General features: G+C 58.3%; 59 protein-coding genes and 4 tRNA genes (1 of these 63 only partly in view). 56 read left to right on the forward strand and 7 right to left on the reverse strand.

Annotated elements, in window-relative coordinates; all coding sequences use genetic code 11:
• Positions 1-79 precede the first annotated feature (79 nt).
• The 50 genes from birA (at position 80) to bfr (ending at position 36,652) form a co-directional block, all read left to right on the forward strand.
• Positions 80-1,036: a bifunctional biotin--[acetyl-CoA-carboxylase] ligase/biotin operon repressor BirA gene (birA, locus tag ACLEJQ_RS20220; RefSeq protein ID WP_440797821.1), complete on the forward strand. Its 957-nt coding sequence runs from the start codon at positions 80-82 to the stop codon at positions 1,034-1,036.
• Positions 1,026-1,775: a pantothenate kinase gene (locus ACLEJQ_RS20225; RefSeq protein ID WP_440797823.1), complete on the forward strand. Its 750-nt coding sequence runs from the start codon at positions 1,026-1,028 to the stop codon at positions 1,773-1,775. The genes birA and ACLEJQ_RS20225 overlap by 11 nt, the downstream gene beginning before the upstream one ends.
• A 7-nt stretch (positions 1,776-1,782) precedes the next feature.
• Positions 1,783-2,238 carry a hypothetical protein gene (locus tag ACLEJQ_RS20230; protein WP_440797825.1) on the forward strand — a complete coding sequence of 152 codons (456 nt, stop codon included), beginning with the start codon at positions 1,783-1,785 and terminating at the stop codon, positions 2,236-2,238.
• A 143-nt stretch (positions 2,239-2,381) separates the two neighbouring features.
• Positions 2,382-2,466 (forward strand) — tRNA-Tyr (locus ACLEJQ_RS20235).
• A gap of 24 nt (positions 2,467-2,490) precedes the next feature.
• A tRNA-Gly gene (locus tag ACLEJQ_RS20240) sits at positions 2,491-2,564 on the forward strand.
• A 26-nt stretch (positions 2,565-2,590) separates the two neighbouring features.
• Positions 2,591-2,666, forward strand: a tRNA-Thr gene (locus ACLEJQ_RS20245).
• Between the two features lie 84 nt (positions 2,667-2,750).
• Positions 2,751-3,944, forward strand: coding sequence for an elongation factor Tu (gene tuf / locus ACLEJQ_RS20250; RefSeq protein WP_440797827.1), 1,194 nt, complete (start codon positions 2,751-2,753; stop codon positions 3,942-3,944).
• A 53-nt stretch (positions 3,945-3,997) separates the two neighbouring features.
• Positions 3,998-4,073: transfer RNA gene (locus ACLEJQ_RS20255), tRNA-Trp, on the forward strand.
• Between the two features lie 45 nt (positions 4,074-4,118).
• Complete coding sequence (secE, locus tag ACLEJQ_RS20260; protein ID WP_339481463.1) at positions 4,119-4,487, forward strand: preprotein translocase subunit SecE; 369 nt, start codon at positions 4,119-4,121, stop codon at positions 4,485-4,487.
• A 9-nt stretch (positions 4,488-4,496) separates the two neighbouring features.
• On the forward strand, positions 4,497-5,030 hold the full coding sequence (gene nusG, locus ACLEJQ_RS20265; RefSeq protein WP_010443972.1) for a transcription termination/antitermination protein NusG: 534 nt from the start codon (positions 4,497-4,499) through the stop codon (positions 5,028-5,030).
• 117 nt (positions 5,031-5,147) lie between these two features.
• Positions 5,148-5,579: a 50S ribosomal protein L11 gene (gene rplK / locus ACLEJQ_RS20270; RefSeq protein ID WP_003176435.1), complete on the forward strand. Its 432-nt coding sequence runs from the start codon at positions 5,148-5,150 to the stop codon at positions 5,577-5,579.
• Positions 5,579-6,274: a 50S ribosomal protein L1 gene (gene rplA, locus ACLEJQ_RS20275; RefSeq protein ID WP_440797829.1), complete on the forward strand. Its 696-nt coding sequence runs from the start codon at positions 5,579-5,581 to the stop codon at positions 6,272-6,274. Before rplK ends, rplA begins: the two co-directional genes overlap by 1 nt.
• Positions 6,275-6,471: 197 nt before the next feature.
• Positions 6,472-6,972, forward strand: coding sequence for a 50S ribosomal protein L10 (rplJ, locus tag ACLEJQ_RS20280; protein ID WP_440797831.1), 501 nt, complete (start codon positions 6,472-6,474; stop codon positions 6,970-6,972).
• A gap of 78 nt (positions 6,973-7,050) precedes the next feature.
• On the forward strand, positions 7,051-7,416 hold the full coding sequence (rplL, locus tag ACLEJQ_RS20285; RefSeq protein WP_440797833.1) for a 50S ribosomal protein L7/L12: 366 nt from the start codon (positions 7,051-7,053) through the stop codon (positions 7,414-7,416).
• Positions 7,417-7,636: 220 nt separating this feature from the next.
• Positions 7,637-11,710, forward strand: a complete 4,074-nt coding sequence (rpoB, locus tag ACLEJQ_RS20290) for a DNA-directed RNA polymerase subunit beta (RefSeq protein WP_440797835.1) — start codon at positions 7,637-7,639, stop codon at positions 11,708-11,710.
• Between the two features lie 64 nt (positions 11,711-11,774).
• Positions 11,775-15,974: a DNA-directed RNA polymerase subunit beta' gene (gene rpoC / locus ACLEJQ_RS20295; protein WP_440797837.1), complete on the forward strand. Its 4,200-nt coding sequence runs from the start codon at positions 11,775-11,777 to the stop codon at positions 15,972-15,974.
• A gap of 215 nt (positions 15,975-16,189) precedes the next feature.
• Positions 16,190-16,561, forward strand: a complete 372-nt coding sequence (gene rpsL / locus ACLEJQ_RS20300; RefSeq protein ID WP_003186084.1) for a 30S ribosomal protein S12 — start codon at positions 16,190-16,192, stop codon at positions 16,559-16,561.
• Positions 16,562-16,665: 104 nt separating this feature from the next.
• Complete coding sequence (gene rpsG / locus ACLEJQ_RS20305; RefSeq protein WP_024776462.1) at positions 16,666-17,136, forward strand: 30S ribosomal protein S7; 471 nt, start codon at positions 16,666-16,668, stop codon at positions 17,134-17,136.
• Positions 17,137-17,166: 30 nt separating this feature from the next.
• Positions 17,167-19,272, forward strand: coding sequence for an elongation factor G (gene fusA / locus ACLEJQ_RS20310; protein ID WP_440797839.1), 2,106 nt, complete (start codon positions 17,167-17,169; stop codon positions 19,270-19,272).
• Positions 19,273-19,302: 30 nt separating this feature from the next.
• Positions 19,303-20,496 (forward strand): elongation factor Tu, encoded by a 1,194-nt coding sequence (tuf, locus tag ACLEJQ_RS20315; RefSeq protein ID WP_440797841.1) that lies wholly within the window; start codon positions 19,303-19,305, stop codon positions 20,494-20,496.
• Between the two features lie 155 nt (positions 20,497-20,651).
• On the forward strand, positions 20,652-20,963 hold the full coding sequence (gene rpsJ, locus ACLEJQ_RS20320) for a 30S ribosomal protein S10 (RefSeq protein ID WP_003186070.1): 312 nt from the start codon (positions 20,652-20,654) through the stop codon (positions 20,961-20,963).
• Between the two features lie 80 nt (positions 20,964-21,043).
• Entirely contained in the window at positions 21,044-21,679 is a 636-nt protein-coding gene (rplC, locus tag ACLEJQ_RS20325; protein WP_440797843.1) for a 50S ribosomal protein L3, read from the forward strand.
• A gap of 12 nt (positions 21,680-21,691) precedes the next feature.
• Entirely contained in the window at positions 21,692-22,294 is a 603-nt protein-coding gene (gene rplD, locus ACLEJQ_RS20330; RefSeq protein WP_003186057.1) for a 50S ribosomal protein L4, read from the forward strand.
• On the forward strand, positions 22,291-22,590 hold the full coding sequence (gene rplW, locus ACLEJQ_RS20335) for a 50S ribosomal protein L23 (protein ID WP_002555488.1): 300 nt from the start codon (positions 22,291-22,293) through the stop codon (positions 22,588-22,590). Before rplD ends, rplW begins: the two co-directional genes overlap by 4 nt.
• Positions 22,591-22,604: 14 nt before the next feature.
• Entirely contained in the window at positions 22,605-23,429 is an 825-nt protein-coding gene (gene rplB / locus ACLEJQ_RS20340) for a 50S ribosomal protein L2 (protein WP_007924198.1), read from the forward strand.
• 16 nt (positions 23,430-23,445) lie between these two features.
• Positions 23,446-23,721 (forward strand): 30S ribosomal protein S19, encoded by a 276-nt coding sequence (rpsS, locus tag ACLEJQ_RS20345; protein ID WP_002555486.1) that lies wholly within the window; start codon positions 23,446-23,448, stop codon positions 23,719-23,721.
• Between the two features lie 11 nt (positions 23,722-23,732).
• Entirely contained in the window at positions 23,733-24,065 is a 333-nt protein-coding gene (rplV, locus tag ACLEJQ_RS20350; protein WP_003103908.1) for a 50S ribosomal protein L22, read from the forward strand.
• A gap of 13 nt (positions 24,066-24,078) precedes the next feature.
• On the forward strand, positions 24,079-24,765 hold the full coding sequence (gene rpsC / locus ACLEJQ_RS20355; RefSeq protein ID WP_003176422.1) for a 30S ribosomal protein S3: 687 nt from the start codon (positions 24,079-24,081) through the stop codon (positions 24,763-24,765).
• Positions 24,766-24,777: 12 nt separating this feature from the next.
• Entirely contained in the window at positions 24,778-25,191 is a 414-nt protein-coding gene (rplP, locus tag ACLEJQ_RS20360) for a 50S ribosomal protein L16 (RefSeq protein ID WP_003186052.1), read from the forward strand.
• Entirely contained in the window at positions 25,191-25,382 is a 192-nt protein-coding gene (gene rpmC, locus ACLEJQ_RS20365) for a 50S ribosomal protein L29 (protein ID WP_002555481.1), read from the forward strand. The genes rplP and rpmC overlap by 1 nt, the downstream gene beginning before the upstream one ends.
• Positions 25,383-25,384: 2 nt before the next feature.
• Positions 25,385-25,651: a 30S ribosomal protein S17 gene (gene rpsQ / locus ACLEJQ_RS20370; protein ID WP_003194644.1), complete on the forward strand. Its 267-nt coding sequence runs from the start codon at positions 25,385-25,387 to the stop codon at positions 25,649-25,651.
• A gap of 23 nt (positions 25,652-25,674) precedes the next feature.
• Positions 25,675-26,043: a 50S ribosomal protein L14 gene (gene rplN, locus ACLEJQ_RS20375; RefSeq protein WP_002555479.1), complete on the forward strand. Its 369-nt coding sequence runs from the start codon at positions 25,675-25,677 to the stop codon at positions 26,041-26,043.
• A gap of 11 nt (positions 26,044-26,054) precedes the next feature.
• A complete protein-coding gene (rplX, locus tag ACLEJQ_RS20380) occupies positions 26,055-26,369 on the forward strand; it encodes a 50S ribosomal protein L24 (protein ID WP_003186046.1) in 315 nt (104 codons plus the stop codon).
• Positions 26,370-26,389: 20 nt separating this feature from the next.
• The gene (gene rplE, locus ACLEJQ_RS20385; protein ID WP_003186044.1) at positions 26,390-26,929 is read left to right on the forward strand and encodes a 50S ribosomal protein L5; all 540 of its coding nucleotides are present in this window, start codon (positions 26,390-26,392) and stop codon (positions 26,927-26,929) included.
• A 13-nt stretch (positions 26,930-26,942) separates the two neighbouring features.
• Positions 26,943-27,248, forward strand: coding sequence for a 30S ribosomal protein S14 (gene rpsN / locus ACLEJQ_RS20390; protein WP_003186042.1), 306 nt, complete (start codon positions 26,943-26,945; stop codon positions 27,246-27,248).
• Positions 27,249-27,458: 210 nt separating this feature from the next.
• Positions 27,459-27,851, forward strand: a complete 393-nt coding sequence (gene rpsH, locus ACLEJQ_RS20395; protein ID WP_017848802.1) for a 30S ribosomal protein S8 — start codon at positions 27,459-27,461, stop codon at positions 27,849-27,851.
• A gap of 12 nt (positions 27,852-27,863) precedes the next feature.
• Positions 27,864-28,397: a 50S ribosomal protein L6 gene (gene rplF / locus ACLEJQ_RS20400; RefSeq protein WP_003186039.1), complete on the forward strand. Its 534-nt coding sequence runs from the start codon at positions 27,864-27,866 to the stop codon at positions 28,395-28,397.
• 10 nt (positions 28,398-28,407) lie between these two features.
• A complete protein-coding gene (rplR, locus tag ACLEJQ_RS20405; protein WP_003186037.1) occupies positions 28,408-28,758 on the forward strand; it encodes a 50S ribosomal protein L18 in 351 nt (116 codons plus the stop codon).
• 3 nt (positions 28,759-28,761) lie between these two features.
• Positions 28,762-29,262 (forward strand): 30S ribosomal protein S5, encoded by a 501-nt coding sequence (gene rpsE / locus ACLEJQ_RS20410; RefSeq protein WP_003186035.1) that lies wholly within the window; start codon positions 28,762-28,764, stop codon positions 29,260-29,262.
• Positions 29,263-29,264: 2 nt separating this feature from the next.
• Positions 29,265-29,441, forward strand: coding sequence for a 50S ribosomal protein L30 (gene rpmD / locus ACLEJQ_RS20415; RefSeq protein WP_003186033.1), 177 nt, complete (start codon positions 29,265-29,267; stop codon positions 29,439-29,441).
• A gap of 3 nt (positions 29,442-29,444) precedes the next feature.
• Positions 29,445-29,882: a 50S ribosomal protein L15 gene (gene rplO, locus ACLEJQ_RS20420; protein ID WP_003186032.1), complete on the forward strand. Its 438-nt coding sequence runs from the start codon at positions 29,445-29,447 to the stop codon at positions 29,880-29,882.
• Positions 29,883-31,211, forward strand: a complete 1,329-nt coding sequence (gene secY / locus ACLEJQ_RS20425; protein ID WP_003186029.1) for a preprotein translocase subunit SecY — start codon at positions 29,883-29,885, stop codon at positions 31,209-31,211.
• Positions 31,212-31,241: 30 nt separating this feature from the next.
• The gene (rpmJ, locus tag ACLEJQ_RS20430) at positions 31,242-31,358 is read left to right on the forward strand and encodes a 50S ribosomal protein L36 (RefSeq protein ID WP_002555468.1); all 117 of its coding nucleotides are present in this window, start codon (positions 31,242-31,244) and stop codon (positions 31,356-31,358) included.
• A gap of 130 nt (positions 31,359-31,488) precedes the next feature.
• A complete protein-coding gene (gene rpsM / locus ACLEJQ_RS20435; RefSeq protein WP_003194635.1) occupies positions 31,489-31,845 on the forward strand; it encodes a 30S ribosomal protein S13 in 357 nt (118 codons plus the stop codon).
• 30 nt (positions 31,846-31,875) lie between these two features.
• On the forward strand, positions 31,876-32,265 hold the full coding sequence (gene rpsK, locus ACLEJQ_RS20440; RefSeq protein WP_002555466.1) for a 30S ribosomal protein S11: 390 nt from the start codon (positions 31,876-31,878) through the stop codon (positions 32,263-32,265).
• Between the two features lie 18 nt (positions 32,266-32,283).
• The gene (gene rpsD, locus ACLEJQ_RS20445) at positions 32,284-32,904 is read left to right on the forward strand and encodes a 30S ribosomal protein S4 (protein WP_003176404.1); all 621 of its coding nucleotides are present in this window, start codon (positions 32,284-32,286) and stop codon (positions 32,902-32,904) included.
• Positions 32,905-32,926: 22 nt separating this feature from the next.
• Positions 32,927-33,928 (forward strand): DNA-directed RNA polymerase subunit alpha, encoded by a 1,002-nt coding sequence (locus ACLEJQ_RS20450; RefSeq protein ID WP_003186012.1) that lies wholly within the window; start codon positions 32,927-32,929, stop codon positions 33,926-33,928.
• A gap of 42 nt (positions 33,929-33,970) precedes the next feature.
• Complete coding sequence (rplQ, locus tag ACLEJQ_RS20455; RefSeq protein ID WP_095109685.1) at positions 33,971-34,357, forward strand: 50S ribosomal protein L17; 387 nt, start codon at positions 33,971-33,973, stop codon at positions 34,355-34,357.
• Positions 34,358-34,580: 223 nt separating this feature from the next.
• Positions 34,581-36,029, forward strand: coding sequence for a catalase (locus ACLEJQ_RS20460; protein ID WP_440797847.1), 1,449 nt, complete (start codon positions 34,581-34,583; stop codon positions 36,027-36,029).
• 158 nt (positions 36,030-36,187) lie between these two features.
• Positions 36,188-36,652, forward strand: a complete 465-nt coding sequence (bfr, locus tag ACLEJQ_RS20465; RefSeq protein WP_420767529.1) for a bacterioferritin — start codon at positions 36,188-36,190, stop codon at positions 36,650-36,652.
• A 158-nt stretch (positions 36,653-36,810) separates the two neighbouring features.
• On the opposite strand, the gene uvrA is transcribed toward bfr, so the two are convergent.
• Positions 36,811-39,645 (reverse strand): excinuclease ABC subunit UvrA, encoded by a 2,835-nt coding sequence (gene uvrA, locus ACLEJQ_RS20470; RefSeq protein ID WP_440797849.1) that lies wholly within the window; start codon positions 39,643-39,645, stop codon positions 36,811-36,813.
• 179 nt (positions 39,646-39,824) lie between these two features.
• Here uvrA and ACLEJQ_RS20475 point away from each other — a divergent pair, with 179 nt between their 5' ends.
• Positions 39,825-41,222: an MFS transporter gene (locus tag ACLEJQ_RS20475; RefSeq protein WP_440797851.1), complete on the forward strand. Its 1,398-nt coding sequence runs from the start codon at positions 39,825-39,827 to the stop codon at positions 41,220-41,222.
• A gap of 9 nt (positions 41,223-41,231) precedes the next feature.
• Positions 41,232-41,747, forward strand: coding sequence for a single-stranded DNA-binding protein (locus ACLEJQ_RS20480; protein ID WP_053151937.1), 516 nt, complete (start codon positions 41,232-41,234; stop codon positions 41,745-41,747).
• Positions 41,748-41,820: 73 nt separating this feature from the next.
• Here the strand turns inward: ACLEJQ_RS20480 and ACLEJQ_RS20485 are convergent, their stop codons facing one another.
• Positions 41,821-42,375, reverse strand: coding sequence for a cysteine hydrolase family protein (locus ACLEJQ_RS20485; RefSeq protein ID WP_440797853.1), 555 nt, complete (start codon positions 42,373-42,375; stop codon positions 41,821-41,823).
• A 99-nt stretch (positions 42,376-42,474) separates the two neighbouring features.
• On the opposite strand from ACLEJQ_RS20485, the gene ACLEJQ_RS20490 reads away from it, so the two are divergent.
• The 3 genes from ACLEJQ_RS20490 to ACLEJQ_RS20500 all read left to right on the forward strand — a co-directional run bounded on the left by ACLEJQ_RS20490 (position 42,475) and on the right by ACLEJQ_RS20500 (position 45,639).
• Positions 42,475-43,473, forward strand: a complete 999-nt coding sequence (locus tag ACLEJQ_RS20490; protein WP_440797854.1) for a GlxA family transcriptional regulator — start codon at positions 42,475-42,477, stop codon at positions 43,471-43,473.
• 308 nt (positions 43,474-43,781) lie between these two features.
• Positions 43,782-44,891, forward strand: coding sequence for a DUF3182 family protein (locus ACLEJQ_RS20495; protein WP_440797856.1), 1,110 nt, complete (start codon positions 43,782-43,784; stop codon positions 44,889-44,891).
• Positions 44,881-45,639, forward strand: a complete 759-nt coding sequence (locus ACLEJQ_RS20500) for an alpha/beta hydrolase family protein (RefSeq protein WP_440797858.1) — start codon at positions 44,881-44,883, stop codon at positions 45,637-45,639. The genes ACLEJQ_RS20495 and ACLEJQ_RS20500 overlap by 11 nt, the downstream gene beginning before the upstream one ends.
• A gap of 125 nt (positions 45,640-45,764) precedes the next feature.
• Here the strand turns inward: ACLEJQ_RS20500 and ACLEJQ_RS20505 are convergent, their stop codons facing one another.
• Genes ACLEJQ_RS20505 through ACLEJQ_RS20520 form a run of 4 tightly spaced genes read right to left on the reverse strand, consistent with a single transcriptional unit; the run spans position 45,765 to position 49,798 of the window.
• Entirely contained in the window at positions 45,765-46,781 is a 1,017-nt protein-coding gene (locus ACLEJQ_RS20505) for a lysylphosphatidylglycerol synthase domain-containing protein (RefSeq protein ID WP_440797860.1), read from the reverse strand.
• Positions 46,768-48,066 carry a cardiolipin synthase ClsB gene (gene clsB / locus ACLEJQ_RS20510; protein WP_440797862.1) on the reverse strand — a complete coding sequence of 433 codons (1,299 nt, stop codon included), beginning with the start codon at positions 48,064-48,066 and terminating at the stop codon, positions 46,768-46,770. Before clsB ends, ACLEJQ_RS20505 begins: the two co-directional genes overlap by 14 nt.
• On the reverse strand, positions 48,063-48,875 hold the full coding sequence (locus ACLEJQ_RS20515) for an endonuclease/exonuclease/phosphatase family protein (protein ID WP_440797864.1): 813 nt from the start codon (positions 48,873-48,875) through the stop codon (positions 48,063-48,065). Before ACLEJQ_RS20515 ends, clsB begins: the two co-directional genes overlap by 4 nt.
• Complete coding sequence (locus ACLEJQ_RS20520; RefSeq protein ID WP_440797866.1) at positions 48,872-49,798, reverse strand: DUF72 domain-containing protein; 927 nt, start codon at positions 49,796-49,798, stop codon at positions 48,872-48,874. Before ACLEJQ_RS20520 ends, ACLEJQ_RS20515 begins: the two co-directional genes overlap by 4 nt.
• 286 nt (positions 49,799-50,084) lie before the next feature.
• Between ACLEJQ_RS20520 and ACLEJQ_RS20525 the strand changes: the two genes are divergently transcribed.
• Positions 50,085-52,172 (forward strand): mechanosensitive ion channel family protein, encoded by a 2,088-nt coding sequence (locus ACLEJQ_RS20525; RefSeq protein ID WP_440797868.1) that lies wholly within the window; start codon positions 50,085-50,087, stop codon positions 52,170-52,172.
• A gap of 135 nt (positions 52,173-52,307) precedes the next feature.
• Here ACLEJQ_RS20525 and ACLEJQ_RS20530 read toward each other — a convergent pair whose 3' ends face one another.
• Positions 52,308-55,374, reverse strand: the 3' portion of a protein-coding gene (locus tag ACLEJQ_RS20530) for an Lhr family helicase (protein WP_440797870.1). It continues 1,247 nt past the right edge of the window; only the last 3,067 of its 4,314 coding nucleotides appear in the window; its start codon lies beyond the right edge, outside the window; the stop codon is at positions 52,308-52,310.

Here is a 55,374-nt window from a genome sequence, read left to right on the forward strand (position 1 = left end):
GGAAAAGTGATCCTGTGTTTCTATGCAACTGCCTTTCTCGTGGCTATCATGCGGGCCTTATTATCAGGGCGCAGTCCGCATGCTCACGTTGCTAAAACTTCTCAAGGATGGACGCTTTCATTCCGGTCAGGCGCTTGGTGGCGCCCTGGGCGTCAGTCGTAGTGCTGTGTGGAAGCAGTTGCAACTCCTTGAAGCCGAGTTCGGGTTGTCCGTTCACAAAGTGCGTGGCAGGGGGTACCAGCTGGCTAAGCCGCTATTGCTTCTTGATGCAGCGCAAATTCGTGCAAAAGGGCTGTGTGAGTGGCCTGTCCATACATTCGACGTGATTGACTCCACCAATGCCGAGGCGCTGCGCTCAATCGAGCGCGGGGTAGAGGCGCCATTCCTTATCCTGGCTGAACGACAGGTGGCTGGGCGCGGGCGACGAGGGCGTAAGTGGGTCAGTCCGTTTGCCGACAATCTTTATTACAGTCTCGTATTGCGCATTGATGGCGGTATGCGACAACTCGAAGGGCTTAGCCTCGTAGTTGGCCTTGCAGTCATGCATACATTGCGTGATATGGGGGTTGTCGAGGCGGGACTGAAATGGCCAAACGACGTGCTGGTGGGAGAGAAGAAGATTGCGGGAATCTTGCTGGAGTTGGTGGGAGATCCTGCAGACGTTTGTCACGTTGTCCTGGGTATCGGTATTAATGTGAACATGCAATCGACTGATGAGGTTGAGCAGCAGTGGACCTCCATGTGCCTAGAGATCGGCATGGATTTGGATAGAAATGAGTTGGTGGCGCGAATGAGTGCGAAGCTTCAGCAATATATGAAGCTCCACCAAGCGTCGGGATTCGCCGCGATCCAGTCCGAATGGGAGCATTACCATCTGTGGCAGGGGCGAACTGTATCGCTGATTGCTGGGACTACTCGGATTGACGGCGTTGTGGCGGGTATTGATCTCCAGGGTGCGCTGCGTTTGAAGGTGGATGGTGTGGAAAAAATCTTTAGCGGTGGTGAGCTCAGTTTGAGGTTACGTGATGATTCTTGAGCTCGATTGCGGCAATAGTTTTATAAAGTGGCGGGTCCTTCACTCTGATGGCGTGACTCCTGTTGACGGTGGCGTGGTCAGTTCCGATGGAGATCTCTTGGCGTGCTTGAGTAATGCCGAGAAATTCCATTTGGAAAAATGCCGGCTTGTGAGCGTAAGGACTCCGGAGGAAACCGATTCGCTGGTGACGGCATTGGTTGATGCGTTTCGAGTATCCGTGGCTCGTGCAGTGCCGACGGAGGAAATGGCTGGCGTGCGAAACGGATATAGGGATTTTGAGCGGTTGGGTCTCGACCGTTGGTTGGCATTGCTTGGTGGGTTCCATCTTGCCTCGGGCGCGTGTCTGGTGCTTGACTTTGGAACTGCGGTTACAGCCGACTTCGTCGCCGCCAACGGTGAGCATCTGGGCGGGTTTATATGTCCTGGGATGCCGCTGATGCGAAACCAGTTGCGGACTCATACCCGGCGAATTCGCTATGACGATACTGCAGCGGAGCGGGCTCATGAGAGCCTTGCCCCAGGCCGGGCGACTGTTGAGGCGGTTGAGCGGGGTTGCACGCTGATGCTCAGGGGGTTCGTCCTGACTCAGCTTGAATTGGCTCGGCAGTACTGGGGAGGGGATTTTGAGGTGTTCCTCACGGGAGGGGATGCGAATCTAGTTGCCGGGATTGTTCCTGATGCCAGGATGGTGCCTGACTTGGTTTTTGTCGGTCTGGCGATGGCTTGTCCGTTATCTTGAGGTTTTTATGCGGTGGCTTTTCCTGCTGTTGTTGGTTCTGAATATCTTTTATTACATATGGCATCAGCAAGAAGCGCCGCTTCGAGCCAAAGACGTAACCCCGCTGAGCTTGTACCGCGGATCGCAGCAAGATATTCATCTCTTGAGCGAGGCGGCGGACGCGCTCGCCAGGCGTGATTCAGGCAAAGCCGCCGAGGGGCTGAAGAGCTGCATCTATCTTGGCGGTTTCGTTCGATCAGAATTGGCCAGGCAGCTCGAGCAGCGGCTGGTTGCCTCGGGTATTGCGGGTCGTACCGTTACATTGTCTGGGCCAGCACTCCCTGAGGGGGCAGGATTCTGGGTCCAGGTACCGCCGGAAGGTGGAGGAAAGGTGAGTGAGGCGCTGCTTCAAAACCTTTCTAAAGAATTCAATGAGTTAAAACATAAAATAATGCCATGCGAAGGGGTTGCACCCGCAGGATAGTTTGCATAGAATGGCGCCCGCTTCGCAGCGAAGACCTTTTATAGTCAATGCCGCGAAGCATGGTCAATGCAGCTAACCTCAGGTTTTTTAATGAGAAATTGCTTGACAGAAGGCTGGCATGATGTAGAATGCCGGCTCGCTTAGGAGGGGTTCCCGAGCGGCCAAAGGGATCAGACTGTAAATCTGACGTCTACGACTTCGAAGGTTCGAATCCTTCCCCCTCCACCATTTTTAGCGTGAGCTGCAAGCTCCGCGGGTATAGTTTAGTGGTAGAACCTCAGCCTTCCAAGCTGATGATGCGGGTTCGATTCCCGCTACCCGCTCCAAGTTTGCAGGTTGTGCAAAGTGTTTTGCTCTTGTAGCTCAGTTGGTAGAGCACACCCTTGGTAAGGGTGAGGTCAGCGGTTCAAATCCGCTCAAGAGCTCCATATAACAAGGCAGATATGAAAATATCTGCCTTTGTTTTAATGGCTTGTGTGACTTGCTAAATTCTTCTCCTAGGGGTGATTTCGATGGCTAAGGAAAAGTTCGAACGTAATAAGCCGCACGTCAACGTTGGTACCATTGGTCACGTTGACCACGGTAAAACCACTTTGACCGCTGCTCTGACTCGCGTCTGCTCCGAAGTTTTCGGTTCGGCCCGTGTTGACTTCGACAAGATCGACAGCGCCCCGGAAGAAAAGGCTCGTGGTATTACCATCAACACTGCGCACGTAGAGTACGACTCCAATGTTCGTCACTACGCGCACGTTGACTGCCCAGGTCACGCCGACTACGTAAAAAACATGATCACCGGTGCTGCCCAGATGGACGGCGCGATCCTGGTTTGCTCGGCCGCTGATGGTCCGATGCCACAAACCCGTGAGCACATCCTGCTGTCCCGTCAGGTAGGCGTTCCGTACATCGTTGTCTTCCTGAACAAGGCTGACATGGTTGACGACGCTGAGCTGCTGGAGCTGGTTGAGATGGAAGTTCGCGACCTGCTGAGCACCTACGACTTCCCAAGCGACGACACTCCGATCATCATCGGTTCGGCGCTGATGGCTCTGAACGGTCAAGACGACAACGAAATGGGCACCACTGCCGTTCGTAAGCTGGTCGAGACCCTGGACAGCTACATTCCAGAACCAGAGCGTGCTATCGACAAGCCGTTCCTGATGCCAATCGAAGACGTATTCTCGATCTCCGGTCGCGGTACTGTTGTGACTGGTCGTGTTGAGCGTGGCATCGTCCGTATCCAGGAAGAAGTTGAGATCGTCGGTCTGCGCGAAACTCAGAAAACTACCTGCACCGGCGTTGAAATGTTCCGCAAGCTGCTCGACGAAGGTCGTGCTGGCGAGAACTGCGGCGTCCTGCTGCGCGGCACCAAGCGTGACGACGTTGAGCGTGGCCAGGTTCTGGTCAAGCCAGGCACCGTCAAGCCGCACACCAAGTTCACCGCAGAAGTTTACGTTCTGAGCAAGGAAGAAGGCGGTCGTCATACTCCGTTCTTCAAGGGCTACCGTCCACAGTTCTACTTCCGTACAACTGACGTGACTGGTAACTGCGAGCTGCCAGACGGCGTTGAAATGGTAATGCCAGGTGACAACATCCAGATGACTGTCACTCTGATCAAGACCATCGCGATGGAAGACGGTCTGCGTTTCGCTATCCGTGAAGGCGGTCGTACCGTCGGCGCTGGCGTCGTAGCCAAAGTCATCGAGTAAACAGTTGTAATGTCTTTTTCGGGCCGGCATAATGGTCGGCCTGATTTTGTTTTAGGTCAGTAGCTCAATTGGCAGAGCGACGGTCTCCAAAACCGTAGGTTGGGGGTTCGATTCCCTCCTGACCTGCCAGATTCACTCAGTGTGTCTGGCTTTCTTTTCACAGGATCTTCACAGATGACTCCTAAAGCTGAAGCTCAAGGCTCTCGCTTCGATCTGCTCAAGTGGCTAGTGGTAGTCGCTTTGGTGGTTGTTGGCGTTGTTGGCAATCAGTATTACTCTGCTTCGCCGATCCTGTACCGCGTACTTGCATTGCTCGCCATTGCTGCCGCTGCTGCCTTTGTAGGCTTGCAGACGGCCAAGGGTAAGTCTTTCTTTGTACTCGCTAAGGAAGCCCGCACTGAGATTCGTAAAGTCGTATGGCCGACTCGCCAAGAAACCACGCAGACCACGTTGATCGTTGTGGCTGTTGTTCTGGTAATGGCGTTGCTGCTGTGGGGGCTTGATTCCCTGCTCGGCTGGCTTGTTTCCTTGATTGTTGGCTAAGGGTGTCCCGTGGCTAAGCGTTGGTACGTTGTGCATGCTTACTCGGGTTACGAGAAGCATGTCATGCGCTCGCTGATTGAGCGCGTAAAGCTGGCAGGCATGGAAGATGGCTTTGGCGAGATTCTGGTCCCCACTGAAGAAGTGGTTGAGATGCGCAACGGCCAGAAGCGCAAAAGCGAGCGCAAGTTCTTTCCAGGCTATGTGCTGGTACAGATGGACATGAACGAAGGGACTTGGCACTTGGTCAAGGATACCCCTCGGGTGATGGGCTTTATTGGCGGTACCGCCGACAAGCCTGCGCCAATTACGGATAAAGAGGCGGAAGCGATTCTGCGTCGTGTTGCTGATGGTAGCGACAAGCCGAAGCCGAAGACGCTGTTTGAGCCGGGTGAGGTTGTACGTGTTACCGACGGTCCATTCGCTGATTTCAACGGCACGGTTGAAGAAGTTAACTACGAAAAGAGCCGGATCCAAGTGGCAGTGCTCATTTTCGGTCGCTCTACTCCGGTAGAGCTGGAGTTCAGTCAGGTCGAAAAGGTCTGATTGAGCAGGCATCCCAACCCCGCAGCCCTAGGCTGTGGGGTTTTGTCGTCACTGGGATAAACGCGCAAGTAACCGGGGAGCCTTTCGAGGCGTTCGAACCCGTAATTGGAGTGCCTCATGGCCAAGAAGATTACCGCTTACATCAAGCTGCAAGTGAAGGCCGCTCAGGCTAACCCAAGTCCACCCGTTGGTCCTGCTTTGGGTCAGCACGGTGTGAACATCATGGAATTCTGCAAAGCTTTCAACGCCCGTACCCAGGGTCTTGAGCCAGGCCTGCCGACTCCAGTGATCATCACTGTCTACAGCGACCGTAGCTTCACTTTCGAAACAAAAAGCACCCCTGCTTCGGTTCTGCTGAAGAAGGCTGCAGGTTTGACCAGCGGTTCCGCTCGTCCAAACACCGTTAAGGTTGGCACCGTTACCCGTGCGCAGCTGGAAGAAATCGCGAAAACCAAAAACGCGGATCTGACTGCAGCTGATATGGATGCAGCCGTGCGTACTATCGCCGGTTCTGCTCGTAGCATGGGCCTTAACGTGGAGGGTGTGTAATGGCTAAGCTGACCAAGCGTCAAAAGGCTATCGCCGGCAAAATCGAAGCAGGCAAGGCCTACAACTTTGTAGACGCCGCCGCTCTGCTGGCTGAGCTGTCGACTGTCAAGTTCAGCGAGTCGTTCGACATTGCTGTGAACCTGGGCGTTGACCCTCGTAAATCCGACCAGGTCGTTCGTAGCGCTACCGTGCTGCCTCACGGCACTGGCAAGACCGTTCGTGTAGCTGTCTTCACCCAAGGCCCGGCAGCTGAAGCTGCTCTGGCTGCTGGTGCCGATCGCGTTGGTATGGACGACCTGGCTGCTGAAATGAAAGGCGGCGACCTGAACTACGACGTGGTTATCGCATCCCCGGATGCCATGCGCGTTGTAGGTCAGCTGGGTCAGATCCTCGGTCCACGTGGCCTGATGCCTAACCCTAAAGTCGGCACCGTAACCCCGGACGTAGCCAGCGCGGTCAAAAATGCCAAGGCTGGTCAGGTTCGTTACCGCACCGACAAGAACGGCATCATCCATACTTCCGTCGGCAAGATTGGCTTCGACGCCGTCAAGCTGAAGGAAAACGTTGAAGCCCTGATCGCTGACCTGAAGCGTATCAAGCCAGCTTCTTCGAAAGGTATCTACGTCAAGCGTGTCACCCTGAGCACCACTATGGGTCCAGGTCTGGTCATCGATCAGAGCTCGCTCGACGCGTAAAGCTCGGATTGGCGCAGTCACTGCGCCAATCAATAAATTGGGGTCCCTGCCTGGCGGGGGCTGTCCAAGACCGTAGGCGACGAAAGTCTTAAACCACAAGCCTACGCAGATGGTGCTCCCGGTTCCTTACCGAATCAGACACCAAAACGACATTCGGTTTCGACCGGATGAAACGGTAACAAGCAGGAGTTAAACCCGTGGCAATTAAACTCGAAGACAAGAAGGCCATCGTCGCTGAAGTCAACGAGGCTGCCAAAGTCGCTCTGTCCGCTGTCGTGGCTGATGCCCGTGGCGTAACAGTAGGCGCAATGACCGGACTCCGTAAAGAGGCTCGTGAAGCTGGCGTTTACGTACGTGTCGTACGTAACACCCTGCTCAAGCGCGCTGTTGCCGACACTGAATACAGTGTCCTCAACGACGTGTTCACTGGCCCGACTCTTATCGCATTCTCCAAAGAGCACCCAGGCGCTGCCGCCCGTTTGTTCAAAGAGTTCGCCAAGAGTCAGGACAAGTTCGAGATCAAGGCAGCTGCGTTCGAGGGCAAGTTCCTCGCAGCTAACCAAATCGACGTACTGGCAACACTGCCGACCCGCGACGAAGCCATTTCGCAGCTGATGAGCGTGATTCAAGGCGCTACCAGCAAGCTGGCTCGTACCCTGGCTGCAGTTCGCGAGCAAAAAGAAGCTGCCGCAGCCTAAGGCTGAGCAAACTCTCTCGCGTATTTTTGTTTATTTCGATGGCCGCGTAGGCCGTCCCCCAATTCAGGAAATACAGCAATGTCTATCTCTCAAGACGATATCCTCAACGCCGTAGCTGAAATGTCGGTTCTGCAGGTTGTTGAGCTGATCAAAGCTTTCGAAGAAAAATTCGGCGTTTCCGCTGCTGCTGCTTCGGCTGGTCCAGCTGTTGCTGCTGCCGTTGTTGAAGAGCAAACCGAGTTCAACGTCATGCTGACCGAAGCTGGCGACAAGAAAGTAAACGTGATCAAGGCAGTACGTGAACTGACCGGTCTGGGCCTGAAAGAAGCCAAGGCTGTAGTTGACGGCGCTCCTGCCATGGTTCTGGAAGCTGTTGCCAAAGACGCAGCTGAAAAAGCCAAGGCCGCTCTGGAAGAAGCAGGCGCTAAAGTCGAGCTGAAGTAAGCATCGACTTTGCGTCTCCAGCCCGAGCGTTAAGCGACAGGCTGATGGCTGGTGGCTCTTGCCACCGGCCTTTTTCCGTTATTGGCGGCCGACTGGGTTGGCGCTGATAGCGAGCTTTAACCACCCGATGCGGTGGCGCAAACCAAGGGGTTTGCACGATTTTCTGGTCGCTCCCGTCGGGGGAGGCCAAACAAGCAGGTGACCAAGCTGGGGAACGCTGATGGCTTACTCATATACTGAGAAAAAACGTATCCGCAAGGACTTTAGCAAGTTGCCGGACGTCATGGATGTGCCGTACCTCCTGGCCATCCAGCTGGATTCGTATCGTGAATTCTTGCAAGCGGGAGCGACTAAAGATCAGTTCCGCGACGTGGGCCTGCATGCGGCCTTCAAATCCGTTTTCCCGATCATCAGCTACTCCGGCAATGCTGCGCTGGAGTACGTCGGTTATCGCTTGGGCGAACCGGCATTTGATGTCAAAGAATGCGTATTGCGCGGTGTAACTTACGCCGTACCTTTGCGGGTAAAAGTGCGCCTGATCATTTTCGACAAAGAATCGTCGAACAAAGCGATCAAGGACATCAAAGAGCAAGAAGTCTACATGGGCGAAATTCCCCTGATGACTGAAAACGGTACCTTCGTTATCAACGGTACCGAGCGTGTAATCGTTTCCCAGCTGCACCGTTCTCCGGGCGTGTTCTTCGACCACGACCGTGGCAAGACGCACAGCTCCGGCAAACTGCTCTACTCCGCGCGCATCATTCCTTACCGCGGTTCGTGGTTGGACTTCGAGTTCGATCCGAAGGACTGCGTATTCGTGCGTATCGACCGTCGTCGCAAGTTGCCTGCATCGGTACTGTTGCGTGCGCTCGGCTATACCACCGAGGAAGTGCTGGACGCGTTCTACACCACCAACGTCTTCCATGTGCAGGGTGAAAACCTGAGCCTGGAGCTGGTTCCTCAGCGTCTGCGTGGTGAAATTGCTGTCCTCGACATCCAGGATGACAAGGGCAAGGTTATTGTCGAGCAGGGTCGTCGTATTACCGCTCGCCATATCAACCAGCTCGAAAAAGCCGGCATCAAAGAGCTGCAGGTGCCAATGGACTACGTCTTGGGCCGCACCACGGCCAAGGCAATCGTGCATCCTGCCACTGGCGAGATCATTGCAGAGTGCAATACCGAACTGAGCACCGAGCTGCTGGCGAAAATCGTCAAGGCCCAGGTCGTTCGTATCGAAACTCTGTACACCAACGACATCGACTGCGGTCCTTTCATCTCCGACACGCTGAAGATCGACTCCACCGGCAACCAACTGGAAGCCCTGGTCGAAATCTATCGCATGATGCGTCCTGGCGAGCCACCAACCAAGGATGCTGCAGAGACCCTGTTCAACAACCTGTTCTTCAGCCCTGAGCGCTATGACTTGTCTGCGGTCGGCCGGATGAAGTTCAACCGTCGTATCGGTCGTACCGAGATCGAAGGTTCGGGCGTGCTGAACAAGGATGACATCGTTGCGGTGCTCAAGACACTGGTCGACATCCGTAACGGCAAGGGCATCGTCGATGACATCGACCACCTGGGTAACCGTCGTGTTCGCTGCGTAGGCGAGATGGCCGAGAACCAGTTCCGTGTTGGCCTGGTGCGTGTAGAGCGCGCGGTCAAGGAACGTCTGTCGATGGCTGAAAGCGAAGGCCTGATGCCGCAAGACCTGATCAACGCCAAGCCAGTGGCTGCGGCAGTGAAGGAGTTCTTCGGTTCCAGCCAGCTGTCCCAGTTCATGGACCAGAACAACCCGCTGTCCGAGATCACTCACAAGCGTCGTGTCTCTGCACTCGGCCCAGGCGGTCTGACCCGTGAGCGTGCGGGCTTTGAAGTTCGTGACGTACACCCGACTCACTATGGCCGTGTATGCCCGATCGAGACCCCTGAAGGTCCGAACATCGGTTTGATCAACTCCCTGGCGGCTTATGCGCGCACCAACCAGTATGGCTTCCTGGAAAGCCCGTACCGTGTGGTGAAAGAGGGTGTGGTCACTGACGATATCGTGTTCCTGTCCGCTATCGAAGAGGCCGATCACGTGATCGCCCAGGCTTCGGCGACCATGAACGAGCAGAAAGTGCTGGTCGACGAGCTGGTGGCTGTACGTCACCTGAACGAGTTCACCGTCAAGGCGCCGGAAGACGTCACCTTGATGGACGTATCGCCGAAGCAGGTTGTGTCGGTAGCCGCGTCGCTGATCCCGTTCCTTGAGCACGACGACGCCAACCGTGCGTTGATGGGTTCGAACATGCAGCGTCAGGCAGTACCGACCCTGCGTGCCGACAAGCCGCTGGTAGGTACCGGCATGGAGCGTAACGTTGCCCGTGACTCCGGCGTCTGCGTTGTGGCTCGTCGTGGTGGCGTGATCGATTCCGTCGATGCCAGCCGTATCGTGGTTCGGGTTGCCGATGACGAAGTTGAACCGGGCGAAGCCGGCGTCGACATCTACAACCTGACCAAATACACCCGCTCCAACCAGAACACCTGCATCAACCAGCGTCCGCTGGTGAGCAAAGGTGATCGGGTTCAGCGCAGCGACATCATGGCCGACGGTCCGTCCACCGACATGGGTGAACTGGCGCTGGGTCAGAACATGCGCATTGCGTTCATGGCGTGGAACGGCTTCAACTTCGAAGACTCCATCTGCCTGTCCGAGCGTGTGGTTCAAGAAGATCGCTTCACCACGATCCACATCCAGGAACTGACCTGTGTGGCCCGTGACACCAAGCTTGGCCCGGAAGAAATCACTGCGGACATCCCGAACGTGGGTGAAGCTGCACTGAACAAGCTGGACGAAGCCGGTATCGTTTATGTAGGTGCTGAAGTAGGCGCTGGCGACATCCTGGTGGGTAAGGTCACTCCGAAAGGCGAGACCCAGCTGACTCCGGAAGAAAAACTGCTGCGTGCCATCTTCGGTGAAAAAGCCAGCGACGTTAAAGACACCTCCCTGCGCGTGCCAACCGGCACCAAGGGTACCGTCATCGACGTACAGGTCTTCACTCGCGATGGCGTCGAGCGTGATGCTCGTGCACTGTCCATCGAGAAAAGTCAGCTCGACGAGATCCGCAAGGACCTGAACGAAGAGTTCCGCATCGTTGAAGGCGCTACTTTCGAACGTCTGCGCGCAGCGCTGGTCGGCCACAAGGTCGAGGGCGGCGCCGGCCTGAAGAAAGGCCAGGAAATCACCGACGAGGTTCTCGACGGTCTCGAGCACGGCCAGTGGTTCAAACTGCGCATGGCCGAAGACGCTTTGAACGAGCAGCTCGAGAAGGCTCAGGCCTACATCGTTGATCGCCGCCGTCTGCTGGACGACAAGTTCGAAGACAAGAAGCGCAAGCTGCAGCAGGGCGATGACCTGGCTCCAGGCGTGCTGAAAATCGTCAAGGTCTACTTGGCAATCCGTCGTCGCATCCAGCCGGGCGACAAGATGGCCGGTCGTCACGGTAACAAAGGTGTGGTCTCGGTGATCATGCCGGTTGAAGACATGCCGCACGATGCCAACGGCACGCCGGTCGATGTGGTCCTCAACCCGCTGGGCGTACCTTCGCGTATGAACGTTGGCCAGATCCTCGAAACCCATCTGGGCCTCGCGGCCAAGGGCCTGGGCGAGAAGATCAACCGCATGCTCGAAGAGCAGCGCAAGGTTGCTGACCTGCGTAAGTTCCTGCACGAGATCTACAACGAGATCGGCGGTCGCAACGAAGAGCTGGACAGCTTCTCCGACCAGGAAATCCTGGACTTGGCGAAGAACCTCAAGGGCGGCGTTCCAATGGCTACCCCTGTGTTCGACGGTGCCAAGGAAGTTGAAATCAAGGCCATGCTGAAGCTGGCAGACCTGCCGGAAAGCGGCCAGATGCAGCTGTTCGATGGTCGTACCGGCAACAAGTTCGAGCGCCCGGTCACCGTTGGCTACATGTACATGCTGAAGCTGAACCACTTGGTAGACGACAAGATGCACGCCCGTTCTACCGGTTCTTACAGCCTGGTTACCCAGCAGCCGCTGGGTGGTAAGGCGCAGTTCGGTGGTCAGCGTTTCGGGGAGATGGAGGTCTGGGCACTGGAAGCTTACGGTGCTGCATACACTCTGCAAGAAATGCTCACAGTGAAGTCGGACGATGTGAACGGTCGGACCAAGATGTACAAAAACATCGTGGACGGCGATCACCGTATGGAGCCGGGCATGCCCGAGTCCTTCAACGTGTTGATCAAGGAAATTCGTTCCCTCGGCATCGATATCGATCTGGAAACCGAATAACACGTGACGCGAATCGAGGGCGGGGCTGTTTTGCCCGCTCTCTGCTCCGCCAGGAGGAAAGGCCTTGAAAGACCTACTGAATTTGCTGAAAAACCAGGGTCAAGTCGAAGAGTTCGACGCCATCCGTATCGGATTGGCCTCGCCTGAGATGATCCGTTCGTGGTCGTTCGGTGAAGTTAAAAAACCGGAAACCATCAACTACCGTACGTTCAAACCCGAGCGTGACGGCCTGTTCTGCGCCAAGATCTTTGGCCCGGTAAAGGATTACGAGTGCCTGTGCGGTAAGTACAAGCGCTTGAAGCACCGCGGTGTGATCTGCGAGAAGTGCGGCGTTGAAGTCGCGCTGGCAAAAGTTCGTCGTGAGCGCATGGCGCACATCGAGCTGGCCTCGCCGGTTGCTCACATCTGGTTCCTGAAGTCGCTGCCGTCCCGTATCGGCTTGCTGATGGACATGACTCTGCGTGATATCGAGCGCGTTCTCTACTTCGAGAGCTATGTCGTTATCGATCCAGGCATGACCACCCTTGAAAAAGGCCAGTTGCTCAACGACGAGCAATATTTCGAAGCGCTGGAAGAGTTCGGCGACGATTTCGATGCCCGCATGGGTGCCGAAGCAGTCCGCGAACTGCTGCACGCGATCGACCTGGAGCACGAGATTGGTCGTCTGCGCGAAGAAATTCCGCAAACCAACTCTGAAACCAAGATCAAAAAGCTGTCCAAGCGTCTGAAGTTGATGGAGGCGTTCCAGGGCTCCGGCAACCTCCCAGAGTGGATGGTCCTGACCGTTCTGCCGGTTCTGCCGCCAGACCTGCGTCCACTGGTACCGCTCGACGGCGGCCGCTTCGCGACGTCCGACCTCAACGATCTGTATCGTCGGGTGATCAACCGTAACAACCGCTTGAAGCGCCTGCTTGACCTGTCCGCTCCGGACATCATCGTGCGCAACGAAAAGCGTATGTTGCAGGAAGCTGTCGACGCACTGCTCGACAACGGTCGTCGTGGCCGTGCGATTACCGGTTCCAACAAGCGTCCTCTGAAATCCCTGGCTGACATGATCAAGGGTAAGCAAGGTCGTTTCCGTCAGAACTTGCTCGGTAAGCGTGTTGACTACTCCGGTCGTTCTGTAATTACCGTAGGTCCGACCCTGCGTCTGCACCAGTGCGGTCTGCCCAAGAAGATGGCTCTGGAACTGTTCAAGCCGTTCATTTTCGGCAAGCTGGAAATGCGTGGTCTCGCTACCACAATTAAAGCTGCCAAGAAAATGGTCGAGCGCGAGCTGCCAGAGGTCTGGGACGTTCTCGCAGAAGTGATTCGCGAACACCCAGTGCTGCTCAACCGTGCACCGACCCTTCACCGTCTGGGTATTCAGGCATTTGAACCGGTACTGATCGAAGGTAAGGCTATCCAGCTGCACCCTCTGGTCTGTGCTGCGTACAACGCCGACTTCGACGGCGACCAGATGGCCGTGCACGTACCGCTGACGCTGGAAGCCCAGCTCGAAGCGCGTGCGTTGATGATGTCCACCAACAACATCCTGTCGCCAGCCAACGGTGAGCCGATCATCGTTCCGTCCCAGGACGTTGTATTGGGTCTGTACTACATGACTCGTGAGGCGATCAACGCCAAGGGCGAAGGTCGTGTGTTCGCGGATCTGCAGGAAGTTGACCGTGTGTTCCGTGCCGGCGAAGCCGCACTGCACGCCAAGGTCAAGGTGCGGATCACCGAAACCGTGAACGATCGTGATGGTGGCAGCGTCACCAACACCCGTATCGTCGACACCACCGTCGGCCGTGCGCTGTTGTTCCAGGTTGTGCCAAAAGGTCTGTCCTTCGACGTCGTCAACCTGCCGATGAAGAAGAAAGCGATCTCCAAGCTGATCAACCAGTGCTACCGCGTGGTTGGTTTGAAAGAGACCGTGATCTTCGCTGACCAATTGATGTACACCGGTTTTGCCTATTCGACCATTTCCGGCGTTTCCATCGGTGTTAACGACTTCGTTATCCCGGATGAAAAAGCTCGCATCATCGGTACCGCTACCGAGGAAGTGAAAGAGATCGAAAGTCAGTACGCCTCCGGCCTGGTAACCCAGGGCGAGAAGTACAACAAGGTGATCGACCTCTGGTCCAAGGCGAACGACGAAGTTTCCAAGGCGATGATGGCCAACCTCTCGAAAGAGAAAGTCATCGACCGTCATGGCGAAGAAGTTGATCAGGAATCCTTCAACTCGATGTACATGATGGCCGACTCGGGCGCACGGGGTTCTGCTGCGCAGATCCGTCAGCTCGCCGGTATGCGTGGCCTGATGGCCAAGCCGGACGGCTCCATCATCGAGACTCCGATTACGGCTAACTTCCGTGAGGGCTTGAGCGTACTCCAGTACTTCATCTCTACTCACGGTGCTCGTAAGGGTCTTGCGGATACCGCGTTGAAAACTGCGAACTCCGGTTATCTGACTCGTCGTCTGGTAGACGTGGCGCAGGATCTGGTTGTGACCGAGATCGACTGCGGCACCGAACACGGCCTGGTCATGACGCCGCACATTGAAGGCGGTGACGTTGTAGAGCCGTTGGGTGAGCGTGTATTGGGTCGTGTCATTGCTCGTGACGTATTCAAGCCTGGTACCGAGGATGTAATCGTTCCTGCCGGTACCCTGGTTGACGAGAAGTGGGTCGAGTTCATCGAGCTGAACAGCATCGACGAAGTGATCGTGCGTTCGCCGATCAGCTGCGAAACCCGCTACGGCATTTGCGCCAAGTGCTACGGTCGCGACCTGGCTCGTGGTCATCAGGTGAACATCGGTGAATCGGTTGGCGTCATCGCCGCCCAGTCCATCGGTGAGCCGGGTACCCAGCTGACGATGCGTACGTTCCACATCGGTGGTGCGGCCAGCCGGACCTCTGCGGCCGACAGCGTACAGGTGAAGAACGGCGGTACTGTCCGTCTGCATAACCTCAAGCATGTCGAGCGAGTGGACGGTCACTTGGTAGCCGTGTCCCGTTCCGGCGAGCTGGCTATCGCGGACGATTTCGGTCGTGAGCGCGAGCGCTACAAGCTGCCGTACGGTGCGGTCATTTCGGTGAAGGAAGGCGACAAGGTCGACGCTGGCGCAATCGTTGCCAAGTGGGATCCGCACACTCACCCGATCGTTACCGAGATGAAAGGTACCGTGACCTACGTGGGCATGGAAGAAGGCATCACGATCAAGCGTCAGACCGACGAATTGACCGGTATGACCAACATTGAAGTGCTCGATCCGAAAGATCGTCCAGCTGCGGGCAAGGACATCCGTCCTGCCGTGAAGATGGTCGACGACAACGGCAAGGACCTGTTGCTGCCGGGCACTGACGTTATCGCTCAGTACTTCCTGCCAGCCAACGCCCTGGTCGGTGTTGCGGACGGTGCGCGGATTGCGATCGGTGACGTTATCGCCCGTATCCCGCAGGAAACTTCCAAAACCCGCGACATCACCGGTGGTCTGCCGCGTGTTGCCGACCTGTTCGAAGCCCGTCGTCCGAAAGAGGCGTCGATCCTGGCTGAAGTCAGCGGCACCATCGCGTTCGGTAAAGAGACCAAGGGCAAGCGTCGCCTGGTCATTACGCCGAACGACGGTAGCGATCCGTACGAGGAGCTGATTCCGAAGTGGCGTCACCTGAACGTCTTCGAAGGTGAGCAGGTAAACCGCGGCGAAGTTATCTCCGACGGTCCTAGCGATCCGCACGACATCCTGCGTCTGCTGGGTGTGAGCGCGCTGGCCAAGTACATCGTGAACGAGATCCAGGACGTTTATCGTCTGCAAGGCGTGAAGATCAACGACAAGCACATCGAGACCATCCTGCGTCAGATGCTGCGTAAAGTTGAGATTTCCGAGTCCGGCGATTCCAGCTTCATCAAGGGCGACCAGATGGAACTGACTCACGTCCTGGTAGAAAACGAGCGCCTGGCAGCGGAAGACAAGTTCGTCGCCAAGTTCACTCGCGTGTTGCTGGGTATCACCAAGGCGTCGTTGTCCACTGAATCGTTCATCTCGGCGGCTTCCTTCCAGGAAACCACCCGGGTACTGACCGAGGCGGCGGTAACCGGCAAGCGCGACTACCTGCGCGGCCTGAAAGAAAACGTGGTCGTGGGTCGTCTGATCCCGGCCGGTACCGGTTTGGCCTACCACAGCGAGCGTAAGCGTCGCCGTGATGCAGACAAGCCGCTGCGCGTGAGCGCCAGTGAAGTGGAAGCTGCACTGACCGAAGCGCTGAACTCGAGCGGTAACTGAGTTCTGCGATAATTGAGTGCCTGGCCCTGGTCATCCCGTTCGGCGGATCGAGACAAATGTCGAGATCCGGCGGGCGGGGAGGTCGGGGCCTTGCCTTGACTGGGGACAAGATCCTCTTTAGACTCTTGATCCCCTAAATTTGGCGGGAATGCGTTCCTGCCATTTTGCTTTTCTTGCAAGACAATAGCGTCGCAAGACAACAGTGGAGCTAGTAGATGGCAACTATCAACCAGCTGGTACGTCAGCCGCGTAAGCGTATCGTCGAGAAATCCGACGTGCCTGCGCTGCAGAACTGCCCGCAACGTCGTGGCGTATGCACCCGTGTGTACACCACTACGCCGAAAAAACCTAACTCGGCACTGCGTAAAGTATGCCGTGTGCGCCTAACCAACGGTTTCGAGGTTTCCTCGTACATCGGCGGTGAAGGCCACAACCTGCAAGAGCACAGCGTGGTACTGATCCGCGGCGGTCGTGTAAAAGACTTGCCAGGTGTTCGTTACCACACCGTTCGCGGTTCTTTGGATACCTCCGGCGTTAAAGGTCGTAACCAGGGTCGTTCGAAATACGGTACCAAGCGTCCGAAATAATCGGCCGTTTTTTGCAGTTTTTAATTTTATTGAGTCGATAAGAGTAAGGTCGGGCACGCGTCAGCTGTCCCGGGCTAACCTGAAGACCGTTTGAGGGCTTATCAATGCCAAGACGTCGCGTAGCAGCCAAGCGTGAGATTCTGGACGATCCGAAATACGGAAGCCAGATCCTCGCCAAGTTCATGAACCACGTAATGGAAAGCGGCAAGAAAGCCGTTGCCGAGCGTATCGTTTATGGCGCGCTGGAAAAAGTTAAAGAGCGTAAGAACTCCGATCCCCTGGAACTCTTCGAAAAAGCACTCGACGCCATCGCTCCGCTGGTCGAAGTGAAGTCGCGCCGCGTAGGCGGTGCTACCTACCAGGTTCCGGTTGAAGTTCGTCCGTCCCGTCGTAACGCTCTTGCCATGCGCTGGCTTGTAGACTTCGCCCGCAAGCGCGGCGAGAAGTCCATGGCTCTGCGTTTGGCTGGCGAACTGCTGGACGCTGCTGAAGGTAAAGGTGCTGCAGTTAAGAAGCGTGAAGACGTGCACCGTATGGCTGAAGCCAACAAGGCTTTCTCGCACTACCGCTTCTAATTTTAGCGTCACTCAATTTGCGAGGGCTTTATGGCTCGTACTACACCGATTAACCGCTACCGTAACATCGGTATCGTCGCTCACGTGGATGCTGGTAAAACCACCACCACCGAGCGCGTCCTTTTTTACACCGGCAAAAGTCACAAAATGGGCGAGGTGCATGACGGCGCCGCGACCACAGACTGGATGGTGCAGGAGCAGGAGCGTGGTATTACCATTACTTCTGCTGCCATCACCGCCTTCTGGAAAGGTTCTGAGAAGCAGTATCCGCACGAGCATCGCTTCAACGTAATCGATACCCCGGGCCACGTGGACTTCACCATTGAAGTTGAGCGTTCCCTGCGTGTACTCGACGGCGCGGTCGTTGTGTTCTGTGGTACTTCGGGTGTTGAGCCTCAGTCGGAAACCGTATGGCGTCAGGCCAACAAATACGGCGTTCCACGTCTTGTTTACGTAAACAAGATGGACCGTGCGGGTGCCAACTTCCTGCGCGTGATCGGTCAAATCAAGCAGCGTCTGGGTCACACTCCGGTGCCTATCCAGCTCGCTATCGGTTCGGAAGACAACTTCCAGGGCCAGATCGATCTGATCAACATGCAAGCGGTTTACTGGAATGATTCCGACAAGGGTATGGTCCCTGTCCGTAAGGAAATTCCTGCCGAGCTGTTGGAAGAAGCCGAGCAATGGCGCAGCAACATGGTTGAGGCTGCGGCCGAAGCCAGTGAAGAGCTGATGAACAAATACCTCGAGGGTGAAGAGCTCTCCAACGAGGAAATCAAGGCCGCTCTGCGTCAGCGTACTATCGCTGGCGAGATCGTTCTTGCTGTTTGCGGCTCCTCCTTCAAGAACAAGGGTGTTCCCCTGGTTCTCGACGCCGTTATCGACTTCCTGCCTGCTCCGACCGACATTCCTGCTATCAAGGGTTCGAACCCGGATAACGAGGAAGAGGAAATGGAGCGTCACGCAAGTGACGACGAGCCTTTCGCGGCTCTGGCATTCAAGATCGCTACCGACCCATTCGTGGGCACCTTGACCTTTGTCCGGGTTTACTCGGGCGTTTTGGCCTCCGGCGACGGCGTGATCAACTCGGTAAAAGGCAAGAAAGAGCGTGTGGGTCGTATGGTGCAAATGCACGCAAACGCCCGTGAAGAGATCAAGGAAGTGCGCGCTGGCGACATCGCGGCCTTGATCGGCATGAAGGACGTCACCACTGGCGAAACCTTGTGCAACGCTGACAAGCCAATCATCCTGGTTCGCATGGACTTCCCGGAGCCGGTTATTTCGGTTGCCGTTGAGCCAAAAACCAAGGATGACCAGGAAAAAATGGGTATCGCTCTGGGCAAGCTCGCTCAGGAAGACCCGTCTTTCCGCGTCAAGACTGATGAAGAGACTGGTCAGACGATCATCTCCGGCATGGGCGAGCTGCACCTGGACATCCTGGTTGACCGGATGCGCCGTGAGTTCAACGTCGAAGCCAACATCGGTAAGCCGCAGGTTTCCTATCGTGAGCGCATCACGAAGAGCTGTGAAATCGAAGGCAAGTTCGTTCGTCAATCCGGTGGTCGTGGCCAGTTCGGTCATTGCTGGATCCGTTTTGCACCGGCTGACGAAGGTCAGGAGGGCCTGCAATTCCTGAACGAAGTCGTAGGTGGTGTGGTTCCTAAGGAATACATCCCGGCGATCCAGAAGGGTATCGAAGAGCAGATGAAGAACGGCGTCGTTGCCGGCTATCCGCTGATCGGCCTGAAGGCTACCGTGTTCGATGGTTCTTACCACGACGTCGACTCCAACGAGATGGCGTTCAAGGTGGCTGCTTCCATGGCAACCAAGCAACTGGCCCAGAAGGGTGGCGGTGAGTTGCTGGAGCCGATCATGGCGGTAGAAGTCGTTACGCCTGAAGACTACATGGGTGATGTCATGGGCGACCTTAACCGTCGTCGTGGCATGATTCTGGGTATGGAAGATACGGTTTCCGGCAAGGTCATTCGTGCCGAGGTTCCGTTGGGTGAAATGTTCGGTTACGCAACCGACGTTCGTTCCATGTCTCAGGGTCGCGCAAGCTACTCCATGGAATTCAAAAAATACAATACAGCTCCGTCGCATATCGTCGAAACTGTTACTAAAAAGCAAGGCTGATTCAGCCCTTTAAGCTAGGAGTTAATTGTCGTGGCTAAAGAAAAATTTGAACGGAACAAACCGCACGTCAACGTTGGCACCATCGGCCACGTTGACCACGGTAAAACCACTCTGACCGCTGCTCTGACTCGCGTCTGCTCCGAAGTTTTCGGTTCGGCCCGTGTTGACTTCGACAAGATCGACAGCGCCCCGGAAGAAAAGGCTCGTGGTATTACCATCAACACTGCGCACGTAGAGTACGACTCCAATGTTCGTCACTACGCGCACGTTGACTGCCCAGGTCACGCCGACTACGTAAAAAACATGATCACCGGTGCTGCCCAGATGGACGGCGCGATCCTGGTTTGCTCGGCCGCTGATGGTCCGATGCCGCAAACCCGTGAGCACATCCTGCTGTCCCGTCAGGTAGGCGTTCCGTACATCGTTGTCTTCCTGAACAAGGCTGACATGGTTGACGACGCTGAGCTGCTGGAACTGGTTGAGATGGAAGTTCGCGACCTGCTGAGCACCTACGACTTCCCAGGCGACGACACTCCGATCATCATCGGTTCGGCGCTGATGGCTCTGAACGGTCAAGACGACAACGAAATGGGCACCACTGCCGTTCGTAAGCTGGTCGAGACCCTGGACAGCTACATTCCAGAACCAGAGCGTGCTATCGACAAGCCGTTCCTGATGCCAATCGAAGACGTGTTCTCGATCTCCGGTCGCGGTACTGTTGTGACTGGTCGTGTTGAGCGTGGCATCGTCCGTATCCAGGAAGAAGTTGAGATCGTCGGTCTGCGCGAAACTCAGAAAACTACCTGCACCGGCGTTGAAATGTTCCGCAAGCTGCTCGACGAAGGTCGTGCTGGCGAGAACTGCGGCGTCCTGCTGCGCGGCACCAAGCGTGACGACGTTGAGCGTGGCCAGGTTCTGGTCAAGCCAGGCACCGTCAAGCCGCACACCAAGTTCACCGCAGAAGTCTACGTTCTGAGCAAGGAAGAAGGCGGTCGTCATACTCCGTTCTTCAAGGGCTACCGTCCACAGTTCTACTTCCGTACAACTGACGTGACTGGTAACTGCGAGCTGCCAGACGGCGTTGAAATGGTAATGCCAGGTGACAACATCCAGATGACTGTCACTCTGATCAAGACCATCGCGATGGAAGACGGCCTGCGTTTCGCTATCCGTGAAGGCGGTCGTACCGTCGGCGCTGGCGTCGTAGCCAAAGTCATCGAGTAAGGCTCTTTCAGAGTCAGCTCAATGAGTGAAAAAGCCCCCGCCTAGCGGGGGCTTTTTTATTGAGTTGACACCTATCAGGTGCGTCTATAGAATTGCGCCTCCTTTTAACGGGCGTATTGCGCCCGGTGGGAATAGCAGCCGGAGTCTGAAATCCAATGCAAAATCAGCAAATCCGTATCAGGTTGAAGGCTTTTGACCATCGCCTGATCGACCAATCCACCCAGGAAATCGTGGAAACCGCGAAACGTACTGGTGCTCAAGTGCGTGGTCCTATTCCACTGCCTACCCGTAAAGAGCGGTTCACCGTTCTGGTCTCCCCGCACGTCAACAAAGACGCGCGTGACCAGTACGAGATCCGCACTCATAAGCGCGTTCTGGACATCGTCCAGCCAACGGATAAAACCGTTGATGCACTTATGAAGCTTGATCTTGCGGCCGGTGTGGAAGTGCAGATCAGCCTCGGCTAAGACTCGGTCTTGGTCGTGTAACGCTCTGAAATGGGCGGCCATAGCGGGTGAAAGCCCCGTACACTCATGAGGTTTACAACATGACTATTGGTGTAGTCGGTCGTAAATGCGGTATGACCCGTATTTTCACCGAAGAAGGTGTCTCCATTCCGGTCACGGTCATTGAGATCGAGCCGAATCGCGTCACCCAGTTCAAAACTGAAGAAACCGATGGCTATCGTGCAGTGCAAGTCACTGTCGGCGAGCGTCGCGCTTCGCGTGTAACAGCAGCTCAAGCTGGCCACTTCGCAAAAGCGAACGTTGCCGCTGGTCGTACCGTAATGGAATTCCGTCTTGAAGAAGGCGACTACCAGGCCGGCGATCTGATCAAGGCTGAAATCTTCGCCGCTGGCCAACTGGTTGATGTAACCGGTCAGTCCAAGGGTAAAGGCTTCCAGGGTACGATCAAGCGTTGGAACTTCCGCGGGCAAGATAACACCCACGGTAACTCCGTATCCCACCGCGTTCCAGGCTCTATCGGCCAGTGCCAGACTCCTGGTCGTGTATTCAAGGGCAAGAAAATGTCCGGTCATATGGGCGCCGAGCGCGTGACCGTGCAGTCCCTCGAAGTAGTGCGCGTGGACGCTGAACGCAATCTGTTGTTGGTCAAGGGCGCTGTTCCTGGCGCTACTGGCGGCAACGTGGTTGTACGTCCAGCAGCCAAGGCTCGCGGTTAAGGGGAAGCTGACATGCAATTAAATGTAAATGACGCTCAAGCGATCGAAGTTTCCGAACTGACATTTGGCGGCGAATTCAACGAGACGCTGGTTCACCAAGCAGTCGTGGCCTACATGGCTGGCGGCCGTCAAGGTAGCAAGCAGCAAAAGACCCGTTCCGACGTTTCCGGTGGCGGCAAGCGCCCATGGCGTCAGAAAGGTACTGGCCGTGCTCGTGCCGGTACTATCCGTAGCCCAATCTGGCGTGGCGGCGGTACCACTTTCGCAGCTCGTCCTCAGGATCACTCCCAGAAGCTGAACAAGAAGATGTATCGCGCGGCGATGCGTTCCATTCTTGCTGAGCTGGTGCGTACTGATCGTCTGGTCGTGGTTCAGGACTTCGCTGTTGAAGCACCGAAAACCAAAGATCTGCTGAACAAGCTGAATGGCATGGGCCTGACTGACGTCCTGATCGTGTCTGACGCTGTTGATCAGAACCTGTACCTGGCTGCTCGCAACCTGCCGCACGTCGATGTACGTGACGTACAAGGTTCCGATCCGGTCAGTCTGATCGCATACGACAAGGTGTTGATCACCGTGTCGGCCGTGAAGAAATTCGAGGAGCTGCTGGGATGAACCAGGAACGCGTATTTAAAGTTCTGCTTGGCCCGCACGTTTCCGAGAAGGCTACGGTTCTGGCAGACAAGAAAGGCCAGTTCGTTTTCAAGGTTGCTACCGACGCAACCAAGCTGGAAATCAAGAAGGCCGTCGAAAGCCTGTTCAGCGTGAAAGTAGAGCGCGTGACTACTCTGAATGTTCTGGGTAAGAGCAAGCGCACTGCTCGCGGTCTGGGCAAGCGTAATGACTGGAAGAAGGCAGTTATCTCCCTTCAGCCAGGCCAAGATCTCGATTTCAGCAGCAGTGCTGAGTAAGGAAGGGGTGCATCATGGCAATCGTTAAATGCAAACCGACTTCCCCTGGCCGCCGTTTTGTGGTCAAGGTGGTCAACCAGGAGCTGCATAAAGGCGCTCCTCACGCACCGCTGCTCGAGAAAAAATCGAAGTCTGGTGGTCGTAACAACAATGGCCGCATTACTACACGTCACGTGGGTGGTGGTCATAAGCAGCATTATCGTCTGGTCGACTTCCGTCGCAACGACAAGGATGGCATCGCTGCCACCGTCGAGCGTATCGAATACGATCCAAACCGTACTGCTCACATCGCTCTGCTGCTGTACGCAGATGGCGAGCGTCGCTACATCATCGCCCCTAAAGGCGTGAGCGCTGGCGACCAGCTGATCGCAGGTGCTCTGGCGCCGATCAAGCCGGGCAACGCTCTGCAACTGCGCAACATTCCAGTTGGTAGCACCGTACACGGCATCGAATTGAAGCCAGGTAAAGGCGCGCAAATCGCTCGTTCCGCTGGTGCTTCGGCTCAGCTGATCGCTCGTGAAGGTGTCTACGTGACCCTGCGTCTGCGTTCTGGTGAGATGCGTAAAGTCCTGGCTGAATGCCGTGCGACCCTGGGCGAAGTCTCGAACTCCGAGCACAGCCTGCGTTCGTTGGGTAAAGCTGGTGCCAAGCGCTGGCGTGGCGTTCGCCCAACCGTTCGTGGTGTTGCCATGAACCCGGTTGACCACCCACATGGTGGTGGTGAAGGTCGTACCTCTGGTGGTCGTCATCCGGTATCGCCATGGGGCTTCCCGACTAAGGGCGCGAAGACTCGTGGTAATAAGCGTACCGACAAAATGATCGTCCGTCGTCGCAAGTAAATAGAGGGATACGACAGTGCCACGTTCTCTGAAAAAAGGTCCTTTTATTGATCTTCACCTACTGAAGAAGATCGAAGTGGCGGCGGAAAAGAACGATCGCAAACCAGTTAAGACCTGGTCGCGCCGTTCGATGATCCTGCCACAAATGGTCGGTCTGACCATCGCTGTACACAACGGTCGCCAGCACGTCCCAGTTCTCGTGAACGAAGACATGGTCGGCCACAAACTGGGCGAGTTCGCCGGTACCCGCACATACCGTGGGCACGTGGCTGACAAGAAAGCCAAGCGTTAAGGGGTAAGGAAATGGAAGTAGCCGCTAAGTTGTCGGGCGCTCGAATCTCCGCCCAGAAAGCCCGCTTGGTCGCCGACCAGATCCGCGGGAAGAAGGTGGGCGAAGCGCTCAACCTGTTGGCTTTCAGCAGTAAGAAAGCCGCCGAGATCATGAAAAAAGTGCTGGAGTCGGCCGTAGCCAACGCCGAGCATAACGAAGGCGCAGACGTTGATGACCTGAAAGTCAGCACCGTTTTCGTCAACGAAGGGCGTTCGCTGAAGCGCATCATGCCACGTGCCAAAGGCCGTGCTGATCGCATCGTCAAGCGGTCTTGCCATATCACTGTCAAGGTTGCTGACAAGTAACGGAGTCGAAGAGATGGGTCAGAAAGTACATCCCATTGGCATTCGCCTGGGAATCGTCAAGGAGCACACCTCCGTCTGGTACGCAGACGGCCGGACTTATGCGGACTACTTGTTCGCTGATCTGAAGGTGCGTGAGTATCTCCAAGACAAACTAAAAAGCGCGTCCGTAAGCCGTATCGATATCCATCGTCCGGCTCAGACTGCACGCATCACCATCCACACCGCTCGTCCAGGTATCGTTATCGGGAAGAAAGGTGAGGATGTTGAGAAGCTGCGTCAGGACCTGACCAAGCAAATGGGTGTGCCTGTGCACATCAATATCGAAGAGATCCGCAAGCCGGAGCTCGACGGTATGCTGGTTGCGCAGAGCGTAGCTCAGCAGCTGGAGCGTCGCGTCATGTTCCGTCGCGCTATGAAGCGCGCTGTACAGAACGCCATGCGCATTGGTGCCAAGGGCATCAAAATCCAAGTGAGCGGTCGTCTCGGCGGTGCTGAAATCGCACGTACTGAATGGTATCGCGAAGGTCGTGTGCCACTGCACACCCTGCGTGCCGACATCGACTATGCCAACTACGAAGCTCACACCACCTACGGTGTGATCGGTGTAAAGGTTTGGATCTTCAAAGGCGAAGTAATTGGTGGTCGCCAAGAAGAACTGAAACCACAAGCACCAGCGCCTCGTAAAAAAGCTGCTAAGTAAGGGGTACGCCAAATGTTGCAACCAAAGCGTACGAAGTTCCGCAAGCAGATGACCGGTCACAACCGTGGCCTGGCACTGCGCGGTAGCAAAGTCAGCTTCGGCGAGTTCGCGCTGAAGTCTGTTGCTCGTGGTCGTCTCACCGCTCGTCAGATCGAGTCGGCACGTCGTGCCCTGACCCGTCACGTAAAACGTGGCGGCAAGATCTGGATCCGTGTATTCCCGGACAAGCCTGTCACCAAGAAGCCACTCGAAGTTCGGATGGGTAAAGGTAAGGGTAACGTGGAGTACTGGGTTGCCCAGATTCAGCCAGGCAAAGTCCTGTATGAAATCGAGGGTGTTTCTGAAGAGCTGGCGCGTGAGGCTTTCGCCCTGGCTGCTGCAAAGCTGCCGCTCGCCACCTCCTTTGTTAAACGGACGGTGATGTGATGAAAGCGAATGAACTTCGTGAAAAATCAGCACAGCAGCTGAACGAGCAACTGCTCGGCCTGCTGCGCGACCAGTTCAATCTGCGTATGCAGAAAGCAACTGGCCAGTTGGGGCAGTCTCATCTGCTCTCGCAAGTTAAGCGTGACATCGCTCGCGTGAAAACTGTGCTCAACCAGCAGGCAGGTAAGTAATCATGGCTGAAGCCGAAAAAACTGTCCGTACGCTGACTGGCCGTGTTGTCAGCGACAAGATGGACAAAACCATCACCGTTCTGATCGAGCGTCGCGTCAAGCACCCGATCTACGGTAAATACGTTAAGCGTTCGACTAAGCTGCACGCGCACGACGAAACCAATCAGTGCCATATCGGCGACAAAGTCACTATTCGTGAAACTCGTCCGATGGCCAAGACCAAGTCTTGGGCACTGGTTGATGTTCTCGAACGCGCTGTGGAAGTCTAAGGGCTAGGGGTCGGAGAAATTATATGATTCAGACTCAATCCATGCTCGATGTGGCCGATAACAGCGGCGCTCGCCGCGTTATGTGCATCAAGGTGCTGGGTGGCTCCCATCGTCGTTACGCTGGTATCGGTGACATCATCAAAGTTACCGTGAAGGAAGCAATTCCTCGCGGTAAGGTGAAAAAAGGCCAAGTGATGACTGCTGTTGTAGTCCGCACTCGCCACGGCGTTCGTCGTGCTGACGGCTCCATTATCCGCTTTGATGGCAACGCTGCTGTTCTGTTGAACAACAAGCAAGAGCCGATCGGCACCCGTATCTTTGGGCCAGTGACCCGTGAACTTCGTACCGAGAAGTTCATGAAGATCGTCTCGCTCGCCCCAGAAGTGCTGTAAGGAGATCCGACATGCAAAAGATTCGTCGTGACGACGAGATCATCGTGATCGCCGGCAAAGACAAAGGTAAGCGCGGTAAGGTGCTGAAGGTTCTTGCTGATAACCGTCTGGTTGTTGGTGGTCTGAACCTGGTCAAGCGTCATACCAAGCCTAACCCGATGTCGGGCGTACAGGGCGGTATCGTCGAGAAAGAAGCGCCACTGCACGCTTCCAACGTCGCCATCTTCAACGGCGAAACCAACAAGGCTGACCGCGTTGGTTTCAAAGTAGAAGACGGTAAGAAAATTCGTGTCTTCAAGTCGACCCAAAAAGCGGTTGATGCTTGAACACTGCTAGGTAGAAGACCATGGCACGACTAAAAGAGATTTACCGGAAGGAAATCGCACCGAAACTTAAGGAAGAACTTAAGCTTTCGAACGTGATGGAAGTTCCGCGCGTTACCAAAATCACCCTGAACATGGGTCTGGGCGAAGCGATCGGCGACAAGAAAGTCATCGAGCACGCCGTTGCCGACCTGGAAAAGATCACCGGTCAGAAAGTCGTTGTGACTTACGCTCGGAAATCCATCGCTGGCTTTAAAGTCCGTGAAGGTTGGCCGATCGGCGTCAAAGTGACCCTGCGCCGTGAGCGTATGTACGAGTTCCTGGATCGTCTGCTGTCGATCTCCCTGCCTCGGGTTCGCGACTTCCGCGGCCTGAATGCCAAGTCCTTCGATGGTCGTGGCAACTACAGCATGGGCGTAAAAGAGCAGATCATCTTCCCGGAAATCGATTACGACAAGATCGACGCTCTCCGCGGTCTGGACATTACCCTGACCACCACTGCTCGGACGGATGACGAAGGTCGCGCACTGCTGCGCGCTTTCAAATTCCCGTTCCGCAACTGATTGGAGTAGGAAAATGGCCAAGAAGAGCATGAAGAACCGTGAGCTGAAGCGTCAGCTCACCGTTGCCAAGTACGCCACCAAGCGTGCAGCGCTGAAAGCAATCATCGTCGATCTGAACGCAAGTCCAGAAGCGCGTTGGGAAGCTACCGTAGCCCTGCAGAAGCAGCCACGTGACGCAAGCGCCTCGCGCATGCGTAACCGCTGCCGCCTGACTGGTCGTCCGCACGGCGTATACCGCAAGTTCGGCCTCGGCCGTAACATGCTGCGTCAAGCTGCAATGCGTGGTGACGTTCCAGGTCTGGTCAAGGCCAGCTGGTAAGCGCTGTCAAAGCATCGGTGTTCGGGATCCCAGGATCCTGACCACCGGTGGCCTTGAATATGAATCAAGCCCCTTATGGGGCTTGATTCATTTCTGGGGTGTGTCTAGAATACCCGGCTCGCCTGAGCCCGTGTTTTTCATGCCCGGAATTTCTCGGCGACACGTACTAGCCGAAAGGCTAATTTTTTGTGTATTAGGAGCGTCTAGCCCATGAGTATGCAGGACCCGTTAGCGGACATGCTAACTCGTATCCGTAATGCCCAGATGGCTGAAAAGTCCGTCGTAAGCATGCCATCTTCTACTTTGAAGGTTGCTGTTGCCAAAGTCCTGAAGGACGAAGGTTACATTGCGGGTTATCAGATCAGCAGCGAAATCAAGCCTCTGCTGTCCATCGAGCTGAAGTACTTCGAAGGCCGTCCGGTCATCGAGGAAGTGAAGCGCGTTAGCCGTCCAGGCCTGCGTCAGTACAAGTCCGTCGAAGATCTGCCGAAAGTTCGTGGCGGTCTTGGTGTGTCTATCGTCTCCACCAACAAAGGTGTGATGACTGATCGTGCTGCGCGCGCTGCCGGTGTCGGCGGCGAAGTACTTTGCACTGTGTTCTAAGGGGGGATAAGCATGTCACGCGTCGCTAAGAACCCCGTTAAGCTGCCAGCCGGTGTCGAAGTCAAATTCGCAGGCCAACAGCTTTCGGTGAAGGGTGCCAAGGGCACTCTGCAACTGAACATCCATTCGTCCGTCGAGATCGTTGAAGAAGCCGGTGAGCTGCGTTTCGCTGCTCGCAATGGCGATCAACAGACTCGCGCAATGGCTGGTACCACTCGTGCGTTGGTAAACAACATGGTCCAAGGCGTAAGCCAAGGCTTCGAGCGCAAGCTCCAGCTGGTCGGTGTTGGTTATAAAGCGCAAGCAAAGGGCACAGTGCTGAACCTGGCTCTTGGCTTCTCGCATCCAGTGGATTACGAACTGCCGGAAGGCATTACCGCTGAGACTCCTAGCCAGACCGATATCCTGATCAAGGGCATCGACAAGCAGCTGGTAGGTCAAGTGGCCGCCGAGATCCGCGACTTCCGTCCACCAGAGCCGTACAAAGGCAAAGGTGTGCGCTACGCGGACGAAGTCGTCCGTCGTAAAGAAGCCAAGAAGAAGTAGGGCATAGCAAATGACCGACAAAAAAGTTACTCGACTGCGTCGCGCTCGCAAAGCACGCCTGAAAATGCACGAACTCGAAGTCGTGCGTCTCTGCGTGTTCCGCTCGTCGCAGCACATCTACGCCCAGGTCATTTCGGCCGACGGCAACAAAGTCCTGGCAAGTGCCTCGACTTTGGATAAAGAACTGCGTGATGGCGCCACTGGCAACATCGACGCGGCCACTAAGGTTGGCCAGCTGGTCGCTACGCGTGCTAAAGCCGCTGGCGTCTCGCAGGTGGCTTTCGACCGCTCTGGCTTCAAGTACCACGGCCGCGTCAAGGCGCTGGCTGATGCTGCTCGTGAAGCTGGGCTGGAGTTCTAAGTTATGTCAAATAACGACCAAAAGCGCGACGAAGGCTACATCGAGAAGCTGGTTCAAGTTAACCGCGTAGCCAAAACCGTTAAAGGCGGCCGTATCTTCACTTTCACTGCGTTGACCGTGGTGGGTGATGGTAAGGGCCGTGTTGGCTTCGGCCGTGGCAAGTCGCGTGAAGTGCCTGCTGCGATCCAGAAGGCAATGGAAGCTGCTCGCCGCAACATGATCCAGGTTGATCTGAACGGCACCACTCTGCAGTACGCAATGAAGTCTGCCCATGGCGCTTCGAAGGTGTACATGCAGCCTGCTTCTGAAGGTACCGGTATCATCGCTGGCGGCGCTATGCGTGCTGTCCTCGAAGTTGCTGGCGTTCAGAACGTTCTGGCCAAGTGCTACGGCTCGACTAACCCGGTAAACGTGGTTCACGCCACTTTCAAGGGTTTGAAGGCAATGCAGTCTCCTGAATCCATTGCCGCCAAGCGTGGCAAAAGCGTCAAGGAGATCTTCTGATCATGGCTACCGTAAAAGTTACGCTGATCAAAAGCATGACCGGCCGCATTCCTAACCACAAACTGTGCGTTAAGGGTCTGGGTCTGCGTCGCATCGGTCACACTGTAGAAGTCCTGGATACTCCCGAGAATCGCGGGATGATCAACAAGGCTTACTACATGCTGCGTGTCGAGGGTTAATCGATGAAACTCAATGATCTGAGTCCAGCGCCGGGTTCCCGTCGCGAAAAGCATCGTCCGGGCCGTGGTATCGGTAGTGGTTTGGGCAAGACCGGTGGCCGTGGCCACAAAGGTCAGACCTCCCGCTCCGGTGGCACCATTGCTCCAGGCTTTGAAGGCGGTCAACAGCCGCTGCATCGTCGCCTGCCGAAGTTCGGTTTCGTCTCCCTGAAAGCCATGGACCGCGCAGAAGTGCGTCTGTCCGAGCTGGCCAAAGTGGACGGCGACATCGTCACCGTGCAGTCCCTGAAGGATGCCAACGTGATCAACCAGAACGTTCAGCGTGTGAAAATCATGCTGTCGGGCGAAGTTGCTCGTGCTGTCACCATCGGAAAGGGAATCGGCGCCACCAAAGGTGCGCGTGCGGCTATCGAAGCAGCTGGCGGCAAGTTCGAGGAATAAATGGCTAAGCAAGGTGCTCTCTCTGCGCTCGGCAAAGGCGGTATGTCTGAACTCTGGGCTCGTCTGCGTTTTCTGTTCCTGGCGATTATCGTCTACCGAATAGGCGCACACATCCCGGTTCCAGGTATCAACCCGGACCGACTCGCGGACCTGTTTCGACAGAATGAGGGGACCATTCTTAGCTTGTTCAACATGTTTTCCGGCGGCGCGCTGGAGCGGATGAGCATCTTTGCACTGGGGATCATGCCGTACATCTCGGCATCGATCATCATGCAACTGATGAGCGCCGTCAGCCCGCAGCTGGAGCAGTTGAAGAAGGAAGGTGAAGCTGGCCGTCGCAAGATCAGCCAGTACACCCGCTACGGCACTGTCGTCCTCGCACTCGTTCAAGCCATTGGCATGTCCATTGGCCTGGCGGGGCAGGGCGTTTCGTTCACTGCTGACTTCAGCTTTCATTTCGTTGCGGTAACCACCTTTGTGGCGGGCGCGATGTTCATGATGTGGCTGGGTGAGCAGATTACTGAGCGTGGTGTTGGCAACGGTATCTCGATGTTGATCTTCGCAGGTATCGTCGCCGGTCTTCCGAGAGCGATCGGGCAGTCTTTCGAGTCTGCGCGTCAGGGTGATATCAATATCTTCGCCTTGGTTGCCATCGGTCTGCTGGCAGTAGCGATTATCGGTTTCGTGGTGTTCATCGAGCGTGGTCAGCGTCGTATTGCTGTTCACTACGCCAAGCGTCAGCAGGGCCGCAAGGTGTTTGCTGCGCAGACCAGCCACTTGCCGTTGAAGGTGAACATGGCCGGTGTTATTCCGGCCATTTTCGCGAGCAGCATCCTGCTGTTCCCGGCTTCGTTGGGTGCCTGGTTCGGCCAGTCTGAAGGTATGGGCTGGTTGCAGGACATCTCGCAGTCGATCGCTCCTGGTCAGCCTTTGAATATTCTGCTGTTTAGTGCAGGGATTATTTTCTTCTGCTTCTTCTATACGGCGTTGATGTTCAATCCGAAAGACGTAGCGGAAAACCTGAAGAAGTCCGGTGCCTTTATTCCGGGCATCCGTCCAGGTGAGCAGTCGGCACGCTATATTGATGGCGTTCTGACTCGCTTGACCATGTTCGGTGCTCTTTACATGACGGCCGTCTGCCTGTTGCCCCAGTTCCTGGTGGTTGCGGCAAACGTACCGTTCTACCTTGGCGGGACCTCGTTGCTGATCGTGGTCGTGGTTGTGATGGACTTCATGTCCCAAGTACAATCGCACCTCGTTTCGCACCAGTACGAATCCCTGATGAAGAAAGCCAACCTGAAGGGCTACGGCAGCGGCATGTTGCGCTGAGTAGCGTCCATAAGGTTCGAGGAGTTGGTGATGAAAGTTCGTGCATCGGTGAAAAAGCTGTGCCGTAACTGCAAGATTATTCGCCGCGAAGGTGTTGTTCGGGTAATTTGCAGCGCGGAACCGCGTCACAAACAGCGCCAAGGCTGAGTGTGATTGTGCTTTAAGCCCGGCAGCTAGTGTGCTGCCGGGTTGATTATTTGTTATTACAGCGATATTATCTCGCGCCCTATTTCTTGGCTTCCGGGGCGTAGGTAGCTGTCAATTGGAGTCCCACTGAATGGCCCGTATTGCAGGCGTCAACATTCCAGATAACAAGCATACTGTTATCTCGCTGACCTACATCTATGGTGTTGGTCGCACTACTGCACAGAAAATTTGTGCAGTGGCTGGGGTCAACCCAGCGGCAAAGATCAAGGATCTGAGCGACGAGCAAATTGAACAGCTGCGTGGCGAAGTGGCGAAGTTCACCACTGAAGGTGACCTGCGTCGCGAAATCAACATGAAAATCAAGCGCTTGATGGACCTCGGTTGCTATCGCGGTCTGCGTCATCGTCGTGGTCTGCCAGTACGCGGTCAGCGTACCAAGACCAACGCGCGTACCCGTAAAGGTCCGCGTAAGCCGATCCGCAAGTAATCGCCCCAGCGAATCGACAGGAATTAAATCATGGCAAAACCTGCTGCTCGTCCTCGTAAAAAAGTTAAAAAGACAGTGGTTGATGGCATCGCCCACATCCATGCTTCTTTTAACAACACCATCGTGACCATTACCGACCGTCAAGGTAACGCTCTTTCCTGGGCTACCTCCGGTGGTTCGGGTTTCCGCGGTTCCCGCAAGTCCACCCCGTTCGCTGCTCAAGTAGCTGCTGAGCGTGCTGGTCAAGCTGCGCTGGAATACGGCCTGAAAAACCTCGACGTCAACGTCAAGGGTCCAGGTCCAGGTCGTGAATCCGCAGTCCGCGCTTTGAACGGCTGTGGCTACAAGATCGCCAGCATCACCGACGTGACGCCAATCCCGCACAACGGGTGCCGTCCGCCGAAGAAGCGCCGCGTGTAATCCAGGAGATTGTAAAGAATGGCTCGTTACATTGGTCCAAAATGCAAACTCGCTCGTCGCGAAGGCACCGATCTCTTTCTGAAGAGCGGCGTGCGCGCGATCGAATCGAAGTGCAACATTGAAGCAGCACCTGGTATCCACGGCCAGCGCCGCGGTCGCCAGTCCGATTACGGCACCCAACTGCGTGAAAAGCAGAAGGTCCGTCGTATCTACGGCGTTCTCGAGCGTCAATTCAGCGGCTACTACAAAGAAGCAGCTGGCAAGAAAGGCGCAACCGGCGAGAACCTGTTGCAACTGCTCGAATGCCGTCTGGACAACGTCGTATACCGTATGGGTTTCGGCTCCACTCGTGCCGAATCCCGTCAGCTGGTATCGCACAAGTCGATCAGCGTTAACGGCCAGACCGTAAACGTTCCGTCCTACCAGGTTCGTGCTGGTGACGTGGTGGCTGTTCGCGAGAAAGCAAAGAACCAACTTCGCATTGTCCAAGCTCTCGATCTGTGTGCCCAACGTGGCCGCGTAGAATGGGTAGAAGTAGACACTGAGAAGAAGTCGGGCGTTTTCAAGAACGTTCCTGCTCGCAGTGATCTGTCCGCCGACATCAACGAAAGCCTGATTGTCGAGCTCTACTCCAAGTAAGGGCTAGAAAATAGGTGCATCCATGCAGATTTCGGTAAATGAGTTCCTGACACCCCGCCATATTGATGTGCAGGTTGTCAGTCCAACCCGCGCCAAGATCACGCTCGAGCCTCTCGAGCGCGGTTTCGGCCACACCCTGGGCAACGCGCTGCGCCGCATCCTGTTGTCCTCAATGCCCGGCTGTGCAGTAGTCGAGGCCGAGATTGACGGTGTGCTCCACGAGTACAGCGCCATCGAAGGTGTACAGGAAGACGTAATTGAAATCCTGTTGAACCTTAAAGGTCTGGCTATCAAGCTGCACGGTCGTGACGAAGTTACGCTGACCTTGTCGAAGAAGGGTTCGGGGGTGGTTACCGCTGCCGATATTCAGCTGGATCATGATGTCGAGATCGTTAACCCCGATCACGTAATCGCTAACCTGGCGTCTAACGGCGCCCTGAACATGAAGCTCACCGTAGCTCGTGGTCGTGGTTATGAACCGGCAGACTCGCGTCAGAGCGATGAAGACGAAAGCCGCAGCATCGGTCGCTTGCAGCTCGACTCTTCGTTCAGCCCGGTTCGCCGTATCGCATACGTGGTGGAAAACGCCCGTGTCGAACAGCGTACCAACCTGGACAAGCTGGTTATTGATCTGGAAACCAACGGCACCCTGGATCCTGAAGAGGCTATCCGTCGCGCTGCAACCATCCTGCAACAGCAGTTGGCTGCGTTCGTCGACCTCAAAGGTGACAGTGAGCCAGTGGTTGTCGAGCAGGAAGACGAGATCGATCCGATCCTGCTTCGCCCGGTTGACGATCTGGAACTGACTGTACGTTCGGCCAACTGCCTTAAGGCGGAAAACATCTACTACATCGGCGACCTGATTCAGCGTACCGAAGTAGAGCTGTTGAAGACTCCGAACCTGGGTAAGAAATCCTTGACTGAAATCAAGGACGTTCTGGCCTCCCGCGGTCTGTCCCTCGGCATGCGCCTCGACAACTGGCCGCCTGCAAGTCTTAAGAAGGACGACAAGGCGACTGCCTGATCGTCGTAATCACCGAACGTTGTGTTTGGTAAGGAATGAACCATGCGTCATCGTAAAAGTGGTCGTCACCTGAGCCGCACCAGCTCGCACCGCAAGGCCATGTTCCAGAACATGGCGGTGTCGCTGTTCGAGCACGAGCTGATCAAAACTACACTGCCGAAAGCCAAAGAACTGCGCCGCGTTGCCGAGCCGCTGATCACTCTGGCCAAGACAGATAGCCTGGCTAACCGCCGTCTGGCTTTCGACCGTACTCGTTCGAAAGCTATCGTTGGTAAGCTCTTCAACGACCTGGGCAAGCGTTACGCTACCCGTGAGGGTGGCTACCTGCGCATCCTCAAGTGCGGTTTCCGCGCTGGCGACAACGCGCCTATGGCGTACGTCGAGTTGGTTGATCGCTCTACCAGCGGTGAAGCTGTATCCGCTGAGTAAGTCGGCAACATACAAAGAACCGGGCCCAGTGCCCGGTTTTTTGTGCCTGAAAGAAAAGCGGTTGTGCCGTTTCGCCTGGCTTCGCTATTGGCAAGTCTTCGTCCTTAGATAATAGCTATCGATGTCCATGATTTAATGAATTTGGAGACTGTCACTAACATGATCAATACTCCTTTCCAGCCGATTAGCCGGCAGTTCGAAGACCCGACCAGGAAGATTGATCATGAGCCAGATCAAAACGCTTACGACCGCCAGCGGCGCTCCAGTCGCCGATAACCAGAATTCTCGCTCCGCCGGCCCACGTGGTCCGTTGCTGCTCGACGATTTCCATCTGATCGAGAAGCTTGCCCACTTCAACCGTGAGAATATCCCCGAGCGTCGTGTGCACGCCAAAGGGTCGGGCGCCTACGGTACATTCACCGTGACCCGTGACATTACTCAATACACCAGTGCCAAGCTGTTCGAGTCGGTAGGTAAGCAGACCCCAACCTTCCTGCGGTTTTCTACTGTGGGCGGTGAGCGTGGTTCTGCCGATACCGAGCGCGATCCGCGCGGTTTCGCCTTGAAGTTCTACACCGAGGAAGGCAACTGGGACATCGTCGGCAACAACACGCCGGTATTCTTCATCCGCGATCCACTGAAATTTCCGGATTTCATCCACACTCAGAAGCGTCTGCCGCAAAGCAACTTGAAAAGTGCCCAGGCAATGTGGGATTTCTGGTCGCACTCGCCTGAGGCGCTGCACCAGGTCACCATCCTGTTCTCGGACCGCGGCATTCCCGACGGTTACCGTCACATGCACGGCTTTGGTAGTCACACGTACAGCCTGATCAACGCACAAGGCGAGCGTCATTGGGTGAAGTGGCACTACAAGACCAAGCAAGGGATCAAGAACCTTGCCCCGGCTGAAGCGGCACGTTTGGCGGGTACCGATCCGGATTACGCCCAGCGTGACCTGTTCAATGCCATCGAGCGCGGTGACTTCCCGAAATGGAGCGTCTGCATACAGATCATGACCGAGGCCCAGGCGGCGGCTCATTACGAGAATCCGTTCGATGTGACCAAGACCTGGTCGCAGAAAGAGTTTCCGTTGATTGAAGTCGGTGAGTTGGAGCTCAACCGCAACCCGCTGAACTACTTTGCTGAAGTCGAGCAGGCTGCGTTTGGCCCGAGCAACATGGTGCCAGGCGTGGGTCTCTCGCCGGACCGCATGCTGCAAGGTCGGGTATTCGCTTACGCCGATGCGCATCGCTACCGTGTGGGCACCAATCACCAGCAACTGCCGGTCAATGCTCCGCGCAGCCCAGTGAATACCTACCAACGTGATGGTGCCATGGCGTTTGGCAGCAATGGCGGAGCGGCGCCCAACTACGAGCCTAACAGTTACGTGGAAGCGCCAAAGCAAGCCCCGCGCTATGCGGAGCCAGCGTTGGCCCTCAATGGGGCGGCGGATCGTTATGATCACCGCGAAGACACCGACTACTACAGTCATGCCGGCGCGCTGTTCCGCTTGATGAACGACGAGCAGAAGGCTCTTCTGATCAGCAACATTGCCAGTGCAATGGGTGGTGTTTCGGCAGATGTCGTCGATCGTCAGCTGCAACACTTCTACAGGGCGGATGTCGCTTATGGAGCAGGTATTGCCAAAGCGTTGGGCGTACAGCTTAACTAAGTCTAAACGAGAAGCAGAACCGCCCTCATTAGGGCGGTTTTTGCGTTATTTCGCCTGCGTTTCTCAGATTTTCTTCACTTTTATTGCGATGGAACAGTGACCTCGCGGTCAGCTTGGTTCAAACTAGAGTCTTTCAAAGCTTGTGGAGATGTAGGGCGATGCAAGGTCACCCAGACGTAATCGATTACCTCAACACGTTGCTGACCGGCGAACTGGCAGCCCGTGATCAATATTTCATCCATTCGCGGATGTACGAGGATTGGGGTTTTACCGAGCTCTACGAACGCATCAACCATGAGATGGAAGAAGAGGCTCAGCACGCTGACGCGCTGATGCGCAGGATCCTGATGCTCGAAGGCACACCGCGCATGCGTCCGGATGACCTGGACATCGGCACCACGGTGCCCGACATGCTCGCCGCCGACCTGCGCCTGGAATACAAAGTCCGCGCGGCGCTGTGCAAAGGCATCGAGCTTTGCGAGCAGCACAACGATTACGTGACTCGCGAGATCCTGCGTGTGCAGCTCAATGACACTGAGGAAGACCATACCTACTGGCTTGAGAAGCAGTTGGGTCTGATCAAGTTGATCGGGTTGGAGAATTACCTGCAATCGCAGTATTGATCGCCCGTTCGTAGGAGCGAGCTTGCTCGCGATAGCGTTTCTACAGCCACAGAGATGCAAGCTGACACACCGCTATCGCGAGCAGGCTCGCTCCCACAGGAAAATAGAAAGCCCCTGACATCGAGAGATGGCAGGGGCTTTTTCGTGATTGGTATCGATCAGTCCCGATCACGCTCCAGCAACGGCTTGAGGTAGTAGCCGGTGTGGGATTGCTTCATCTCGGCCACCTGCTCCGGTGTACCTACGGCGATGATCTGGCCGCCCTTGGAGCCGCCTTCCGGGCCAAGGTCCACCAGCCAATCGGCGGTCTTGATCACGTCCAGGTTGTGCTCGATCACCACCACGGTGTTGCCGTGGTCGCGCAGGCGATGCAGCACATCGAGCAGTTGCTGGATGTCGGCAAAGTGCAGGCCGGTGGTCGGCTCGTCGAGGATGTACAGGGTCTTGCCGGTATCACGCTTGGATAACTCGCGGGACAGCTTGACCCGCTGGGCTTCACCACCGGACAAGGTTGTTGCCGACTGACCGAGCTTGATATACGACAGGCCCACATCCATCAATGTCTGGAGCTTGCGCGCCAGGGCCGGCACTGCATCAAAGAATGCACGAGCTTCTTCGATGGTCATCTCGAGGGTTTCGTGGATATTCTTGCCCTTGTACTTGATCTCCAGTGTCTCGCGGTTGTAACGCTTGCTCTTGCAGACATCGCACGGCACATAGATGTCGGGCAGGAAGTGCATTTCCACCTTGATCAGACCATCGCCCTGGCAAGCTTCGCAGCGCCCGCCCTTGACGTTGAAGGAGAACCGGCCCGGGCCGTAGCCGCGGGAGCGGGATTCCGGCACGCCGGCGAACAGTTCGCGGATCGGCGTGAACAGCCCGGTGTAGGTTGCCGGATTGGAGCGCGGTGTCCGTCCGATCGGGCTCTGGTCGATGTCGACGACCTTGTCCAGATGCTCCAGTCCCTTGATGCTGTCGTGGGCGGCGGCTTCCAGGGTCGTGGCGCCGTTCAGCGCCGTGGCGCTGAGAGGGAACAGGGTGTTGTTGATCAACGTCGACTTGCCTGAACCGGACACGCCTGTGACACAGGTCAGCAGGCCGATGGGGATTTCCAGGTCGACGTTGCGCAAGTTGTTGCCGCGGGCACCCTTGAGGGTCAACGACAGCTTCTTGTTACGCGGTGTGCGCTTGGCCGGGACCTTGATCTTCACCCGGCCCGACAGGTATTTGCCGGTCAGGGAGTCCGGGTGCGCCATGACTTCGGCAGCGGTGCCCTGGGCGACGATGTGCCCGCCGTGCACGCCTGCGCCGGGACCGATGTCCACCACGTAGTCGGCCAGGCGGATCGCATCTTCGTCGTGCTCGACCACGATCACCGTGTTGCCGATGTCCCGCAGGTGCTTCAAGGTCCCGAGCAACCGATCGTTGTCACGCTGATGCAAGCCGATGGACGGCTCATCGAGGATGTACATGACCCCCACCAGGCCGGCGCCGATCTGGCTGGCCAATCGGATACGCTGGGCTTCGCCGCCGGACAGGGTGTCCGCGCTGCGATCCAGGGTCAGGTAGTCCAGACCCACGTTCACCAGGAATTGCAGGCGTTCGCAGATTTCCTTGAGGATTTTGTCGGCAATCTCACCCCGGCGCCCGGTCAGCTTCAGGCCGTCGAAATATTCGGTGGCGTCGCCGATCGGCAGGCTGGTCACCGCCGGCAGGGTCTTTTCACCGACCCATACGTGCCGCGCTTCGCGACGCAGGCGGGTGCCGCGGCAATCCGGGCACGGCTGGGTGCTGAGGAACTTGGCCAGTTCTTCGCGCACGCTGGCCGATTCGGTCTCGCGATAGCGGCGCTCCAGGTTCGGCACGATGCCTTCGAACGGGTGGGAGCGCTTGACGATATCGCCGCGGTCGTTGAGGTACTTGAAGTCGACACTCTGCGAACCACTGCCGTGCAGGATGTATTTCTGCTGGTCGGCAGGCAACTCGTTGAACGGCTTGTCCAGGCTGAACTTGTAATGGGCCGCCAGCGACCCGAGCATCTGGAAGTAATAGACGTTGCGCCGGTCCCAGCCACGAATCGCGCCTTCGGCCAGGGTCAGCTCGCCGTTGACCAGGCGCTTGGTGTCGAAAAACTGCTTCACTCCCAGGCCATCGCAGGTCGGGCAGGCGCCGGCCGGGTTGTTGAAGGAAAACAGCTTGGGTTCCAGTTCGCTGATGGCGTGGCCGCAGATCGGGCAGGCGAAGCGTGCCGAGAAGATGATCTCCTCGCCCGGCTCATCGTCCATCGGCGCCACCAGGGCGATGCCATCGGCCAGTTTCAACGCGGTCTCGAAGGACTCGGCCAGGCGTTGTTGCAGGTCGGCGCGGACCTTGAAGCGGTCGACCACCACATCGATCGAATGCTTCTTCTGTTTATCCAGCTTCGGCAGTTCGTCCAGCTCGCAGAGCTTGCCGTTGACCCGGGCCCGTACGAAACCCTGGGCGCGCAGCTCTTCGAAGACCAACAGGTGTTCACCCTTGCGTTCGCGGACCACGGGCGCCAACAGCATCAACTTGCTGCCTTCGGGCGAGGCCAGCACCAGGTCGACCATCTGGCTGACGGTCTGGGCCTCAAGCGGAATGTCGTGGTCGGGGCAGCGCGGGATACCGACTCGTGCGTACAGCAGGCGCAGGTAGTCGTAGATCTCGGTGATGGTGCCGACGGTCGACCGCGGGTTATGGGAGGTCGACTTCTGTTCGATGGAGATCGCCGGCGACAGGCCTTCGATGGTGTCGACGTCGGGTTTTTCCATCATCGACAGGAACTGCCGGGCGTAGGCCGACAGCGACTCGACATAGCGTCGCTGGCCTTCGGCATACAGCGTGTCGAAAGCCAGCGATGACTTGCCGGATCCGGACAGGCCGGTGATGACGATCAGCTTGTCCCGGGGCAGGGTCAGGTCGATGTTCTTCAGGTTGTGGGTACGGGCCCCACGAATCAGGATCTTGTCCAAAGTGGCCTCGCTCGGCGGGCGTCGAAAACGTAGGAGTATACGGGTAAATACTGGATGGATACACACTATTGAAAGTGAGTTTTGCGCCATACATGAAGACTGCGCGGCAAACGGTCGCCATATACCCCCTCAATCGATGGGACTGGTAGAATCGCCGCCGGTTCACATGAGGTTTTTCCATGCACGATCCCCACAGCGAACGCATGAGCAGCGGCGAGACCCGCGCGGCAAGCGGTCTGGCCCTGGTGTTCGCCTTCCGTATGCTGGGCATGTTCATGGTGTTGCCGGTACTGGCCACCTATGGCATGGACCTGGCGGGCGCGACCCCGGCCCTCATCGGCTTGGCGATTGGCGCCTACGGCCTGACCCAGGCGATTTTCCAGATCCCGTTCGGGATCATTTCCGACCGCATCGGCCGCCGTCCGGTCATCTATCTGGGGCTGGTCGTCTTCGCCCTCGGCAGTGTGCTGGCGGCCAACGCCGACTCGATCTGGGGCGTGATTGCCGGACGCATCCTGCAAGGCGCCGGGGCTATTTCCGCAGCGGTGATGGCGCTTCTGTCAGACCTGACCCGAGAACAGCATCGGACTAAAGCCATGGCGATGATCGGCATGACGATCGGTCTGTCGTTCGCGGTCGCCATGGTCGTAGGACCGCTGCTGACGCGCGCCTTTGGCCTGTCCGGCTTGTTCCTCGCGACCGGGGCCATGGCACTGGTGGGGATTCTGATCGTTGCGTTCATGGTGCCGCGCTCCACCGGGCCGTTGCAGCACCGCGAGTCGGGCGTGGCCCGCCAGGCGCTGATCCCGACTCTCAAACATCCGGACCTGCTGCGCCTGGATCTGGGGATTTTCGTGCTCCACGCCATGCTCATGTCCAGCTTCGTCGCCTTGCCGCTGGCGCTGGTCGAGAAGGCCGGGCTGCCCAAGGAGCAGCACTGGTGGGTGTACCTGACGGCCTTGTTGATTTCGTTCTTCGCCATGATCCCGTTCATCATCTATGGCGAGAAGCGACGCAAAATGAAACGAGTTTTACTCGGCGCGGTCGTGACGCTGATGCTCACTGAGCTATTCTTCTGGCAGTTCGGCGACAGCCTGCGGGCCCTGGTGATCGGCACTGTGGTGTTCTTTACCGCATTCAATCTGCTGGAGGCTTCACTGCCGTCGTTGATCAGCAAGGTTTCACCGGCGGGCGGCAAGGGCACGGCGATGGGGGTCTACTCCACCAGCCAGTTCCTGGGTTCGGCGTTGGGCGGGATCCTCGGCGGCTGGTTGTTCCAGCATGGCGGTCTGTCGGTTGTGTTCCTGGGATGCGCCGCGCTGGCTGCACTTTGGCTGCTTTTTGCTGTTACCATGCGCGAACCTCCGTATGTGACGAGCCTGCGCTTGCCGTTGTCGCCCGAAGCCATCCGCGAAGCAGGCCTGACCGAGCGCCTCAAGGCCGTCGTTGGAGTAACCGATGCAGTGGTGGTCGCCGACGAAGCGGCCGTTTATATCAAACTGGACACCGAATTATTGGATCGTGCGACGCTCGAGCGCCTGGTGAACAACCCGGCCCCGACTGCGTGCGAAGCCTAGGAGAACGTTATGGCCCGTGGGGTTAACAAAGTCATATTGGTCGGTACTTGCGGCCAGGATCCCGAAGTTCGCTATCTGCCGAACGGCAACGCCGTGACGAACCTGAGTCTGGCGACCAGCGAACAGTGGACCGACAAGCAGACCGGCCAGAAGGTCGAGAAGACCGAATGGCACCGCGTGTCGATGTTCGGCAAAGTGGCGGAAATCGCCGGCGAATACTTGCGCAAGGGTTCGCAGGTGTACATCGAAGGCAAGCTGCAGACCCGCGAGTGGGAAAAAGACGGCATCAAGCGCTACACCACTGAAATCATCGTCGACATGCAAGGCACCATGCAGCTGCTGGGTGGCCGTCCACAGGGCGACCAGCAACAAGGTGGCAACAACTACCAGCAGTCCGCCCCGCGCCAGCAGGCGCCGCGTCCACAGTCGGCGCCTCAGCCACAGCGCGAGCGCCCGGCCCCACAACAGGCCGCGCCGCAACCGGCTCCGGATTTCGACAGCTTCGATGACGATATTCCGTTCTAAGACGCAGTCGAGAGCCTCGCTCAAGAAAAAACCGCGCTTCGTTACCGAGGCGCGGTTTTTTTACGCTTGCTGATCAGGCCTTGGCGCTGAGGAACTGCTGCGTACCCACCACGCTCGCATAAGCAAATCCCAGCGCCGCCATGAAGGCTGCATGCACCTGGGCGGCTGGGACAACGACGCCATTGAACTCCAGGTCCAGGGTGGCGCAGGCGTCATGGATCACCGTGACGTCATAACCCAGGTCCGCCGCCGCCCGGGTGACACCGTCGACGCACATATGGCTCATGCTGCCGACGATGACCAGTTGCTCGACACCGAGTTGCTCGAGAATGGCTTGCAGCTCGGTCTCACGGAACGAATTGACGAAGTGCTTGAGCACCACCGGTTCATCGGCGCGGTTGAGTACTTTGGCGTGCAGCTTCGCGCCGTCGGAACCGGGAGTGAAAAACGGGGCGTCGTCGGAGGTGAATTCGTGACGGATGTGCACCACCGGGTCGCCGGTCTGGCGAAAGGCTTCGATGATTTGTGCGGCATTGTCGGCGGCGGCTTCGGCATCGACCAGTGGCCATTTTCCTTGGGGGAAGTAGTCGTTCTGGATATCGACTACGATGAGCGCTTGCTTGGACATGGAGGCTTTCCTTGATCGGATTGGATGTGCGGCCAGTATTGGCGCTTGCCGCCGGTTCGAGGATTGGCCGCAACGACAAAAAGCGAGGGAAAACTGACAATGACGCAGCACAGGGCAGTCGCCGAGTTGGGAATCCTGATTTATCCCGGCGCGCAGTTGGCGGCAGTGCACGGTTTGACCGATCTGTTTGCAGTGGCGGGGCGGATCGCCGGCGAACAGGCCAACGCGCAGCTGCCGCGCTTGCGCGTCAGCCACTGGCGGGCGGGGCAGGGCGAGGCTCCGATGCGCGAATTCGACAGCGAAACCGGGCCGGCCGGTCAGCTGGTCGCGTTGCTGATTCCGCCATCGATTGCCGCGTTCGACGACGGCCTGGCTTGCCCGGCGCTGATGGACTGGTTGCGCACGCTGCACGCCGGCGGCACGGTGTTGGGCGGCGTTTGCGTCGGTTCGATCCTGCTGGCCGAAAGCGGCCTGCTCGACGGGCGCAGCGCCACCACCCATTGGACCTCCGCCAAGGGTTTCGCCGAGCGTTACCCGGCGATCAAGCTCAACGCCGATAAGCCCATCGTCGACGATGGCGACCTGATCACTACCGCCGGACTGATGGCCTGGTCGGAGCTGGGCCTGCGCCTGGTGGATCGCCTGCTCGGCCCGAGCATTGCCACGCGCACCGCGCAGTTCCTGGTGATCGAGCACAGCGACAGTGCAAGCCAGTGCGGCAGCAATTTCGCACCGATCCTCGGGCACGGGGACAAGGCGATTCTCAAGGTCCAGCACTGGTTGCAAGGCAGCGGCGCAGTGGACGTTTCGCTGGGAGCGATGGCCGAGCGGGCCGGGCTGGAAGAGCGCACCTTCCTGCGCCGGTTTCGCGCCGCCACCGGGCTCAAGCCCACCGAGTACTGCCAGCACCTGCGTGTCGGCAAGGCCCGGGAGATGCTCGAGTTCACCAACGGCACCATCGACCACATCGCCTGGACGGTGGGCTATCAGGACCCGAGTGCCTTCCGCGCCACGTTCAAGAAAATCACCGGGATGGCGCCGAGTGACTATCGGGCACGGTTTGGGGTGAGTCCGCCCGCGATCTCAAGGCCACAATAAAGCCCATTGTGGCGAGGGAGCTTGCTCCTGCTGGGCTGCGCAGCGGCCCCTGGTTCGATTTGTGACATTGAGGGGCGCTTCGCACCCCAGCGGGAGCAAGCTCCCTCGCCACGGGGATGTGTTGCTTCGAGGATATCGTGCATTTTGCCGGATCGTGCGGGCCTGTCGTGCAGAATGAAACAGGCCAGGTGCCATCCATTTCACCTCCAACCCGCCGCTGCGTTGATCCTGCGTCCAGTGGCGCGGCGTTGGCCTGATCTCTGCACCCCTTTACCGACAGCCATCGAGCGCAGGAAAAAGGGCAACGCATGACGTCGGTCAATCGCAAGAAAACGGTAATGGCTCATTCGGTCAATCCTCACGCACCGCTCCACGAAGTCGAGACCAATCGGGCGCTGGCCCGCTGGCTGGCGCAGATTCTCGGATGGGAATTCGGCGGCAGTCATGACGGGCAGCAAGCCGTCGCTCCAGATCTGTATTGGCTGCCCACCCAAACCCTGATTGGCACCGAGACCGCGCAGCGCCTGGGCGTGCAAGGGCCGGAGGACTTGTGGGGCGGTTTCGTCGAGCATGATTTCATCTGCACCAAGGCGATCGCCCACGGTCTGTTGAATAAGCACGCGGTGGCGCCAATAGGTTGGTCGCCTTTGTTTGCCAAGCTGACCCGCAGCGCGGTATTGGATGGCGTGACGGTCTTTTCGCTCAAGGACGCACGCCTGGCCGCCGAGCATCTGCTGTACAACGGGGCGATCCGCCTCAAGCCGATCCATGCCTCTGCCGGACGCGACCAGCGGGTCATCGCGAGCCTGGCGCAGTTCGATGAACTGGCCGCTGCGCCCGACGCCCAAGCGACGTTTCGCGATGGTGTGGTGCTGGAGCAGAACCTCAGTGAGGTCAAGACTCAGAGCGTCGGCCAGAGCTTCATCGACGGCTGGGTCTTGAGCTATTGCGGTGTGCAGCACCTGACCCGCGACAGTGAAGGCCTGGAAGTCTACGGCGGCTCGGACTTGCTGGTGGCCCAGGGCGGCTATATCGAACTGCTCAAGCTGGAGCTGCCCGACGATGTACGTGAGGCGGTGCGGCTGGCGCAGGTGTTCGATGACGCAGCGAACCAGGCCTACCCGAACTTTTTCGCGTCCCGGCGCAACTACGACATCGCCCAGGGCCTGGATGTCGGGGGGCAGCCCCGCGGCGGCGTCCTGGAGCAGTCCTGGCGCATGGGCGGGGCCAGCAGTGCCGAGCTGGCGGCATTGCAGGCGTTCGTCGAGGACCCGCAAACCTGCGCCGTGCGGGTGTCCTCGGTGGAGACCTATGTCGACCAACCGCTGCCGCCCGGAGCCCGGGAGGTCTACCGCGGCCCGGCGCACAATGGCGATTTCCTTCTCAAATACGTGACGGTTCATTCCTATGACGGCTAGAAGCGAAACCATTCAGATCGAGATTGACGATGAACGGATGAACGGGACTTTCCTGAGTCCCAAATCCAAGGTCCCCGGCGTGTTGTTCGTGCACGGCTGGGGCGGCAGCCAGGAGCGCGACCTGGAACGGGCCAAGGGCATCGCCGGCCTGGGCTGCGTATGCCTGACCTTCGATTTGCGCGGTCATACCGGTGGGGCGGGAATTCCCCTGTCGCGGGTCACGCGGGAAGACAATCTTCGCGACCTGTTGGCGGCCTATGATCGATTGCTGGCCCATCCGGCCCTCGACACTTCGGCGATTGCCGTGGTGGGCACCAGCTACGGCGGCTACCTGGCCTCGATCCTGACCGCGCTGCGACCGGTGCGCTGGCTGGCCTTGCGAGTGCCGGCGCTGTATCGCGACGAACAATGGAATACGCCTAAGCGCGATCTGGACAAGGCCGACCTGCTGGATTACCGCAGCACCCTGGTGCACGCCGACACCAACCGCGCCTTGCAGGCCTGTTCGAAATTCACCGGTGATGTGCTGTTGGTGGAGTCCGAAACGGATGATCATGTCCCTCACGCCACCATCATGAGCTATCGAGCGGCCTGCCAGCAGACCCATTCGCTGACCCACCGGATCATCGATGGCGCCGACCATGCCTTGAGCGACCCTGTGTCACAACAGGCCTACACCTCGATCCTGGTGGGTTGGATCACGGAAATGGTGGTAGGGGAGCGGTTGAGCATTATTCAGGAGCGGTGATTTTGTAGTGACAATTAGGGCCCTATCGCGAGCAAGCTCGCTCCCACAGGGGAACTCATTTCAAACTGTGGGAGCGAGCTTGCTCCGGGCGGCGATCCGACGATGAGGCCCGTCCAGACGCTCCATTATTCAGATCTTGATGACTTGACCCCAGGCTTCACCCGCAGCGCCTTGGCCTTCGCCTCGATCACCAAGTACATCACCACCGTGATCAACAACGGCAGGATGAAGTAGATCGCCCGGTAAGCAATCAACCCCGCAAGCAGGCTACCCCGCGACACTTCATGCTGCAGCAAGGCGATGAACACCGCCTCCAACACCCCAAGCCCCGCCGGAATATGCGTGATGACCCCGGCGATGCTGCTGATCAGCAGCACCCCGAGCACCACCGGGTATTCCAGTTTGCTGGGCAGCAAGGTGAAGATCACCGCCGCCATCAGCGACCAGTTCAGCGCCCCCAGCGCCAGTTGCAAGACCGCCATGCGCAGTGAGGGCAGGTTGATTTCCATGCCGCGAATGGTCCACGCCCGGCGCTTGGAGAAGCGACAGGCCAGCAGATACCCGGCGCTCGCCAGCAGCAACAGAACGCCCACGCCCTGCAACGCACCGCTGCTCAGTTTCCAGCCCGGCGGCATCGTTACCAGGCCGCTGCTGAACACCGCGCCGGCCAGGGTCATGTAGCCGAACCAGTTCGTTGCCAGGCTCAGTCCGAGGATCTTGGCAATGTTCCCGGTGCTGACCCCCAGCCTCGAATACAGTCGATAGCGCATGGCGATGCCGCCGACCCAGGCGCTGAGGTTGAGGTTGAAGGCGTAGCTGATCACCCCCACGGGCAGGATCTGCCGCCAGCCCAGTTTCTGCCGGATGTAGGTGCGGCCAATCAAGTCGAAGCAGGCGTAGGTGATGAAACTGATGATGGTCAGCCCTGCGGCGATGATCAGTGTGCGCACTTTGAAGTCGGCCAGGGTATCGAACACCTCCGACCAGTCGATGCGCCGAGCCAGGGCGGTGAACAGCACGATCAGCAGCAGGAAGAAGGCCAGGGTCAGCGGTCTTTTCCAGCGGCTCCAGCGCGAGGCGGGCTTGGCCTGGTCCGGCGCTCGGGTGTCCCTTGGCGCGGTCTGCGCTTCAGAGTGGTTCATGGGGTTCGCTCCGGACCGCCGTCGGCGGCGAAAAAGGTTTCAGACGCGGTTTATGGGCCGGCAGCCATCCGGCCCAGGCCGGGAAGTGGCGCAAGAAGTGGAACACCATGAACCCGATGGTCATGCGCCAGATCAGGCCGCGTGGGGCCTGGGCTTCGCGCATGACGGTGCAATGATTGCGGCACAGGTAGTCGAGGCGCTCGTGCAGTTGGCGGTTGAACGTGCGGTCGCGGATCAGCACATTGGCCTCCAGGTTCAAGGACAGGCTCAAGGGGTCGAGGTTGCTAGAACCCACGGTGCTCCAGTCCTCGTCCACCAGCGCGACCTTGCCGTGCAGCGGCCGTTCGCAGTATTCGTAGATCACCACGCCGGCCTTGAGCAGATAGCTGTAGAGCATCCGCGCCGCGAGCTTGGCGATCATCATGTCCGGCTGGCCCTGCAGGATCAGGCTGACTTCCACGCCGCGCCGCGCCGCATTGCGCATCTCCCGCAACAGCCGATAACCGGGGAAGAAATACGCGTTGGCGATCATCACCCGGCGCTGGGCGCTGCGCAGCACTTGCAGGTAGACCTCTTCGATGTCGGTCTGGTGATCATGGTTGTCGCGATAGACCAGGCGCACCTGGCCGTCGTGATCGCTGAACGCCAACTCGCTGCGCCGGCTGCGGCGTCGCTGCCACCAGTATTTGGCCCGGGCCGGACGACCGCTCTGCATCAAGGCGAAATGGTGGATATCAACCACCGCCGGACCTTTGATCTCGACCGAATAGTCCTGTTTGGCCTCGGGGCCGAAATCGCCCAAGTGGTCGGCTGAGAAGTTGATCCCGCCGATGAACGCGATCACTCCGTCGATCACCACCACCTTGCGGTGCAGGCGGCGGAACCAGTTGGTGCGAATGCCCAAGTGGAGGGGCGCGGGGTCGAACATTTGCAGGCGCACACCGGCATCGTTCAACGACGCCAGGAAGTTGGGCGTCAGCTCGCCGCAGCCGAAGCCGTCCAGGCTGAGGGTGACGCGCACGCCGCGTTGGGCGGCGTCCACCAACAGGTCGCGCAGTTCGTTGCCGACCTTGTCTTCGAACAGGATGAAAGTCTCAATGAGAATTTCCTTTTCGGCCCGGCGAATGGCCTCGAAGACTCGTGGAAAATACTCTTCGCCGTTTTCCAGCAGCGTGACGCGGTTATTGCCGTGCCAGCCATATTCGACATCGACCAGCGCCGGGTTGCGCTCGGTGGGTGGCGCCTCGACCTGTTCCACCGTCGCCTTGTTCATCGTCGCGCTCATAATTCGATCTCCACCGACAGCGGGGCATGGTCTGACAGGTGCGACCAGGGGCGTACGCTCAACACCTGGGGTTGGCGGGCCTTGAGGTTGCGCACGTAGATGCGGTCCAGGCGCAGCATCGGCAGGCGCGCCGGAAAACTGCGGGCCGGCTTGCCCCAGTGTTCGGCGAACACCTCGCGCAGCCCACAGGGCTGTAGCAAGGCGCTGGCCTTGCCGCGCCAGTCGTTGAAGTCACCGGCGACGATCACCGGGGCATCGGCTGGCAGTTCGCTCAAGCGTTTGCACAGCAGCTTGAGTTGTTCGACCCGATGGCCTTCGCGCAGCCCCAGGTGCACACAGATCGCATGGACTTGCTGGCCTTCGACGCCCGGCAGCCGCAGTACGCTGTGGAGCATGCCGCGGCTTTCGTGGCCGCTGATGGACACGTCGAGGTTGTCGTGGCGAATGATCTGGAATTTCGACAGCAAGGCGTTGCCGTGGTCACCCTCCGGATACACCGCGTTGCGTCCATAGGCGAATTGCGGCCAGAGGCTGTCGGCGAGGAACTCGTATTGCGGCATGCTCGGCCAGTTGCTGTAGCGCTGGGGGTGGTGTTCGTGAGTGCCGTGGACTTCCTGCAGAAACACCACGTCGGCGGCCACGCTGCGCACCGCTTCGCGCAATTCCGGGAGGATAAAGCGGCGGTTCAGGGCGGTGAAGCCTTTGTGGGTGTTGACCGTCAGTACGGTGAAGCGATTGACCGGGGCAAGGTCCTGGTTCACGGGCTGGGTCGGCTCGCGGGTGGTCTCGGTGGACTGCCGGCTGCTCATGACAATACCCCCTCGGCCGGGCTGACTCCGGGCGCAGTGGCGAGGTCTTTGTCCAGTTCGAAGCGGTGCAGCAAGTGACGCGCGTCATAGGGAGCGCGGACCTTGATGTCGTTGTCGAAATAGCAGAACACCTCGCGGCTCTTGCGCGCCCGGGGCTTCTTTTCCGGATCGATCAGTTGCGCGTCATCCGGTTGCGTGCCGTGGCTCCAGGCTTCGATCCGGTCGCCCCAGCGTTTCAACGCTTCGTCGGTGTAGCCGCTGGCATACAGCTCTTCGGCACCGTGCAGGCGGATGTAGATGAAGTCACTGGTGACATCTTCGCGATAAGGCCATTTGCCGGCGGTGTCGGCGATCACCAGGGCCACGTCATAGCGCCTGAGCAGGGTCACGAAGTGCGGGTCGATGAAGCTCTGATGGCGGATCTCGACGGCATGGCGCAATGGGCGCTTTTTATCGGCACGGGTGCTGGCGTGGTCGTCCAGGCGCGGTTCGTGCTCGCGTGCCAGTGCCGCGGCGCCTTCTGTGTCGTGGGGCAGTTGCTTGAGAAAGTCTTCGAACAGCTCGGGGTCGAATTTGAAGCTCGGTGGGAACTGCCAGAGGATCGGGCCGAGTTTTTCCTTGAGCTCCAGCACTCCTGAGGCGAAGAAATTGGCCAACGGTTTATGGACGTCACGCAAGCGTTTGATATGGGTGATAAAGCGTGGCGCCTTGACGCTGAAGACGAAGCCGGACGGCGTCTCGGCGTACCACTGCGCATACCGTTCGGGACGTTGCAGGGCGTAGAACGATCCATTGATTTCGATGCTGTTGACTGCACGCGAGGCGAATTGCAATTCCCGCTTCTGGGTCAGCCCCTTGGGATAGAAATCACCGCGCCAAGGCGTGTAGCGCCAACCGGAAATGCCAATGTGGATCGCCGTCATGTGTCCCTCCCGTGCCAATGACCTCGTACTGCCTGTGTCTTGTGATGACTGTCGGGCGGGGCGGAAAGTTTCGCTGGATTGCTCGGCGGTGGGGCCTGGTGCGGTTCTCGTGGCGAGGGAGCTTGCTCCCGCTGGGCTGCGCAGCAGCCCCGGAAAAACAGGGCCGCTGCGCGCCCCAGCGGGAGCAAGCTCCCTCGCCACAGGGTCTGGTGTTGATCCTGGGAGCGAACTTGCCCGCCCGATAGGGATCAGTTCCTTACCGCCCCCTGCGTAGGAGCCTCGCGTTTTGTCTCGATTGACTGCTGCATTGCTGCTGGTCCTGCTGACACTGACCGGCAACGTCGCCTTCGCAACGGCTGCCGTTCCCGGTACGCCCGCTTCCAGCGAGACCCCGACCGAACCCGAGCCGCTGGTGCAGGGCGGATTGCTCGGTGCCATCAGTTCGAGCATCGACGACGTCCAGGACAAGCTCGAACTGAACCAGAGCCTGGTGAATGCCTGGCGTCTGCGGGCGGATCGGGCGGCGGACGAGGTGGATCGGCTGGTGGACCAGACCTCCCGTTCTTCCTGGCGCGTAGCCGGCGATTTCATGCTGCTGTCCGGCGTCTGGCTGGGGACGTTTGCGCTGATCTGGACCGGCGCCCGCCTGCTGATGCGACGCCTCGGCCCGGGGCGTTGGCTGCGCAGCCGCCGGCGCATTCGCGACCTGCTCGGCTACCTGTTGCCCTACACGCTCCCGGCATTGGTGTGCCTGCCGTTGACGCTGTACGTCAGCCACTTTCTGCAAGTTTCGGTCGGGCGCGCCCTGGCGCTGTGTTTCGCCTACGCCACCAGCAGCGGCATTTTCTCCACCTCGGTGCTGCTCTGCGTGATCGTGATGTTCAACGCCGGGCACAAGCGCCGGGCAGTGTCGATCATCCGCCGCTTCAGCCCGCGGCCGTTGTTTCTGATCGGCTTTCTCGCGGCCCTCAGCGATGCGCTGACCAGCCCGCAGATCGCCCGACAACTGGGTGGCAATATCACCAGCAGTGTCGCGGTGTTCACCGGACTGTTCGCTTCGGTGATCTTCGGCTGGCTGGTGATTCGCATGCGCCGCCCGGTGGCGCATCTGATCCGCAACCGGCCGCTGGCGCAACGCCTGAAACAGCCGGCCTTGCAGGAGTCGCTGCGGATTTTCTCGGGTTTGTGGAACTGGCCGATCCTGCTGATGGTGCTGGTCTCGGCGGTGAGCCTGATCGGCGTCGGCGAAGATAACCAGAAGGCCCTGCGCTGCGCGTTGTTCACCACCATCCTGCTGATCGCCACGGTGTTTCTCAGTACGGTGTTCCAGCAGGTGTTCAAGTCTCCCCGGTTCGAGACGGTCCAGCGCAACAGCGCCTACAAAGGCCGGTTGCTGAGCCTGGCGCATGCCTTGCTGCGGATTGTCATGGCGGTGGCGTTCATTGAAATCCTCGGGCGGATCTGGGGAATCTCGCTGTTCGAGTTCGCGTCGCGCAATGCGGTAGGGCGGGCGATCAGTGATTCATTGAGCCGCATCGGCCTGATCTTCCTGGTGACCTGGCTGACCTGGGTGGTGCTCGACACGGCGATCCAGGAAGCCCTCAAGCCGCCGCTGAACAAACGCGGAGCCCGCCAGCCGAGCACGCGGGTCAAGACCATCCTGCCGTTGCTGCGCAATGCCGCGAAAATCATCCTGGTGGTGATCTGCGCGATCACCACCATGGCCAACCTGGGCATCAACGTCGCGCCACTGCTGGCCGGCGCCGGGGTGGTGGGCCTGGCCATCGGCTTCGGTTCACAGCAACTGGTGCAGGACGTGATTACCGGATTGTTCATCATCATCGAAGACACCCTGTCCGTCGGCGATTGGGTGGTGCTCAGTTCCGGCCACGCCGGTACCGTCGAGGGCTTGACCATCCGCACCCTGCGCCTGCGCGACGGCAAGGGCTTCGTCCACTCGGTGCCGTTCGGCCAGATCAAGGCCGTGACCAACCAATCCCGGCAATTCGCCTTCGCGTTCTTCTCGGTGCAGTTCACCTACGACAGCGATGTGGACCAGGCCATCGAGCTGATTCGCGAAGCCGGGCGCTCGATCTCGGAGGACCCGTTCCTCAAGTTCAACCTGCAGGGGCCGCTGGATGTGTTTGGGGTGGATCGGATGGACCTCAATGGCGTGGTGCTGACTGCGCAGTTCCGTACCGTCTCCGGCGGGCAATATGCAGTGAGCCGGGCGTTCAACCAACGGCTGAAGAAACTGGTGGATGAGAACCCGGCGGTCCATTTCGCGCAGACTTATCCACAACAGGTGGTAATGCCGCAGCGGTTGGTGGGGGAGCCGAGAGGCGGGGACGAGGTGCCTGGTCAAGCGCATTGAAGGGCCGGGCCTTCGGGTGGGGCGTAGGGCCTCATCGCGAGCAGGCTCGCTCCCACAGGTGATCGCATTCTTGCTGAAGGAACTCAGTCCACTGTGGGAGGGAGCCTGCTCGCGATGAGGCCGGTCCAGCCACCCTCAACCTTTCTGAATCAGCCTGCTGCGCACCTCAGCCATCCCCTGCTGATCCAATTCCATCCAGAAAACCGGTTTGCCAGCGATCAGCGCCGCCGCAGGCACTCCATCGCGGTACACCAACCTGTTACTGGCCAACGCCGGCACTTTCGCCCCCGGCAGCAGAGTCCCGGCCAGGTTCAGCGGGTCGACGCCACACACCACGATCAGGCTGTTGTCGGTGGGCCGTCGGCGCACCTCGCGCAGTAGCGGGATCGCTTCGGGCAGGGCGAACTGCTCGCCCGCCAGCCCACTGACGAAACGCCCGCCGCGAATCTCTCCCCGAGCCTCCAGCCGATGGAAGGTGCGCAGCAGTTCGCGCCAGCTCGGCAGCCAATCGGCTTCCCGTTCGAGCAAGCGCCAGAACACCACGCCGTAGCGGCGCAGCAAGCTCATGGCGATGTGTTCCAGGGTTTCGGGCGGGGTCGGCGCCGGGCGGTTGCTTTCAACAGCGGCGGATGCATTGCGGCGCAACAAGGCCCAGCGCCCAGCGTCATCCATGCCGCCGACAAATGCTCCACGTCCGCGTCGACTGCTGCGGGCCTGGCGTTTGCTGGCCGGGGTGATCAGCGCTCGCAGGCCGGCGAAGCTGTCGGCGTTCACCCGCCCGGCACCCACCAGTTCCTGCAAGGCGATTTCCAGCTCGGCGCGCAGCAGATGAGCCTCGTGCAGCAGTTCATCAAAAAACAGTGCGCCATGTTCGCTCAGGGCCTGATGGACTTTTTGCGTCTTGAGCGACAGTTCTTCCAGGGGCGTCTGTTCGGCCAGGCTGCTCCATAGGCCGACCTGGCTGCGCGGCAGCAACACCACTGGTGTGCTGCGCAGCGCGCTGGCCGAAAGCTTTTGTCGGGCGCTCAGGCGCGTCCAGACCAGCCGGCCGCTGCGGCACAACTCATCGAGCCAGGTGGGCGAGTAGTCCTTGATCCGCGCCGGCAGCAAGTCGCTGTCCCAGGCCGAGGCGGCGGCCGGGTAGCCTTCGAATTGGCTGACGATTGACGGCAGCACGGCGTTGCCTCGGCCTTGGGTCGATGTGGAAAGGTGCTGCCAGTCGAACAGGAATCGCATGAAGTCTTGCAACATCACCGGCTCGATTTCCTGTCGCAGGCGCTTGACCGTGTAGCGATGGATACGCGCCAGCAAATGCCGCTCGCACCATTCTTCCTGGCCGGTGCCCGGCGTGAAGCGACCGCGCAATACGTAGCCTTGCTGTTCCAGGTGAGCCAGGGCCTGGGTGACTGGCGGCGTCGACAGACCCAGCGGGTAGGCAATGGCCTTCAGCGGCAGCGGCCCGAACGCACTGAGCCGGGCGCGGAGCACTTCCACCACGGCTTCGTCGCTGTCCCAGGCTTCATCGAAACCGGCCAGCGGCGTCAGTGGCGGCTGCCATTGGGCCTGTGGATAAATGGCTTGCAGGCAGGTCAGGCGTTCCAAGGCCACCCATAAACCGCGCTCGGCGCTGATCTGTATGTGGCTGGCGCGACCACGCTCGGCCAGCGTGCGCAACCAGTCCAGCCAGGGCCCGTGGGCGCTGGCTTCGCTGTCGGCGATGCAGGCCAGGCTCATCAGCGCTTCGTGCATTTCATCGAGGTTGGTCGGCGTCGGCCAGGCTTCTTCGCGCACCGACTGGATGGCCTCGGCGTCCAGTGCGCCGAGGTCGTCGGTGGACTGTGGGTCGCTCCAGCGCCGGTTGATCACCGCCTGGGTGCGCCGTTCTTCCAGTGGCGCGTCGTCGAGGAAGGTATAGGGCCGGGCACTGAGGATCTCCGCCGCCAGGGGCGAGGGCGCCGGCAGGTCGCGGCTGATCAGCCGAACCTCGCCCGCTTCCATGCGCCGCAGCAGGGCCAGCCAGCCTTCGCTGTCCATGGCTTCGTGCAGGCAATCGTCGAGGGTCTGCTCCACCAGAGGGTGATTGGGAATCTCCCGTTCACCGGCGAGGTTTTCCAGGCAGGCGATCTGGTCCGGGAACACGCTGGCGATCAGGTCTTCGCTTTTCATCCGCTGGATCTGCGGTGCGACCTTGCGCCCGCCGGTATAACGCGGCAGTGCCAGGGCCACGCCGGCGTTCCAGCGCCAGCGCACGCCGAACAGCGGCGCATCCAGCACCGCCTGGACCAGGATCTGTTCGGCGCTGTGGCTGTTGAGGTAGCGCCAGACTTCGTCGAGCTCGAAGCTATGGCTGGTGGACAGCGACAACACGATGGCGTCTTCGCTGGCGGCGGCTTGCAGTTCGAAATTGAAGGTGCGACAGAAACGCTTGCGCAAAGCCAGGCCCCAGGCGCGGTTGATGCGGCTGCCGAAGGGCGTGTGGATAATCAGTTGCGTGCCGCCAGACTCATCGAAGAAGCGCTCCATCAGCAACGTGTCCTGGGACGGCAAGGCGCCGAAGGCCCGGCGTGCCGGCGCCAGGTAATCGAGCAGTTGTTCGGCACTCGGCAGATTCAGCTGCAAGGTGCCGGTCAGCCAGTCCAGCGCCGGTTGCAGATCGCCCGGCGTGGCATCAAGCAGTGCGTCCAGCTGGGCTTGCAGGCGCGCCACCGCCACCGACAGCTCAGCGCTACGCCCTGGGGCTTCGCCGAGCCAGAACGGGATGGTCGGCGGCTGGCCTTGGGCATCCTCGACCCGTACGCGACCGGTCTCGACGCGAATGATCCGGTAGGAGGTATTGCCGAGCTGGAACACGTCGCCGGCAATGCTCTCCACCGCGAAATCTTCGTTGACGCTGCCAATGTTCAAGCCCTGGGGTTCGAGCAGCACACTGTAGTCGGCGTTATCCGGAATGGTCCCGCCGCTGGTCACGGCGGTCAGCTTACTGCCGCGGCGTCCGCGCAGGGTGCGGGTGACGGCATCGCGGTGCAGGTAGGCGCTGCGCACGCCCTGGCGACCGTTGAGGCCCTCGGCGAGCATTTGCAGCAAGGCCTGGTAATGGCCTTCATCCAATTCAGCATAGGGCGCGGCGCGGCGGAACATCTGCAGGAGCGCCTGTTCCTGCCATTCCTGGCAGCTCACTTCGGCGACGATCTGCTGGGCTAGC

Origin of the sequence: Pseudomonas sp. SMV71, from assembly GCF_052042015.1 — a bacterium.
Lineage (GTDB): Bacteria > Pseudomonadota > Gammaproteobacteria > Pseudomonadales > Pseudomonadaceae > Aquipseudomonas.

What these genes read in the sequence shown, in the direction of transcription:
- birA (WP_440797821.1), top strand. Translation starts at nt 80, where the DNA reads ATGCTCACGTTGCTAAAACTTCTCAAGGATGGACGCTTTCATTCCGGT.
- ACLEJQ_RS20225 (WP_440797823.1), top strand. Translation starts at nt 1,026, where the DNA reads ATGATTCTTGAGCTCGATTGCGGCAATAGTTTTATAAAGTGGCGGGTC.
- ACLEJQ_RS20230 (WP_440797825.1), top strand. Translation starts at nt 1,783, where the DNA reads ATGCGGTGGCTTTTCCTGCTGTTGTTGGTTCTGAATATCTTTTATTAC.
- tuf (WP_440797827.1), top strand. Translation starts at nt 2,751, where the DNA reads ATGGCTAAGGAAAAGTTCGAACGTAATAAGCCGCACGTCAACGTTGGT.
- secE (WP_339481463.1), top strand. Translation starts at nt 4,119, where the DNA reads ATGACTCCTAAAGCTGAAGCTCAAGGCTCTCGCTTCGATCTGCTCAAG.
- rplK (WP_003176435.1), top strand. Translation starts at nt 5,148, where the DNA reads ATGGCCAAGAAGATTACCGCTTACATCAAGCTGCAAGTGAAGGCCGCT.
- rplA (WP_440797829.1), top strand. Translation starts at nt 5,579, where the DNA reads ATGGCTAAGCTGACCAAGCGTCAAAAGGCTATCGCCGGCAAAATCGAA.
- rplL (WP_440797833.1), top strand. Translation starts at nt 7,051, where the DNA reads ATGTCTATCTCTCAAGACGATATCCTCAACGCCGTAGCTGAAATGTCG.
- rpoB (WP_440797835.1), top strand. Translation starts at nt 7,637, where the DNA reads ATGGCTTACTCATATACTGAGAAAAAACGTATCCGCAAGGACTTTAGC.
- rpsL (WP_003186084.1), top strand. Translation starts at nt 16,190, where the DNA reads ATGGCAACTATCAACCAGCTGGTACGTCAGCCGCGTAAGCGTATCGTC.
- rpsG (WP_024776462.1), top strand. Translation starts at nt 16,666, where the DNA reads ATGCCAAGACGTCGCGTAGCAGCCAAGCGTGAGATTCTGGACGATCCG.
- fusA (WP_440797839.1), top strand. Translation starts at nt 17,167, where the DNA reads ATGGCTCGTACTACACCGATTAACCGCTACCGTAACATCGGTATCGTC.
- rpsJ (WP_003186070.1), top strand. Translation starts at nt 20,652, where the DNA reads ATGCAAAATCAGCAAATCCGTATCAGGTTGAAGGCTTTTGACCATCGC.
- rplC (WP_440797843.1), top strand. Translation starts at nt 21,044, where the DNA reads ATGACTATTGGTGTAGTCGGTCGTAAATGCGGTATGACCCGTATTTTC.
- rplD (WP_003186057.1), top strand. Translation starts at nt 21,692, where the DNA reads ATGCAATTAAATGTAAATGACGCTCAAGCGATCGAAGTTTCCGAACTG.
- rplW (WP_002555488.1), top strand. Translation starts at nt 22,291, where the DNA reads ATGAACCAGGAACGCGTATTTAAAGTTCTGCTTGGCCCGCACGTTTCC.
- rplB (WP_007924198.1), top strand. Translation starts at nt 22,605, where the DNA reads ATGGCAATCGTTAAATGCAAACCGACTTCCCCTGGCCGCCGTTTTGTG.
- rplV (WP_003103908.1), top strand. Translation starts at nt 23,733, where the DNA reads ATGGAAGTAGCCGCTAAGTTGTCGGGCGCTCGAATCTCCGCCCAGAAA.
- rpsC (WP_003176422.1), top strand. Translation starts at nt 24,079, where the DNA reads ATGGGTCAGAAAGTACATCCCATTGGCATTCGCCTGGGAATCGTCAAG.
- rplP (WP_003186052.1), top strand. Translation starts at nt 24,778, where the DNA reads ATGTTGCAACCAAAGCGTACGAAGTTCCGCAAGCAGATGACCGGTCAC.
- rpmC (WP_002555481.1), top strand. Translation starts at nt 25,191, where the DNA reads ATGAAAGCGAATGAACTTCGTGAAAAATCAGCACAGCAGCTGAACGAG.
- rpsQ (WP_003194644.1), top strand. Translation starts at nt 25,385, where the DNA reads ATGGCTGAAGCCGAAAAAACTGTCCGTACGCTGACTGGCCGTGTTGTC.
- rplN (WP_002555479.1), top strand. Translation starts at nt 25,675, where the DNA reads ATGATTCAGACTCAATCCATGCTCGATGTGGCCGATAACAGCGGCGCT.
- rplX (WP_003186046.1), top strand. Translation starts at nt 26,055, where the DNA reads ATGCAAAAGATTCGTCGTGACGACGAGATCATCGTGATCGCCGGCAAA.
- rplE (WP_003186044.1), top strand. Translation starts at nt 26,390, where the DNA reads ATGGCACGACTAAAAGAGATTTACCGGAAGGAAATCGCACCGAAACTT.
- rpsN (WP_003186042.1), top strand. Translation starts at nt 26,943, where the DNA reads ATGGCCAAGAAGAGCATGAAGAACCGTGAGCTGAAGCGTCAGCTCACC.
- rpsH (WP_017848802.1), top strand. Translation starts at nt 27,459, where the DNA reads ATGAGTATGCAGGACCCGTTAGCGGACATGCTAACTCGTATCCGTAAT.
- rplF (WP_003186039.1), top strand. Translation starts at nt 27,864, where the DNA reads ATGTCACGCGTCGCTAAGAACCCCGTTAAGCTGCCAGCCGGTGTCGAA.
- rplR (WP_003186037.1), top strand. Translation starts at nt 28,408, where the DNA reads ATGACCGACAAAAAAGTTACTCGACTGCGTCGCGCTCGCAAAGCACGC.
- rpsE (WP_003186035.1), top strand. Translation starts at nt 28,762, where the DNA reads ATGTCAAATAACGACCAAAAGCGCGACGAAGGCTACATCGAGAAGCTG.
- rpmD (WP_003186033.1), top strand. Translation starts at nt 29,265, where the DNA reads ATGGCTACCGTAAAAGTTACGCTGATCAAAAGCATGACCGGCCGCATT.
- rplO (WP_003186032.1), top strand. Translation starts at nt 29,445, where the DNA reads ATGAAACTCAATGATCTGAGTCCAGCGCCGGGTTCCCGTCGCGAAAAG.
- secY (WP_003186029.1), top strand. Translation starts at nt 29,883, where the DNA reads ATGGCTAAGCAAGGTGCTCTCTCTGCGCTCGGCAAAGGCGGTATGTCT.
- rpmJ (WP_002555468.1), top strand. Translation starts at nt 31,242, where the DNA reads ATGAAAGTTCGTGCATCGGTGAAAAAGCTGTGCCGTAACTGCAAGATT.
- rpsM (WP_003194635.1), top strand. Translation starts at nt 31,489, where the DNA reads ATGGCCCGTATTGCAGGCGTCAACATTCCAGATAACAAGCATACTGTT.
- rpsK (WP_002555466.1), top strand. Translation starts at nt 31,876, where the DNA reads ATGGCAAAACCTGCTGCTCGTCCTCGTAAAAAAGTTAAAAAGACAGTG.
- rpsD (WP_003176404.1), top strand. Translation starts at nt 32,284, where the DNA reads ATGGCTCGTTACATTGGTCCAAAATGCAAACTCGCTCGTCGCGAAGGC.
- ACLEJQ_RS20450 (WP_003186012.1), top strand. Translation starts at nt 32,927, where the DNA reads ATGCAGATTTCGGTAAATGAGTTCCTGACACCCCGCCATATTGATGTG.
- rplQ (WP_095109685.1), top strand. Translation starts at nt 33,971, where the DNA reads ATGCGTCATCGTAAAAGTGGTCGTCACCTGAGCCGCACCAGCTCGCAC.
- ACLEJQ_RS20460 (WP_440797847.1), top strand. Translation starts at nt 34,581, where the DNA reads ATGAGCCAGATCAAAACGCTTACGACCGCCAGCGGCGCTCCAGTCGCC.
- bfr (WP_420767529.1), top strand. Translation starts at nt 36,188, where the DNA reads ATGCAAGGTCACCCAGACGTAATCGATTACCTCAACACGTTGCTGACC.
- ACLEJQ_RS20475 (WP_440797851.1), top strand. Translation starts at nt 39,825, where the DNA reads ATGCACGATCCCCACAGCGAACGCATGAGCAGCGGCGAGACCCGCGCG.
- ACLEJQ_RS20480 (WP_053151937.1), top strand. Translation starts at nt 41,232, where the DNA reads ATGGCCCGTGGGGTTAACAAAGTCATATTGGTCGGTACTTGCGGCCAG.
- ACLEJQ_RS20485 (WP_440797853.1), bottom strand. Translation starts at nt 42,375, where the DNA reads ATGTCCAAGCAAGCGCTCATCGTAGTCGATATCCAGAACGACTACTTC.
- ACLEJQ_RS20490 (WP_440797854.1), top strand. Translation starts at nt 42,475, where the DNA reads ATGACGCAGCACAGGGCAGTCGCCGAGTTGGGAATCCTGATTTATCCC.
- ACLEJQ_RS20495 (WP_440797856.1), top strand. Translation starts at nt 43,782, where the DNA reads ATGACGTCGGTCAATCGCAAGAAAACGGTAATGGCTCATTCGGTCAAT.
- ACLEJQ_RS20500 (WP_440797858.1), top strand. Translation starts at nt 44,881, where the DNA reads ATGACGGCTAGAAGCGAAACCATTCAGATCGAGATTGACGATGAACGG.
- ACLEJQ_RS20505 (WP_440797860.1), bottom strand. Translation starts at nt 46,781, where the DNA reads ATGAACCACTCTGAAGCGCAGACCGCGCCAAGGGACACCCGAGCGCCG.
- clsB (WP_440797862.1), bottom strand. Translation starts at nt 48,066, where the DNA reads ATGAGCGCGACGATGAACAAGGCGACGGTGGAACAGGTCGAGGCGCCA.
- ACLEJQ_RS20515 (WP_440797864.1), bottom strand. Translation starts at nt 48,875, where the DNA reads ATGAGCAGCCGGCAGTCCACCGAGACCACCCGCGAGCCGACCCAGCCC.
- ACLEJQ_RS20520 (WP_440797866.1), bottom strand. Translation starts at nt 49,798, where the DNA reads ATGACGGCGATCCACATTGGCATTTCCGGTTGGCGCTACACGCCTTGG.